This is a genomic window from Tistrella mobilis (assembly GCF_039634785.1).
Lineage (GTDB): Bacteria > Pseudomonadota > Alphaproteobacteria > Tistrellales > Tistrellaceae > Tistrella > Tistrella mobilis.
This window is the reverse complement of record NZ_JBBIAB010000018.1, coordinates 1-57,671: the sequence shown is the minus strand read 5'-3', so window position 1 is coordinate 57,671 and position 57,671 is coordinate 1. Positions and strand designations below refer to the sequence as shown.

Sequence of the window (57,671 nt, the reverse complement as noted above, 5' to 3'; positions counted from 1 at the left end):
GGGGTGAATGCCGCCGGCCGGGATGCGGATTTCCTCGACCTGCTGAAAACCGGGGCGGGACGGGCGGAGCGGGTGGCCTCGGTCTGTTCTGGCGCGTTGCTGCTGGCGGCGGCCGGCCTGCTGGAGGGGCGCCGCGCCACCACCCACTGGTGCCGGACGGCGGAGTTCCGGCGGCGCTTCCCGGCGGTGCAGCTGGAACCCGATCAGATCTGGGTGCAGGACGGGCCGGTCTGGACCTCGGCCGGCATCACCGCCGGCATCGATCTGGCGCTGGCGCTGGTGGAGGCGGATGAAGGCCAGGCCCTGGCCCGGGCGGTGGCGCGCCAGCTGGTGGTGTTCCTGCGCCGGCCGGGCGGCCAGTCGCAGTTCAGCCCGCTGGTGCCCGAGCCGGTGACCGCGCCCGAAGGCGGCTTCCTGCAGCTGCGCATCCAGGCGACCGCCGATCCGGCCGCCGACCTGACGGTGCCGGCGCTTGCCGAACGGGCGGGGATGAGCCTCAGGGCCTTTTCGCGCGCCTTCCTTGCGGAAGTGGGCGAAACGCCGGCGCGCTGGGTGGAGGGCATGCGGCTGGATGCGGCCCGCCGGGCGCTGGAGGCGGGGGCCGCCTCGATCAAATCCGTGGCGGTCCGCAGCGGTTTCGGCGATGACGAGCGGATGCGCCGCGCCTTTCTCAGACGGCTGGGCGTGACGCCTGAGGCATACCGGTCACGTTTCGGAAACGGCCTTGAAAATCGCGGGATGGCGGCCGGTGGGCCAAGGCTGTAACGTGCGGCATGCGGCACCGCATATCGGCGCCGCGTTCCGAAACCTCGTGAGACAGAATCGAGGACGACATGAAGACCGTGCTGCGCATTGCGGCGCTGATGGCCCTGACCGCCTGGAGCGGGACGGCAGCCGCCAACACCTTCTCTCTGACGATTGTGAACAAGACGAAGTCGGTGGTGGAGGCGTTCTACACCTCGCCGGTGGGCGAGGACGACTGGGAGGAAGACATGCTGGGCGACGGGGTGATCCAGCCCGGCAAGCAGAAGACCATCCGCTTCAAGGACGATCGCAATGTCTGCAAATACGACATGCGGTTCGAATTCGGCGGCGGCGATCTGGAACCGCTGGAAGACACGCAGAATCTCTGCGACCTCGGCACCTATACGATCACTGAATGACCGGCATGCCGGGTGGGGGCGTCAGCGCATCCACCCGGCGGCCACCTGCGGCACCGGCGCCGAGCTGCCGGCATGCCAGTCGTGAGAGGCGGCGAAGGCACGGAACAGGGTGGTCGCCTCGTCGGGCGCGCCATGCCAGGCCAGGCCGATCAGCCGGGTCGGCTCGTAATCGATGATCGGGATCATGGCGATGCCCGGCCGCTCGAAGCTCTGCGGCATCAAAGCGAGCCCCAGATCGGCGGCGACCAGGGCCACGGTCCATTCATCCTGGGTGGAGCGGTGGACGATGCGCGGACGGGCGCCGCCGGCCAGGAAATTGCGCCGGATGTCGCCCATCAGCTCGCAATGCCGCCTGAGGATGAAGGGCAGGCCGTCGAGTTCGGGGATGCGCAGCTGGCTGCGCCGGGCGAGCGGGTTGCGCTCCGACACGGCGATGCGATAGCGGTCGCGGAACAGGGGCGCCGCCTGGGCGCGGTCGGCATCGTCGGCGATGCGGGTGATGGCGGCATCGATCCGGCCGGCGGTGAGCGCTTCGTCGATCTCGGGCACCGTGCCCTCGAACAGATCGACATCGACATCGCGCTGGCCGTCGGCGAACTGGGTGAGCAGGGCCGCGATCCGCTCTACCGGCAGGGTCTTGAGCACGCCCAGCCGGAAACCCTGCCGATCGGCACCGCGCCGCGCCGCCTGCTCGGCGATCGCCGCCTCCTGCAGGATCACCCGCGCATGGGGCTGAAACCGCTGCCCCGCCTCGGTCAACTCCACCCGCCGCGCCCGGCGGATGAAGAGCGGCGTGCCGAGCCCGTCCTCGAGCTTGCGGATGCCGGCCGACAGGGTCGGCTGGGTCACGAACACCCGCTCCGCCGCCTTGGTAAAGCTGCCGGTCTCCGCCACCGCCAGAAAATACCGGATCTGATACAGGTCCACGCTACCCGTCCGATGGAAGCTGCCACTGCGATGGCATGATCAGGCCCCGCCAACCAGCTCGGGGAGGCGCGAGCCTCCCCCAGCCGCCATTGAGGCGGCGGCCAAGGGCGTGGACACGCCCGCCCGGCGAGGGCCATACATATAGACGCTATCGATGCGTCGCATGAAAAGATACAATTTCGTCTATGGGCGAGCCACTGCTATGGTTCGACCCGAACCGGAGCTGCCGCACCTTAAGACGGAGGCCCGGGAAGCCTCGATGGACACGACCTTTCATGCCGGGAACACGCGGCCGCACCAGCGGGTGCCGGCCGGGCATGTCGGAACGATCCCGAGGGAAGAGGGAGTGACCGCCCATGACCATCACCCTGGCCGAGGCCGAGCGCCTTTTGCCGGCACATGAGCTGCCGGAGTTCCGGGTCCAGGATCCCGATTTCGAGGCACGCGTCCGGGCGAGCTTCGACGCGCAGGCGATCATGCGCACCATCGGTGCGGTCATGACCGTCTGTGCCCCGGGGATCTGCGAGATCGAGCTGCCCTGGTCCGAGATGGTGACCCAGCAGGACGGTTTCTATCACGGCGGCATCGTCGGCGCGGTTGCCGACAGTGCCTGCGGCTATGCCTGCCATACCCTGATGCGGCCCCAGACCCGCGTGCTGACGGTCGAATACAAGCTGAACCTGATGGCGCCGGCGGTCGGCCGCAAGCTGATCGCGCGTGCCCGGGTGCTCCGGTCGGGGCGGACGCTGTCGGTCGCGCAATGCGACGTGTTCGGCGATCGCGACGGCCGGCCGGTTTTCTGCGCCGCCTCTCAATCGACGCTGATCGAGGTTGGCGAAGCCTGAGTCACCCCTTCCGTGCCGCCCAGGGCGCCCGGTCGGGATCCAAGGGAGACGATCCAGATGCTGTCGAACTATCCGACGCTGAACTTCGATCTGGGCGAGACCGCCGACATGCTGCGTCAGACCGTGACCAGCTTCTCGGCCCAGGAGATCGCGCCGCGCGCGGCGGAGATCGACCAGACCAACGACTTCCCGGCCGACCTGTGGAAGAAGATGGGCGATCTGGGCCTGCTCGGCATGACCGCCGAAGAGGAATACGGCGGCACCGGTCTCGGCTATCTGGAACATGTGATCGCGATGGAAGAGATCAGCCGCGGCTCGGCCTCGGTGGGTCTTTCTTACGGTGCGCACAGCAATCTCTGCGTCAACCAGATCAGCCGCAACGGCAATGAAGAACAGAAGCGGCGCTATCTGCCCAAGCTGATCTCGGGCGATCATGTGGGGGCGCTGGCGATGAGCGAGCCCGGCGCCGGCTCCGACGTCGTCTCGATGCGGCTGAAGGCCGAGAAGAAGGGCGACCGCTACGTCCTGAACGGCACCAAGATGTGGATCACCAACGGCCCCGATGCCGACACGCTGGTGGTCTATGCCAAGACCGATCCGGAAGCGGGCCCGCGCGGCATCACCGCCTTCCTGATCGAGAAGGGCTTCAAGGGCTTCTCGGTCGCCCAGAAGCTCGACAAGCTGGGCATGCGCGGCTCCAACACCGGCGAGCTGGTGTTCGAGGATTGCGAGGTGCCGGAAGAGAACGTGCTGGGCGGCGTGAACAAGGGCGTCCATGTGCTGATGAGCGGGCTCGACTACGAGCGCGCGGTGCTGGCCGCCGGCCCGCTCGGCATCATGCAGTCCTGCATGGACGTGGTGCTGCCCTATGTCCACGAGCGCAAGCAGTTCGGCCGCCCGATCGGCGAATTCCAGCTGATGCAGGGCAAGCTCGCGGACATGTATGTGACGCTGAGCGCCACCCGCGCCTATGTCTACTCTGTGGCCAAAGCCTGCGACCGGGGTGAGACCACGCGCAAGGATGCCGCCGGCGCCATCCTCTACGCGGCGGAAAAGGCGACCTGGATGGCGCTGGAAGCGATCCAGGCCCTGGGCGGCAACGGCTATATCAACGATTATCCCACGGGGCGCCTGCTGCGCGACGCCAAGCTCTACGAGATCGGCGCCGGCACGTCCGAGATCCGCCGCATGCTGATCGGCCGCGAGCTGTTCGGCGAGACGGCGTGACCGATGGGGGCAGCCCGCGCCGGCCGATGACGGCCGGCGGGGCGCGCTGCCCGTGCAGGGGCCCGCGATAAGAGAGATCGAGGAGAGCAGACGTCATGACCACCGCCACCGATCCGATCGTCATCGTCGGCGCCGCCCGCACGCCCATGGGCGGCTTCCAGGGCGAGCTTAAGGACCTGACCGCTTCCGAACTGGGTGCCGCGGCGATCCGCGCGGCCCTGACCCGCGCCGGCGTCGATGCCGCCGATGTCGAGGAAGTGGTGATGGGCTGCGTGCTGCCCGCCGGCCAGGGCCAGGCGCCCGCCCGTCAGGCCTCGCTCGGCGCCGGCCTGCCGCTGGATGCCGGCTGCACCACCATCAACAAGATGTGCGGCTCGGGCATGAAGGCCGCCATGTTCGCCCATGACCAGCTGCTGGCCGGGTCCAACACCGTGATGGTGGCCGGCGGCATGGAGAGCATGACCAACGCCCCCTATCTGCTCGACAAGGCCCGTGGCGGCTATCGCATGGGCCATGGCCGGGTGATGGATCACATGTTCCTGGACGGGCTGGAGGATGCCTACGACAAGGGCCGCCTGATGGGCACCTTCGCCGAGGACACCGCCCGCCATTACCAGTTCACCCGCGAATCGCAGGACGACTTCGCGATCACCTCGCTGAAGCGCGCCCAGAAGGCGGGCGAGGACGGCAGCGCCGCGGTCGAGATCACCCCGGTCAGCGTCAAGACCCGCGGCGGCACGGTCGAGATCGGCATCGACGAGCAGCCGCGCAAGGCCAATCTCGACAAGATCCCGACCCTGCGCCCGGCCTTCGCCAAGGACGGCACGGTGACGGCCGCGAATTCGTCGTCGATTTCCGACGGGGCCGCGGCGCTGGTGCTGATGCGGGCCTCGGAAGCCGAGCGTCGCGGCCTGACCCCGCTCGCCCGGATCCTCGGCCATGCGACCCATGCCCAGGAGCCGGCCTGGTTCACCACCGCGCCGATCGGTGCCATGAACAAGCTCTTCGCCAGGACCGGCTGGTCGGCGAAGGATGTCGACCTCTACGAGATCAACGAGGCCTTCGCGGTCGTCACCATGGCGGCGATGAAGGAGCTGGATCTCGACCACGAGCGGGTGAACATCTATGGTGGCGCCTGCGCCCTGGGCCACCCGATCGGGGCCTCGGGCGCGCGCATCCTGGTGACCCTGCTCAACGGCCTGAAGCGCAACGGCATGACCCGTGGCGTGGCCAGCCTGTGCATCGGCGGCGGCGAAGCGACCGCCATGGCCGTCGAGCTGATGAACTGACCAGACGCCATGCCCGGCCGCCGCAGGGATGCGGCCGGCCGGATCCGATCGCGGCGACAGGCATCCCCACCCCCTCTCCAGCCTGTCGCCGCCGGCCCCGCCGCCGCCGTCCGATGCGGCCCGACCCCCGGTCCCCACTGGCCGGTGGCGGCGGTCAAGCCCGACGAGACCATCTGCCGGAGCGCTTTCGATGATCCTCACCGAAGAGCAGAAGATGATCCGCGACATGGCGCGGGACTTCGCCCAGAGCGAATTGCTCCCCCATGCCGCCGAGTGGAGCCGCGAACACGCCTTCCCGCGCGAGGCGCTGGCCAAGATGGGCGAACTTGGCCTGCTCGGCATGATCGTGCCCGAGGAATGGGGCGGGGCCGGCGCCGACAACGTGTCCTATGCGCTGGCGATCGAAGAGATCGCCGCCGGTGACGGCGCCACCTCGACCATCATGAGCGTGCATACCTCGGTCGGCTGCATGCCGATCCTGAAATTCGGCACCGACGAGCAGAAGCGCCGCTTCCTGCCCGATATGGCCCAGGGGCGCAAGATCGGCGCCTTCTGCCTGACCGAGCCCCAGGCCGGATCGGATGCAAGCGCGCTCAAGACCCGGGCGGTGTTCGAAAACGGCGTCTGGTCGCTGAACGGCACCAAGCAGTTCATCACCTCGGGCGCCAATGCCGATGTCGCCATCGTGTTTGCGGTGACCGACCCGGCGGCGGGCAAGAAGGGCATCTCGGCCTTCATCGTGCCGACCGACACCCCCGGCTATAAGGTCGGACGGGTGGAGGAAAAGCTGGGCCAGCACGCCTCCGACACCTGCCAGATCATCTTCGAGGATCTTAAGCTCACCCCCGATCTGATGCTCGGCAAGCCGGGCGAGGGGTACAGAATCGCGCTGTCGAACCTGGAAGGCGGCCGCATCGGCATCGCGTCCCAGTCGGTCGGCATGGCGCGGGCGGCGCTGGACTATGCGGTGCAGTACGCCCAGGAGCGCGAGAGCTTCGGCGTGAAGATCTTCGAGCATCAGGCGGTGTCGTTCCGCCTGGCCGACATGGCGACCCAGGTGGAAGCGGCGCGGCTGATGGTGGTGCGCGCGGCCCAGATGCGCGATGCCGGCCTGCCCTGCCTGAAGGAGGCCTCGATGGCCAAGCTCTTCGCGTCAGAGATGGCGGAGCGGGTGTGCTCGTCGGCGATCCAGACGCTGGGCGGCTATGGCTATCTGGCCGAGTATCCGGTGGAGCGGATTTACCGTGATGTCCGCGTCTGCCAGATTTACGAGGGCACCAGCGACATTCAGCGGCTGGTGATTGCCCGCGCGCTCGCCGCCTGAGTGCCGGACTGATCGAAACGAGGGGGCGACCGGGCCGCACAAGACCCGGCGCCACCGGTGCGGAGGAGACGCCCCGACCATGGCCGAGCCGATCGACTTCTATTTCGACTTCACCTCGCCCTATGGCTATATCGCCGCCCACCGGATCGAGGACGTGGCCGGCCGCCACGGCCGGGCGGTGCGCTGGCACCCCTTCCTGGTGGGCGCGGTGTTCAAGCTGACCGGCACCCGCGCCGCGATCGAGGATCCGCTGAAGGGTCCCTATGCCCGGCGCGATTTCATGCGCTCCGCCAGGCTGGCCGGGCTGCCGCTCAACATGCCGTCGACCTTCCCGTTCAATCCGGTCGCCGCCTCGCGCGCCTTCTATTGGGCCGATGCGATCGATCAGGAGGGCGCGAAGCGTCTGGCGCTGAAGATCTACGACAAGGTCTTCGTGACCGATACCGGCCCGGTGACGCCGGAAGCCGTTGCCGATACCGCCGCCGAGGCCGGGTTCGACCGCGAGGCCTGCCTAGCCGCCCTCGGCTCCGACGAGATCAAGGCGAAGCTCCGTGCCGCCGGCGATGCCGCGGTGGCGCGCGGGGTTTTCGGCAGCCCCTTCTTCCTGGTCGATGGCGAGCCCTTCTTCGGGGCCGACCGTCTGCCGCAGGTGGATCGCTGGCTGGAAACCGGCGGCTGGTGAGCATGCCCGACCACCGCCATCCGGCCACGGCTGCCTGACCCCGTCTTCAGTCTGGCTCCGTCTTCAGTCGGACCCTGTCTTCAGTCCGTCTCCGTCCTCAGTCCTAGACGTCCGGGAACCTGCCTGCCATGCGACAGATCAGAAGCGCGGTGAACACCCGCTCCGACGAGTTCCGCGACAATGCCGCCCATATGCGTGCCCAGGTCGACGACCTGAAGGCCAAGGTCGCCGGGATTGCGGCGGGCGGCGGCGAGGCGGCGCGGCAGCGCCATGTCTCACGCGGCAAGCTGCTGCCGCGCGACCGCGTGCGGGCGCTGCTCGATCCCGGCTCGCCCTTTCTGGAGCTGTCGCAGTTCGCGGCCTTCGGCATGTATGGCGAAAACATTCCGGGCGCCGGCATCATCACCGGCATCGGCCGGGTGTCGGGCGTGGAATGCGTGATCGTCGCCAATGACGCCACGGTCAAGGGCGGCACCTATTACCCGATGACGGTGAAGAAGCATCTGCGCGCCCAGGAAGTGGCGATGCAGAACCGGCTGCCCTGCATCTATCTGGTCGACAGCGGCGGCGCCAACCTGCCGCAGCAGGACGAGGTCTTCCCCGACAAGGAACATTTCGGCCGGATCTTCTACAACCAGGCCAATATGTCGGCCATGGGCATCCCGCAGATCGCGGTGGTGATGGGCTCGTGCACCGCAGGCGGCGCCTATGTGCCGGCGATGTCGGACGAGACCATCATCGTCCGCAACCAGGGCACCATCTTCCTGGGCGGCCCGCCGCTGGTGAAGGCCGCCACCGGCGAGGTGGTGACGGCCGAGGACCTGGGCGGCGCCGACGTGCATTCCCGCATCTCGGGCGTGACCGACCACTATGCCCAGAACGACGCCCATGCGCTGGAGATCGCCCGGCGGATCGTGGCCGATCTGAACTGGCGCAAGCCCGCCTCGCTGGCGCTGGCCACGCCCCGCGATCCGGCCTACGACCCGTCGGAGCTGGGCGGCATCATCCCGCGCGATTCCCGCAAGCCCTATGACGTGCGCGAGGTGATCGCCCGCGTGGTCGACGGCTCGGAATTCGACGAGTTCAAGGCGCTCTACGGCACGACCCTGGTCACCGGCTTCGCCCATCTTTACGGCTATCCGGTCGGCATCGTCGCCAATAACGGCATCCTGTTCTCGGAATCGGCCCAGAAGGGCGCGCATTTCATCGAACTCTGCGCCCAGCGCGGCATTCCGCTGATGTTCCTGCAGAACATCACCGGCTTCATGGTCGGGCGGAAATACGAAAGCGGCGGCATCGCCAAGGACGGCGCCAAGATGGTGACCGCGGTGGCCTGCGCCCAGGTGCCGAAATTCACCATGCTGATCGGCGGCAGCTTCGGCGCCGGCAATTACGGCATGTGCGGCCGCGCCTACAGCCCGCGCTTCCTGTGGATGTGGCCCAATGCCCGCATCTCGGTGATGGGCGGCGAGCAGGCGGCGAGCGTGCTGGCCCAGGTGAAGCGCGACGCCATGGAAAAGCGCGGTCAGGCGTGGGATCCGGCCGAGGAGGACGCCTTCAAGGCGCCGATCCGCGAGCAGTACGAGGTTCAGGGCCACCCCTATTATTCCTCGGCGCGGCTGTGGGACGACGGCATCGTCGACCCGGCCGACACCCGCCGGGTGCTGGGGCTGGGGCTGTCCGCCTCGCTCAACGCACCCATCGAGCAGACGCGCTTCGGCGTGTTCCGCATGTGACGGACGCCCGCCTCCGTCCCTGCCACACAGCCAATCGAGGATGCCCGGACGATGACCGATACCTCTCCCGTTGCCGTGGTCGTCTCGACCGATGACCGGGGTGTCGCACGCGTCACCATGGCGCGGCCCGAGATCCACAACGCCTTCGACGACAAGCTGATCGCGGAACTGACCCGGATCTTCCGGGCGCTGGATGCCGATCCCGCGGTGCGGGTGGTGGTGCTGGCCGCCGAGGGCAAGAGCTTCTCGGCCGGTGCCGACCTGAACTGGATGCGGCGCATGGCCGGCTATGGCCGCGAGGAGAACCTTGCCGATGCCGGCCAGCTGGGGGCGATGGTCCGCGCGCTCAACGACCTGTCCAAGCCGACCGTCGCCCTGGTTCAGGGCGCGGCCTATGGCGGGGGCGTGGGGCTGGTTGCGGCCTGCGACATCGTGATCGCGACGCCCAGGGCCAAATTCGCGCTGACCGAGGTCAAGCTCGGCATCATCCCGGCGGTGATCAGCCCCTATGTGATCAACGCGATCGGCCTGCGCTGGGCCCGGCGGCTGTTCGTGACCGCCGAGGCGATCGATGCCGACCGGGCGCGCGAGATCGGGCTGATCCACGAGGTGGTGGCCGCCGAGGAACTGGAGGCGGCCGGCGAGCGGCTGGTGCAGCTGATGCTCGCCAACGGCCCCGAGGCCATGGCCGCCGCCAAGGATCTCGCCTTTGCGGTTGCCGGCCGGCCGATCGACGACGCGCTGGTGGCCGATACCGCCGCCCGCATCGCCGACCGCCGCGCCTCGGACGAGGGGCGCGAGGGGCTGACCGCCTTCCTTGAGAAGCGCACGCCGTCCTGGCGCGGCTGACGCCCGACACACCCGCCGCTTCCGTCATTCACGCCAAGACTTCAGAACCGGGGACCGACACGCATGTTCGGCAAAGTCCTGATCGCCAACCGCGGTGAGATCGCCTGCCGCGTGATCCGCACCTGCCGCCGGCTCGGCATCGCCACGGTGGCGGTCTGTTCCGAGGCCGACCGCAACGCCGCCCATGTCGAAATGGCCGACGAGGCGGTGCTGCTGGGGCCCGCGCCGGCGCGCGACAGCTACCTGAAGGCGGATCTGATCCTGAAGGCGGCCCGCGACACCGGCGCCCAGGCGATCCACCCGGGTTATGGCTTCCTGTCCGAAAACGACGCCTTCGCCGAGGCCTGCGCCGCGGCCGGCGTGGTGTTCATCGGCCCGCCCGCCGATGCCATCCGGGCGATGGGATCGAAGAGCGCCGCCAAGCGGATCATGGAAAAGGCCGGCGTGCCGCTGGTGCCCGGCTATCACGGCGAGGATCAGGATCCGGAGCTGCTGCTGTCGGAAGCCCGCCGGATCGGCTGGCCGGTGCTGATCAAGGCCACCGCCGGCGGCGGCGGCAAGGGCATGCGCGCGGTGCATTCCGAGGCGGAATTCCCCGCGGCCCTGGCCGGTGCCAAGCGCGAGGCGGCGGCGAGCTTCGGCGACGACCGGGTGCTGATCGAAAAATATCTGGTGACGCCGCGTCATATCGAAATCCAGGTCTTCGCCGATCAGAGCGGCCAGGCGGTCTATCTGTTCGAGCGCGACTGTTCGATCCAGCGCCGCCATCAGAAGGTGGTGGAAGAGGCCCCGGCGCCGGGCATGGACGAGGCGACCCGCCGCGCCATGGGCGAGGCGGCGGTGAAGGCGGCCCAGGCGATCGGCTATGTCGGTGCCGGCACGGTGGAGTTCATCGTCGACGCCTCGCCCGAGGGCAAGGGCGCCTTCTATTTCATGGAGATGAACACCCGCCTGCAGGTCGAGCATCCGGTGACCGAGGCGATCACCGGCCAGGATCTCGTCGACTGGCAGCTGCAGGTGGCCGATGGCCGGCCGCTGCCGCTGGCCCAGGACGAGCTGACCATCAATGGCCATGCGATCGAGGTCCGGCTCTATGCCGAGGATCCCGACGGCGACTTCCTGCCGGCGACCGGCCGGCTGGCCCATCTGGTGCCGCCCATGGGGCCGGGGGTCCGGGTCGACAGCGGTGTCCGTGCCGGCGACGAGGTGTCGATCCATTACGACCCGATGATCGCCAAGCTGATCGTGCACGGCGCCGACCGGGACGAGGCGATCCGGCGGCTGCAGGCGGCGCTGGCCGATTACGAGGTGGCGGGCCTGAAGACCAATCTCGCCTTCCTGCGCCGGGTGGCGGCCCATCCGGCCTTCGCCGCCGCGGAACTCGACACCCGCTTCATCGAGCGGCACCGCGCCGATCTGCTGCCCGGGCCGGTGCCGGTCTCGGACCGGGTGCTGGCGACGGCGGCGCTCCACCGGCTGCTGGTGCTGGCCGGCGCGACGGCGGAACGGGCGGCGGCATCCAGCGATCCGCACAGCCCCTGGGCGATCGCCGATGGCTGGCGGATGAACGCGGTCAGCCATGTCGACGACCATTTCCGCGACGGCGAACGCGAAATCGCCGTGCGGGTGCATTTCCATGCCGCCGGCTATGGCGTGTCGGTGGGCGAGGGGCCGGAACGGCCGGTCCGCGCCACGATCGAGGCCGACGGCCGGATGATCGTCGATCTGGACGGCCATCGCTTCACCGCCCGGGTCGCCGAGGTCGGGGCCCGGGTGCATGTCTGGGCGGCGGGGGAGCATGCCGCGATCGACCGCTTCGATCCCTTCGCCTTCACGGGTGACGAGGGCGCGGGCGGCGGCCGGCTGGTGGCGCCGATGCCGGGCAAGGTGGTGCAGGTGCTGACCGAGGCGGGTGCCGCGGTCACCAAGGGCACGCCGCTGATCGTGCTGGAGGCGATGAAGATGGAACACACCATCGCCGCCCCGGTCGACGGAACGGTCGAGGCGGTCCATTATGCCGCGGGCGACCTGGTCGAGGACGGGGCGGAGCTGATCGCCTTCGCCCCCGCCGAGGCCAAGGCGTGAGGCAATTCCAGACGGAGGACGAGATCATGGCCCTGCCTTCCGAGGTCCGGATCGTCGAGGTCGGCGCACGCGACGGCCTGCAGAACGAGAAGGAGGTCGTGCCCACGGCCGTGAAGATCGAGCTGATCGAGCGTCTGGCCGCGGCCGGCCTGCCCGCGGTGGAGGCGACCGCCTTCGTCAGCCCGAAATGGGTGCCGCAGATGGCCGATCATGCCGAGGTGATGCGCGGCCTGACCCGGCGCCCGGGCACCCGCTACCCCGTGCTGACCCCCAATCTGAAGGGGCTCGAGTCCGCATTGGAGGTGGGGGCCGACGAGGTCGCGGTGTTCGGCGCCGCATCGGAAGCCTTCAGCAAGCGCAACATCAACTGCACCATCGCCGAAAGCCTTGAGCGCTTCCGCCCGGTGGTGGAGCGGGCGCGCGAGGCCGGCGCCCAGGTGCGCGGCTATGTGTCCTGCGTGCTCGGCTGCCCCTATGAGGGCGAGATCGACCCGGCGAAGGTGGCCGAGGTGTCGAAGGCGCTCTACGAGATGGGCTGCTACGAGGTCTCGCTGGGCGACACGATCGGCACCGGCACCGCCGGCAAGGTGAAGACGCTGATCGACACCGTTTCGGCCGTGGTGCCGCGCGACCGGCTGGCGGTGCACTTCCACGACACCTATGGCCAGGCCCTGGCCAATATCCTGGCGGCGCTGGAAGAAGGCATCGCCGTGGTCGATGCCTCGGTCGCGGGTCTCGGCGGCTGCCCCTATGCCAAGGGGGCGACCGGCAATGTCGCGACCGAGGACGTGCTCTATATGCTGAACGGCATGGGCATCCGTACCGGCATCGATTTCGATGCGGTGCTGCAGGCCGGCTGGTTCATCTCGGACCAGCTGGGCCGGCCGCCGGCAGGGCGGGTGTCGCGCGCCCTGCGCGCGAAATGCGAGGCGGCCTGACCGGCCGTGTCCGCCGCTCCACGCAGAATGCCGGGCCCGATATCAGCCGCCCTGCCGCCGATCGTCTCGGCGGCAGGGCTTCTGCTTGCCGTGATCGCCCCCTGGATTTTCGGGGATGTGGCCCCCGCCTGGCAGGCGGGCGGGCTCGCCCTCGCCATGCTGGTGCTGGTGGCGACCGCGGCAGCACCCGAGGCCTATGCCGCGATCCTGTTCTTCGCCGGGGCCGCCATCCTGGGGGTGGCACCACCCGACACGGTGTTTTCGGGCTTCCATTCCGGGGCCTTCTGGCTGGTGCTCTCGGGCCTCGTTTTCGGGGCGGCGGCGCGCCATGCGGGGCTGGCCGACCGTCTGGCCCGCCAGGCGGCGGGCGTGTTCGGCACGTCTTACGCGGCGCTGATCGCCGGCATGGTGGCGGCGGGCGTGCTGCTCGCCTTTCTGGTGCCGGCCGCGGTGGGGCGGGTGGCGCTGCTGGTGCCGATCGCGCTGGCCCTGGCCGAGCGCGCGGGCTATGACGCCGGCCATCCCGGCCGCACCGGGCTGGTGATGGCGGCGGCGCTGGGCACCTTCTTTCCGCCCTTCGGCATTCTGCCGGCCAATGTGCCGAACATGATCCTGACCGGTGCGGCGGAAACGCTCTACGACCATCATTTCAGCTATGGCGGCTGGCTGGCGCTGCATTTCCCGGTGCTGGGCATCCTGAAGGCGGTGCTGCTGGTGGTGCTGCTGGTGCGGCTGTTTCCCGCCCCGCCGCCGCGGGAGGCCGGCGCGATGGCGCCGGGTGCGGCGGCCGATCCGCGGGCGCTGGGCCGGCTGGCGCTGATCCTGGGCGCAACGCTGGCGCTTTGGGCGACCGACTGGCTGCACGGGCTGAAGCCGGCCTGGGTCGGGCTTTCGGCCGCGGCCCTGATCCTGACCCCCGGCCTGCGCCTGGTGCCGGCGGATTTCATCCGCACCGGCCTGCCGGTCGGCACGCTGATCTTCATCGCCGCCATGCTGTCGCTGGGGGCCGTGATCTCGGCCGCGGGGCTGGGGGATGCCATGGGCGGGGTGATGATCGATCTCGCCGGCTTCGAGCCCGGGGCCGATGCGCTCAACGTCTACAAGCTGGGGCTGATCTCGACCGTGGTCGGGCTGCTGGGCTCTCTGCACGGCACGCCTGCGATCCTGACACCGCTGGCCGCCCGGCTGGCGGAGGCGACCGGGCTGTCGCTCGACACGGTGCTGATGACCCAGGCGCTGGGCTTTTCCACCGCCCTGCTGCCCTATCAGTCGCCGCCGGTGATCGTGGCGCTTGGCCTGTCGGGCATCGGCCAGGGCCCGGCGGCGCGGGCGATGATCGCGCTCGGGCTGGCGGCGATGCTGCTGCTCTGGCCGCTTGATCTCGTATGGTGGACTGTTCTGGGCCGGATCTGACGGGGACCGGTCTCCGGCTGCAGAATGAACGCGCCCAGCCCCTTGGCGGGGGCGATAGCCGTGGTATGCTTCAATCGTAATGCGACATTGTTTACGATCGGAAGCAACTGATGGTGTCGTCGGATCCTCGAAGACCCGGTCATGGCGTGCGACCGGCCGCCGAAGTCTACGAGCAGGCCATGGCCGGCGCGGATTTCCCGCTGTTCGAGAGCATCGGCTATCTGGTGCGCGACGCCCATCGGGCCTATCTGCGTGCCATGCAGATGCGGGTGGCGGATACCGAAGTCACCATGGGCATGTGGTTCTTCCTGCGCATCCTGTGGCAGGAAGAGGGGATCACCCAGCGCGACCTCAGCCGGCGCATCCGGATGATGGAGCCGACGACGGTGACGGCGCTCAGGCTGATGGAGCGCCGCGGCCTGGTGCGCCGCGAGCGCGACGTGCATGACCGCCGCCGCAGCCTGGTCTATCTGACCGATCGCGGCCGGGCGCTGCGCCACGAATTGCTGCCCTGTGCCGCCGAAACCAATATTGCCGCCATCGACGGCCTGGCCAGCTGCGAGATCGATGCCCTGCGCGAGCTGCTGGTGCGGGTGATCGCCAATCTGGATCGCGACATCGCCGAACGCGGCGCCGACCCCGAGGCGGTCGAGGACGAGATCGCCGATCGCGGGAGCTGAGCGCCCCCCAATCCCCCTGTCACGGCAGGTAATTTTATTACCCATTCTTCCGGACGCTTTCGAAGGGAAAATGACGCCGAATTGGCGGCCGGCAACTTTCCCTCTATTTCAGACGGGCATGCGGAGGGCGATTGAAAGCCCTGCGGCGCGGTGACAGATTGACTCCCAACAGCAACAGAATTCGCTTCGGCGAAGACAGTCGGCCATCTTGGGAAGATGGCCGGAGGGGAGAAAACATGTCCGTATTTTCTTGTGCCGCGTTCGACGGTCACGAGCAGGTGGTCTTTGGCCATGATCCCGAAACCGGGCTGAAGGCGATCGTGGCCCTCCATTCCACCGTGCTGGGCCCCGGTGTCGGCGGCTGCCGGATGTGGGCCTACCCCGACGAGGCCGCCGCCGTGACCGATGTGCTGCGGCTTGCCCGCGGCATGACCTATAAGAACGCCATGGCGGGACTGGATTTCGGCGGGGCCAAGGCCGTCATCCTGGGCGATGCCCGCCGCGACAAGACGCCGGCGATGATGCGCGCTTTCGGCCGTTTCGTCGAAAGCCTGGCCGGCCGCTACATCACGGCCGAGGATGTCGGTATCGGCACCGACGACATGGCCCATGTGCGGCGCGAAACCGGCCATGTTCTGGGCCTGGCCGAAACCAGCGGCGACCCGTCGCCCTTCACGGCCCTGGGCGTGTTTCTGGGCATCCGCGCGGCGCTGGCCCATGCCCGCGGCAGCGACGAGCTGACCGGCGTGACCGTGGCGGTTCAGGGGCTGGGCCATGTGGGGGCGGATCTGGCCCGGCGGCTGCACGAGGCCGGTGCCCGGCTGGTGGTGGCCGATATTCACCGCGATGCCACCGACCGCGTGGCGGCCGCCACCGGCGCCCGCGTCGTCGACCCGGCGGTGATCCATGCCGAGCCGGTCGATGTCTATGCCCCCTGCGCGCTGGGCGCGGTGCTGAACGACCGCACCATCCCTGAGATCAAGGCCGGCATCGTCGCCGGTGCCGCCAACAACCAGCTGGCGGAACCGCGCCATGCCCGGATGCTGGCCGATCGGGGCGTGCTTTATGCCCCCGATTACGTGATCAATGCCGGCGGCGTGATCAACATCGCGGTCGAGCACGGGCCGGCGGGCTATGACGTGGCGCGGGCCACGGCTCTGGTTCAGGGCATCGGCGACACCATGTCGCGGATCTTCGCCGAGGCGGCCAGAACCGGCCGTACCACCGCCGAAGTGGCGGATGCCATGGCCGAGGCGCGCATCCGGGCGGCGGCTGCGAAGAAGAAGGCGGCCGACGCGGCCTGACCGGGCGCCCTGGGCGGCGGGACGATCGGCCGCGGGGGCAAACTCGCGGTCGCAATCGTCACGCATTCCGGCGAGGATGGTGCAAAGCAACAAGCCAAGCGTCCGTCCACACGAGGCCCGGAAACCGACCGTTCCCATGCTCAGGATCGCCAACCGACCGTTCGAGGATATCCGCACCGGCGACAGCGCCTGCCTGGTTCACGAGGCAGGCCAGCCGCTTGCCGACCGGCTGGGCGAGATCGCCCGCGAGATCGACCCCGCCCATATCGACCCGGCCCTCGCGGCCGATGCCGGCTTTCGCGGCGCCGCCGCCTTCGCCGCCCTGCCGGGGCTGATGATCGACCTGCTGATCGCGGCCGAACTGCCGGGCCCCGGCGCCGAAATCCTGGGCTCGCGGCTGGACCGCACCGGCCAGGTGGCGGCCGGTGACCGGCTGACCGCAAAGCTGGTGGTCCGCACGCTGGGCGCCGATCGCCGCCTGACCCTGGATGCGACCGTGGTCGCGGCCGATGGCCGGCTGGTCGCCACCGGCTCGGCCGAGGTTCGTGCCGCAGAGATCCGCGTCGACCGGCCCTTCGTCGTAACCCCGCAGGCGACCGTCGCCGCCGAGGCGGCGGCGCCCGAAAACCGGCCGGTCTATCGCCGCCTGCTGGCGGCCACCGCGGAACTGCCGCCGATCGCGACCGCCGTGGTTCATCCGGTCGATGCCAATTCGATCGAGGGCGCGCTGGATGCGGCGGCGGCCGGGCTGATCCAGCCGATCCTGATCGGCCCCGAGGCCAAGATCCGGGCGGCGGCAGAGGCCGCCGGACGCAGCCTGTCGGGCATCCGCATCGTTGACCAGCCGCACAGCCATGCCGCCGCCGAACGGGCGGTGGCGCTGGTGCGCGAGGGCGAGGCGGCGGCGATCATGAAGGGCGCGCTGCACACCGACGAGGTGATGGCCGCCGCCGTCGACAAGGTGACGGGCCTGCGCACCGGCCGGCGGATGAGCCATGTCTTCGCGCTGGACGTGCCGGCCTATCCCAAGCCGCTTTTCGTGACCGATGCGGCGATCAACATCTATCCGGATCTCGCCGCCAAGCGCGACATCGTCCAGAACGCCATCGATCTGGTCCGGGCGCTGGGGACCGACCGGCCGAAGGTCGCGATCCTGTCGGCGGTAGAGACGGTCTATCCGGCCATCGCCTCGACGCTGGAAGCGGCGGCGCTGTGCAAGATGGCCGATCGCGGCCAGATCACCGGCGGCCTGCTCGACGGCCCGCTCGCCTTCGACAATGCGGTCTCGAAAGCCGCGGCCCGGGCCAAGGGCATCGTGTCCGAGGTGGCGGGCGATGCCGACATTCTGGTCACCCCGGATCTGGAAGCCGGCAATATGGTCGCCAAGCAGCTGATCCACCTGGCCGGCGCCGAGGCCGCAGGCCTGGTGCTGGGCGCGCGCGTGCCTATCATGCTGACCAGCCGTGCCGACGGCCCGGCCGCCCGCCTCGCCTCGGCGGCGCTGGCGCAGATCTTCGTCCATCGTGGGGCCCGGCCATGACCGAACAGCTGATCATCACCGTGAATGCCGGCTCGTCGAGCCTGAAATTCGGCGTCGTCCGCCTGTCGGACATGGAGGAGATCGGCCGGGCCGAGGTCGAATCCATCGGCACGCTGAGGGGCCCGTCGGCCAAGGGGCGCGGCGCGCATCTGGAGGAGATCGGCCAGCCGCCGGAAGGCCTGGCCGATCATGCCGGGCTGACGGCCTGGGCGCTGGACCGGATTGCGGCGGTCGTCCACAACCTGGGCGAAGTGGCGGCGGTGGGGCATCGCGTGGTCCACGGCGGTGCCCGCTTCGATGCGCCGGTGGTGGTGGATGATGCGGTGATCACGGCGCTGGAAGGCTTCGTGGCGCTGGCGCCCAATCACCAGCCGCACAATCTGTCGGGCATCGCCGCCACCCGGAAGCTGTGGCCGGATCTGCCGCAGGTCGCCTGTTTCGACACCGCCTTTCACCGCAGCCAGCCCCGGATCGCCCAGACCATGCCGATCCCGCGGGAGCTGAGCGACGAGGGCGTGCTGCGCTATGGCTTCCACGGCCTGTCTTACGCCCATATCGCCCATGTGCTGCCGGATCATGCCGGCCCGCGCGCCGACGGGCGGGTGATCGTGGCGCATCTGGGCCATGGCGCCAGCCTTTGCGGCATGCTCGCCCGGCGGTCGGTGGCGACCACCATGGGCTTTACCGCGCTCGACGGGCTGATGATGGGCAAGCGGTCGGGGGCGATCGACCCCGGCGTGGTGCTGCATCTGATCCGCGACCGGGGCATGACGGCGGCCGAGGTCGACCGGCTGCTGAATGCCCGCTCGGGTCTGCTCGGCGTGTCGGGTGTCTCTGACGACATGCGCGTGCTGGAGACCTCCCCGGATCCGAAGGCCGAAGAGGCGATGGCCCTGTTCGCCTATCGTGCAGGGCGCGAGGCGGGCTCGGTGGCGGTGGCGATCGGCGGGCTGGACGTGCTGGTGTTCACCGCCGGCATCGGACGGTATTCGGCCGCCATGCGGGCGCGCATCGCCGCCCATCTGGGCTTTCTGGGCGTGACGCTCGATCCGGCGGCCAATGCCGCCCACGGCCCGGTGATTTCGGCCGCCGACAGTCCGGTGCTGGTTCTGGCGCTCGACACCGATGAAGAGGCGGTGATCGCGCGCGAAACGGCGCGGCTGATCTTCGGATAGGGGCGGGCTTCGGATGGAGGAGGGGGCGGGGTGCTGCTGCGGATTGCACCTCTTCCCCCACACGCGCTAGGATGGGATCCGGGACACGACCAGACGTGCCGTCGGCAACGACCGGAACACCAGACGAGGCAAGGCCCGACCTCGGCGGCACGCCATCCGCACCAGCGACGATCGATCCCCCTCACGCCGGAGACTGCGGCCCGACATGCCGGGCAGGACCGGCCCCGCCTGTTTATGCGGGCCACCCCCGGTCATGATCGCCCTGCCAGCATCCCGGCGCTCCGGAGCGGAGACGCCCTCATGTCCGAGATGTTCATGCATCCGGGTGCCCCGCCGCACCCCTCCTGCCACCTGCCGGCCCCCGACCAGCCGGCCCGGCTGTGGCTTGCCGTCTGGCCGTCGGCGGCCGACGGCATCAGCGATCCCCGCGATGCCGGCCTCGCCATCGCCGAGGCCGCCCGCATTCTGGCCCGCGACACCCAGGTCGCCATGCTGGCCCGCGCCGGCGATCTTGCCGACGCCTCGATGCGCTGCGGCGCCGGGGTGGGGGTGTCGTCCTGGGAAGGCAGCCTGGCCTGCTTTGCCGATCGCCGCCCGTCGATGGGGCGGACGGCCGATGGCGCGCCCTGCGCGGTGGAATGGCCGGTCGACCGCAGCCATCATCATGACGATTGCGACGTGGCCGGCCGCCTGCTGGCGCTGGCCGGCGACGGGACGGTGGGCCGCATCCTGCTCGACATCGACGGCCGTGCCGGCATGGTCGCGGCCGATGGCGGCGGGGTGCTGGTTGCAAGCGAGGTGCTGGTCGGCGGGCGAGAGGCCGACCGCGAGGCCATGGCCGTGCATCTGGCCGCAACCTTCGGCGCGACCCGCGTTGTCTGGGTGCCGGGCGGATTTTCGGGCGACGAGCGGCCGGGCAATCTGGACGGCGTGGTCCGTTTTCTGGCGCCGGGGGTGGTTGCCGTGGCAGTGGCGCCCGAAGGCGATCCGGATCATGCCGCCTTGGCCGAGATCCGGCGTCGGCTGGAGGTGGTGACGCTGGCCGACGGCATGCCGATGAGCGTGGTGCCGGTGCCCCTGCCGAAGCGCCGGCCGCGGGACGAGGCCGGGCGGCTGCTGCCGGCGAGCTATCTGAGCCTGCTGCGCGACGGCCGCCGGCTGGTGGTGCCTGGCTTCGAAGACGGCAATGATGCGGCGGCGCTGAAGGCCCTGTCCAGGGCCCTGCCCACCGCGGCGATCGAGCAGGTGCCCTGCCCGGCGCTGGCCCCCTTCGGCGGCTTCGCCCGCCTGGCCGTGGCCCTGCCGCAACCCGCCCCGATGCCCGAGGCCGAGGATGCCGGCCTGATCGAGGCCGCCCCGGCCGACGACCTCCGCTAGGCGGAGGTCGCGGGCGCGAGGCGAGGGCGGCGGGAGGGGGCCGGGTGATCAGAACTTCAGGCGCGCCTGAAGGCTGACGATATCGATGCTGCTTTCCACATCGGCGCGGACATTGACCTGGCCGGTGCCGCCGATGCCCGGCTCGATCAGGTCGATCCGGGTGTCGTCGACGAAGATGTGGGCATAGGCCATGTCGATGCCGATCCAGTCCGAGACTTCCCAGCTGGCACCGGCCGCCACCCACAGCCGGTCGGCATCGGGGGTGCGGGTGGTGCGGTATTCATCGACCGTCGGCGTCTGGTCCCACTGCACGCCGCCGCGCAGCGTCCAGGCCGGATCCAGCCGGTATTCGGCACCGAGGCTGACACCCCAGCTGTCTTCGTAATTCTGGGTCTTCACCGAATCCGGCAGGCCGTTGGAGAATTGCACCCGGATCTCGTCAAACCGGCTCCATTCGTAGAAGTTGACCTGGCCGAGCAGGGTGAGCCGGTCGGTGACATCCACCGCCACCGCCGCCGAGGCGACGGCCGGCAGGTCGAGGGCCGCCTGACCGTCGGAGCGGAAATTGGCCGCAGCCAGCGGGCCGGTCAGATCGGTGAGCGAGGCCGTGCCCTTCAGGTCGTGGGAAATGGCCGAGCGGTAATGCAGGCCGATCCGCGCCTGGGGCACCGGGGTGAAGATCACACCCAGATTGTAGCCCACGCTCCAGTCATCGCCCTCGACGCGGGCATGGCCGTCGGTCGCAGGGCTGGGCCCGCCCGGGGCGAGGCCGTTGGCGACCGCGTTTTCGAGCGTCGCCTCGGCATACTGGATGTCGAGGCCACCGCCCACCGACAGCCAGTCGCTGGCCTTGAAGGCGATGCTGGGGGCGATGTCGATGGTCTTGAGTTCGGTCTTGGTCGAATCGTATCGGCCGAACCAGCCATCGCCATAGTCGGCGACCAGGCCGAAGGGGGCCGAGATGCCCACACCCAGCCAGACCCGGTTGTCGTCGTCCACCGGCATGGCGGCGTAGAAATTCGGCACGGGCGTGGTGTCGAAGGGGTCGCCACTGGCGCCGCCATAGCGCACCGCGGCACCGCCGGTGCCGAGGGTGGTGGCGGTGGAGCCGGCATCGGTCAGATCCGCCTTCAGGATCAGCACATGGCCGCCCAGCTGAACCTGGCGACCGTCGAGCCGGGTCATGCCCGCCGGGTTGGTGAAGACGGTGGAGGCGTCGGAACCGAGGGCGGCTTCGCCGGCAAAGGCGCGGCCGACGCCCTTGACGCTCTGTTCCTGAATGAAGAAGCCGGCAGCCCCGGCAGGGCCGGCGGCGAGCAGGGCCGCCGCAAGCGCGGGCAGGCCGAGAAGGGTCGGCAGGCTGGCCGCGGCGGCGCGGCCCGGATGACGTCTGGGCGGACGGGCGTGCATCGGACGTTTCCCCATTGAGATTCTTTTGATCCGGAAAGATTCCCTTTCAGGATGTGTCTTCGGTATCCAAAGCGGGTGTACGACCCGGATTGAATTCCCTCGGACCACTCGATGGTTAAGTAACGTTTACGTTAACGTCAATTGCAGAAAGCGCCCTTCGTCGATCATGGGGGGAATTATGTCCAGGATTGGAAACCTGCTGTTGCGGAATCGCCACGGCGCCGCAGCCTTGTCACAAGGGCTTCGGTTGCGGCGAGAGGCCGGCGCCGGATAGGCTGAACGGATCATATGCCCCGGATTTCAGACGCCGCAGACGGAGTTCCGACATGACCGACGGCCTGCTGACGGTTGCCGCCCTGCAGATGGCGGTCGCCGACGACCGTGACCGGAACCTCGACCGGGTCGAGGAGATGATCCGCACCGCCGCCGCGGCCGGCGCCCGGCTGGTGCTGCCGCAGGAACTGTTCGAGCTGCCCTATTTCTGCAAGGACCAGGACCCGGCCTGGTTCGATGCCGCACGCCCCTATGAGGGCAATCCCGCGATCGCCCGGCTGTCGGCCCTGGCGGCGGAACTGGGGGTGGTGATCCCGGTCAGCTTCTTCGAACGCGCCGGCCAGGCCTTTTTCAACAGCCTGGCGATGATCGATGCCGACGGCCGGGTGCTGGGCCTCTACCGCAAGAGCCATATCCCCGACGGGCCGGGCTATCAGGAGAAGTTCTATTTCTCGCCCGGCGACACCGGTTTCAGGGTGTTCGACACGAAGCTGGGGCGGATCGGCGCCGCGATCTGCTGGGACCAGTGGTTTCCCGAAGCGGCGCGGGCGATGGCGCTGGCCGGGGCCGAACTGCTGCTCTATCCGACGGCGATCGGATCCGAGCCCCAGGCCCCGGACTGGGACAGCCGCGACCATTGGCGGCGGGTGATGCAGGGCCATGCCGGCGCCAATATCGTGCCGGTGATCGCCGCCAACCGGGTGGGGACCGAGGCGGGGCGAGATGCCACGCTCACCTTCTATGGATCCAGCTTCGTGGCCGACCCGACCGGCGCGATCCTGGCCGAGGCCGGGCGCAGCGGCGATGCGGTGGTGACCGCAGAGCTGGATCTGGCGATGGCGCGCCGGCTGAGAGCCTCGTGGGGGCTGTTCCGCGATCGCCGGCCGGATCTTTACGGCGCGGTTGCAACACTGGATGGCGGGATCCGCCGCTGAGAGAAGCCGCCCGCGCGGGCGGGCCTTCCGGGCAGGTTCCGCCCGTGGCACACTCTTGCGCCCGCGGCGCCGGCGGCCTGCGCCCCGCAGACGTCTTCCCGACCGCAGATCCCGGAGCTTTCGCCCATGCCTCTGCCCAGCCGTTCCGCCGCCGCCCGTCGAGCCGTGATGTCGCGTCTGGTCGTGATGCCGCGCCTGATCGCAGCCGGAGGGCGGTTCCGGATCGGGCAAGGGATCCTGGGATGCGTGGTGGCGGCCGGCACCGCCCTGGCCCTGATGCCCGCGGCCCTGGCGGCCCCGCATTCGGTGCCGCACCGCGCGCATTACGCGATGAGCCTGCTGAAAGCCCAGCCCGATGCCGCGATCGCCGGCGTTGCGGGTGATATGGCGGTGATCTTCGATCGCGCCTGCGACGGCTGGTCGGTGCTGCAGGCCAGCCGGATGGAGATCGATTTCGACGAGGCGGAACCGGTGGTGTCGGACATCCTGTTCGATTCCGAGGAGTCCGACGATGGCACAAGGTTTCGGTTTCGTTACGAAGAGCGAGAAAACGGCGAGAGCGTCGAACTGGCCATCGCCCATCTCGATCGCACGTCACCGGATCGTCCTTCGAAACTTCGTTTCGCCAATCCGCCGGGCGTGACCGAGAGCGTGCCGGCCGGCGCCCTGCTGCCCACCGCCCATACCGAGCGGCTGCTTCAGGCGGCGGAGGCCGGGGAAGCCTTCATCCGCGCCGAGGTTCTGACCGGATCGGGCCAGGACAGCCTGTCCTTCGTGAGCGCCCATATCGGCCGGCCGACGGAGATCGCGGCCGACCAGGACTGGCCGTCCCAGGCGGGGGAGGCGGCCGATGCGCTGCGCACGGCGACCGTCATCCCGATGCGACTGGCCTTCTTCAAACCCGATGATCGGTCGGAGACGCCGATCTACGAACTTCTTTACCAGATCCAGCCGAACGGGGTCGTCCGGCGATTCGATATAGATTATGGTGAATTTGCGATATCTGCTCGTCTCGTCTCGGTAGAAAACCGGCCGGCGGCGGAATCGTGCGATTGACATAGCCCGTCCCCCGGGGCGTCCCGAATAGAGAGACGCCATCCATGACTGTTATGGTCGAACCCGGCCTCGACCGGATCCGTCCGGACGCCTTCAATCAGATCATTCGTGACGAATTGCCCATGGCCGAGCTGCTCGGCATCCGTGTCGAGCGGATCGACGACGGCGTTGCCCGTGGCCGCCTGCCGGCCACGGTGCAGCTGATCCGCCCCGGCGGCACGTTGAGCGGCCCGGCCCTGGCGACGCTCGCCGACGTCACCTTTTATGCCGCGATCATGGGCCGGCTGGGCCCGGCGCGGATGGCGGTGACCAGCAATCTGAACATCAATTTCCTGCGCCGCCCGGCCATGGTCGACGTGCTGTCCGAAGCACGGCTGATCCGGTGCGGCCGCAGGCTGGTCTATGGCGAGGTGTCGCTTTATTCCGACGGCGACGACGAGCCCGTGGCCCATACCACGCTGACCTTCGCACTGCCGGGCTGATCCGTCAGCCGGTACCGAGCCTGTCAGCCGGGGCCGAATCCGTCAGCCGGGGCCGAAGAGATCCGGGGCGGCGGGATCGCCGTCCCGGTCGCGCACCGGCTGGGCGCCGAGCCCGATCAGCCGGAAGGCGGTATCGCCGGTCGCCTCGGCGGCGAGCAGGTCCTGCGCCGCGGCGATCAGGGGCGCCGATCGATCGGTCGGCGCCTTCAGCCGCCGGCTGCGGGTCAGGGTCTGGAAATCGGCGGTCTTCAGCTTCAGCACCACGCCTTCGGCCACCAGATGGCTGCCGGCCAGACGGGCCGCCACCCGTTCGGCCAGCGGCGGCAACAACTCGGCCAGGCGGTCGGCGGCGCGTTCGTCGCGGGCCAGCGTGGTTTCGGCCGACACGCTTTTAGCCGGGCGCGAGGGCGTAACCCGCCGCGGGTCGCGACCCGTGGCAAAGCCTGCGATCTGGGCGCCGATCCGGCCATAGCGGCGGGCCAGCGCCTGCGGCCCCAGCGATTGCAGCTGGCCGATCCGGGTGATGCCGTCGGTGGCAAGCCGGCGTTCGAAAGCCGGGCCCACCCCCCACAGCATGCGCACCGGCTTGTCGGCCAGGAAGGCGGCGGCTTCGGCCGCGCCGATCACCGCAAAGCCGCGCGGCTTGTCCAGTTCCGAGGCCAGCTTGGCCAGAAACTTGTTGGGGCCGAGCCCGACCGAGACCGTGACCCCCACCTCGCGCTCCACCCGCCGGGCCAGGGCGGCCAGGCGCTGGGCGGGGCTGGCCCGGCTGTCGGGCGCCCCCGCCTCCGGCGCCAGATCCAGATAGGCCTCGTCGATCGACAAGGGCTCGACCAGCGGGGTGAGGGCACGCATCAGCCGGCGGATCTTCAGCCCCGCCTCGCGATAGCGCGCCATATCGGGCGGCAGCACCACCGCATCCGGGCACAGCTCGCGCGCCTTGAACATCGGCATGGCCGAGCGCACGCCCTTCATCCGGGCCAGATAGCAACAGGTGGCGACGACACCGCGATGGCCGCCGCCCACGATCACCGGCCGTTGCGCCAGATCGGGCCGGTCGCGCTTTTCGACCGAGGCGTAGAAGGCATCGCAATCGACATGGGCGATGGTCAGCCGGTGCAGTTCGGGATGGATCACGATCCGCGCCGAACCGCAGGCCGGGCAGCGCCGGCTGCCGTCTTCGGCCATGCGGGTGGATCCGCAGTCGCGGCACAGCCACCCCGCGGCCGATGCAGGGGCGCAGCCTGCGGGTGGGAAAGCCTGATCTGTGCCGCCGTCACCGGTGGCAGGGGCTGCGGACATGGGCTGTGGCACTCGCCAGGAACGGCCGGATGTTCCGGTCATGTTCCCACGCGGCGGGCGTCGCGTCCAGTGCCGAGCCGCAGCCCGCCGATCCTGCGGTCAGGCGCTGTCCCACAGCCGGGCGGCGCCGCGCACGCCGCTGTCGTCGCCATGGCGCGCAATGCGCACCGGCGTGCGCATCCGGTCGGAAAACAGCCAGGGCGCGACCAGAGGCTGGGGATCCGCCACCAGCGCCGGCACCTGCGACAGCCCGCCACCCAGCACGATCACATCCGGATCCAGGATGTTGACGATCATGGCCAGCGCCCGGCCGAAGCGGTGGCGCCAGCGCGCCACGGCCGCCAGCGCCCAGGGGGCGCCGTCGCCTTCCGCCGCCAGCACGGCCTCGGCGCTGCGTTCCAGGGCGGCGGCGGCGTCGTCCAGCCCGCGCAGCCGGGCGGCATCGCGGGCAAGCCCCGGGCCCGACAGCAGCGTCTCGATGCAGCCGGTCCGGCCGCAATAGCAGGCGGGGCCCGGCAGTTCCGGCAGGTCGGCGGCCTGCGGCGGCGGGGTTTCGCCGGGGGCCCGGCTCCAGGGCTGGGCCCAGGGCATTGGGGTATGGCCCCATTCGCCGGCGATCGCATCGGCACCGTCATGCACCCGGCCATCGATGGCGATGCCGCCGCCGATGCCCGTGCCCAGGATGGCGGCAAAGACCAGACGGGCCCCCGCCGCCGCCCCGTCGACGGCTTCCGACACCGCCAGGCAATTCGCATCATTGGCAAGCCGCACGGCCCTGCCGGTGCGTGCCGTGAAATCGCGGTCCAGCGGCCGGCCGTTCAGCCAGGTGGAGTTGGCGTTCTTCACCAGACCCGTTTTGGGGCTGATGGCGCCGGGCATGCCGATGCCCAGCGGCAGGCGCTCCGTCACCCCGGCCGCCTGTTCGGCACGGGTGGCAATTTCGTCGATGGTCCGTATCGTGGCATCATAGTCGCCACGCGGCGTCGGCATGCGCAAATGTGCAAGCGTTCGCCCCGTTGCCCGTTCGATGGCGACTGCCGCGATCTTCGTGCCGCCCAGATCGATGCCGACGAGCACCCGGGACTGCATGCGGGAGCCATCATCTGCGGCAGCCGGGTCCAACATGTGTGGTCGTCCTCCTCGTGCTTGACCGGGCCTGGGGCATGATCGGAAACGGCCCGCCGGGCACGCATGATGTTGCACCGCCTGACGGATGGCCACAAAATGATTGCTGCGGTCATCGGAACCGGGCATCGTGCGCCGGTACGAGGCGAACCGCCGGTCGCGGGCCGTTCGACGTGAGGTCGGGCCGCCGCGGCGGCCGAGGGGACCTCCTGATGGCGCGGGGCGGAATTGGCCATGCCGAAGACGGTTCTGATCGTCGAAGACAACGAACTGAACATGAAGCTGTTCAATGACCTCCTTGAGGCGAACGGCTACGTGACTCTGCAGACCCGTGACGGCATGGAGGCCCTGAAGATCGCACGGGATCAGCATCCCGATCTGATTCTGATGGACATTCAGTTGCCCGAAGTGTCAGGACTGGACGTGACCAAGTGGATCAAGGCCGACGACGATCTCCGCACGATCCCGATCATCGCGGTCACGGCCTTCGCGATGAAGGGCGACGAGGAGAAGATCCTGGATGCCGGCTGTGAGGGCTATATCTCGAAGCCGATCTCGGTGACCCCGTTCCTCGAAACGGTGCGCAAGTTTCTGGATTGAGGGGCGATGCCCGGTCGCGTTCTGGTGGTCGACGATCTCCTGCCCAACCTCAAGCTCTTCGAAGCGAAGCTTGCGGCGGAGTATTACGACGTCGATCTGGCGCAGAACGGCGAGATGGCGCTTGCCCGTGCCCATGCCCATCCCCCGGACATCGTTCTGCTCGACATCATGATGCCGGGCATGGACGGCTACGAGGTCTGCCGCCGGCTGAAGAGCGACCCCGAGACCGCCCATATCCCCGTGGTGATGGTCACGGCCCTCAGCGACAGCGTGGAACGGGTGCGGGCGCTGGAAGCCGGCGCCGATGATTTCCTGACCAAGCCGATCAACGATCTGGCGCTCTTCGCGCGGGTGCGCTCTCTCACCCGGCTCAAGATGATGCTCGACGAGCTGCGCCTGCGCGAGCAGACCATCTCGGATTTCGGGGTCGGCGCCACAGCGCCGCTGCCGCTGGACGAAAGCGGCGACAATGCCCGCGTGCTGGTGGTGGACGACAGCGAGATCGAGCGCGACTTTCTGGCCGACCGGCTGAAGCGCACGCACAGCGTCTCGGCGGTCGGCACGGCGACCGAGGCGCTGGATCTGGCGCGCACCGCCGGTTTCGACCTGATCGTGATCAACCTGCTGATCGAAAGCTTCGATCCGCTGCGCCTGTGCAGCCAGCTGCGGGCGATCGACGAGACCCGCCAGACCCCGATCCTGGTGATCGTGGGGCATGACGATGTCGAGCGCATGGCCAAGGCGCTGGATCTGGGCGTGAACGACTATCTGATGATGCCGCTGGACGTGAACGAGCTGGGCGCGCGGGTGCGCACCCAGGTCCGCCGCAAGCGCTATCAGGACCGGCTGCGGCAGAATTATCAGCGCTCCATCGCCCTGGCCGCCACCGACGGCCTGACGGGGCTGTACAACCGCCGCTATCTGTCGGCGCATCTGCACCGGATGTTCATGCGTGCCGGCCATGACGGCCGCCCGCTGGCGGTGCTGATGCTGGATATCGACCGCTTCAAGCAGCTGAACGACACCTATGGCCACGATGCCGGCGACCGGGTGCTGCAGGCGATCGCCGACCGGATGAGCCGCCATGTCCGCGGCGTCGATCTGGTGGCCCGCTATGGCGGCGAGGAATTCGTGATGGTGCTGCCCGACAGCGACCACCGCTCGGCGCGGGAAGTGGCCGAGCGGGTCCGGTCGGTGATCTCGGGCCAGCCGATCGTGATCGACGACGAGGGCACCAAGGTCACCGTCACCGCCAGCCTGGGCGGGGCCGAGCGCATCGCGGCCGACCAGGATGCCGACGACATGCTCCGCCGCGCCGATCAGGCGCTCTATCGGGCCAAGGCCGCCGGGCGCGACTGCTTCATCTTCGACCGGCCCACCTGATCTGCTTCCGGGCCGCCCGGATCTGCCGAACGACGTGTCCGCCAAATGAAAAGGCCGCGTACCCGGGTCGGGCATGCGGCCTTTTTCGCGTCGTCGGTCGCCTGAGCGATCCGCATCCTCCCCGAAGGGAGGCCGGGATCACTTGATCTTGGCTTCCTTGAACAGCACGTGCTTGCGCAGCTTCGGGTCGTACTTGCGCAGCTGGAGCTTCTCGGTCTGGGTGCGCGGGTTCTTCTTGGTCACGTAGAAGAAGCCGGTCCCCTCGGAGCTGACCAGCTTGATCTGCACGGTGGCGGGCTTGGCCATCGCTCAATCCTCGTATCGCTATCCGGTTGCCCCGGAGGGCGGCGGCATCAGGGCCACCGGCGCCCCGCCGTCCCCCGGTCTCCCGGGGGCGGGCGACCGGCTGGCGGCCGATCGCGCGGGTGTTCGTTGACGGCGCCGTAACGTCGGCGCCGGACGTAGAGACGTGCACCTTATTCATGGGCGCAGCCTTGTCAAGCGCCGTGTCCGGTTGTGATGCTTTCCAAGGCGTCACTGCCCATTTCACCCCGGTGCGGCTAAGCTGCAGGCTGCATGCCGAGGCAGGCCCCAGACCGGCTGCCCGGACCAGACCGGGGAATTGCGGTGGCATACGAAGTCGGTGAAGAGGGGTTCCGGCGGCTGCTGGGGCGGAGGGGCGCCTTCGCGACCCTGTTCGACCTCTGGCGCGACTGGCGGCCGTCTTCAGCGGCTCTGCCGCCCCCGTCTGCCGTCGATCCGCAGGCGCTGCGCCGGATCCTGCCCCGGCTGATGCTGCTCGACGTGCTGGCCGCCGATCGCTGGCGGGTGCGCACGGCGGGCGAGCGCCTGCGTGAGATGTTCGATCGGGATCTGACCGGGCGCGAGCTGCCCGACGCGCTGCCGGAAGAGCTGCGCAGCCGCGCCGCCGCCACCTATGGGCCCTCCACGGCCGAGGGGCTGTGCTGGCTGGCGCTGGCGCTCTATGTGCGGCCCGGCAGCCGGCGCCGGCTGCATTATGCCCGGATGGTGCTGCCGCTGGGCCAGGGCGGCGGCGAGGGCGCCAGGCCGGTGGTGACCCGGCTGCTGGTCGCCTTCCACTGGCGGGTGGTGCCGCCGCTGTCCCTGCCGCTCTGGGAGCTGCTGGAAAGTGCCGAGCTGCCGGCCCGGCGGCGGGATGTCGTCTGCAGGCCGTCTGCGCCATCCCCGGCCGGCTGAGCCGGGCCGGGGCCTGACGGTGGCGCGCCGATCAGCGGTCGACGAAGGCCTTCTCGATCACATACTCGCCGGGGCGGCTGGTATTGCCCTCGGTGAAGCCGCGGTCTTCAGCCCGCTTCTGCAGGTCGGCGAGCATTTCCGGGCTGCCGCAGATCATGATCCGGTCATGCTCGGGCGTGAATTCCGGCAGGCCGATATCGGTGAACAGCTTGCCGCTGTCGATCAGGTCGGTGATCCGGCCCTGGTTGCGGAACGGCTCTCGGGTCACCGAGGGGTAGTAGATCAGCTGCTCCCGCACCGCATCGCCGAAATATTCGTGCGCCGGCATCTCTTTCGAGATGTAGTCGTGATAGGCCAGTTCGCTGACCTCGCGGCAGGTATGGGTCAGGACCACCTTCTCGAAGCGGTCATAGACGTCGGGATCGCGGATCAGGCTCATGAAGGGCGCAAGGCCGGTGCCGGTCGACAGCATATAGAGCGTGCGGCCCGGGCGCAGATTGTCTTTCACCAGCGTGCCGACCGGCTTGGCGCCGACCAGCAGCGCGTCGCCGCGCTTGATGTGCTGAAGCCTGGAGGTCAGCGGGCCGTCCTGCACCTTGATGCTGAGGAATTCCAGCGTCTCTTCATAGTTCGGGCTGGCGACGCTGTAGGCGCGAAGCAGCGGCTTGCCGTTGACCTCGAGCCCGATCATGGTGAACTGGCCGTTTTCGAAGCGGAATGCCGGATCACGCGTCGTCGTGAAGCTGAACAGCCGGTCTGTCCAGTGGTGAACGTCGATCACGCGCTCGGTACGGATGTTGCTCATCGCTCAAGCTTCCAAGGTCTGGCGTGGAGAGGGCCGCATCGCGAAACGAGAAAAACACAAATCCGTTTCGCGTTTTAAGATGGTCGCGCTTCTTCGATTAGTAGTGGTTTCGTCCGGGCATGGCAATCATCGCCTCACCGTCGGGGGCGTATGGACGGCCAGACGGGCCGCGATCGCCCCGGCGATTCCCATGCCCGCGATGACCGCCGCCATCGGCCAGGCCGTGCCGTCGTCGAGCGCGCCGACGATGGCGGCCGAGATGGCGCCGGTGCCGAACTGGATCAGCCCCAGCAGGGCGGCGGCACTGCCGGCCCGGGCGCCGAAGGGGGCCATGGCCACGGCGGTGGCATTGGGATTGATCAGCCCGTTCATGGCGATGCACAGGAACAGCGGCAGCATGATCGCCACCAGCGCCAGCGCGGTGCCGGGGGTGGAAACGGCACTGATCGCCACCGCCACCAGCACCAGCCCCGCCACGGCCTGAACCAGATTGGCCCGGCGCATGATCTGTGCCGGGCTTGAGCGCCGCACCAGCCGGGCATTGAACTGCGAGGCCAGGATCAGGCCGGCGGCATTGGCGCCGAACAGCCAGCCATAGGCGGCCGGCGGCACCTGGTGCAGTTCGATGAAGACGAAGGGCGAGCCCGAGATATAGGCGAACATCGCCCCCATCGCCGCACCGCTGGCGAGCGCCGGGGCGATGAAGCGCCGGTCGATGGCGAAGCGCAGATAGGTGAGGGCGATCTCTCCCGGCCCCTGGCGCCGGCGGCGTTCGGCCGGCAGGCTTTCGGGCAGGAACAGCGCCACCACCACCAGCGCCAGCACGCCCACCCCCGTGAGCAGCCAGAAGATCGCCCGCCAGCCGGCGATTTCCAGCAGCTGGCCGCCGATCAGCGGTGCCAGGATGGGGGCGGCGCCCATCACCAGCATCAGCCGGGCCAGCATCACCGCCGAATGGCGTTCATCGAACAGATCGCGGATCACCGCCCGCGACATCACCATGCCGGCACAGCCGCCCAGCGCCTGCACCAGACGGAAGGCGATCAGCTGGTCGACATCGGTGGCCAGCGCGCAGCCGATGCTGCCGGCTGCATAGAGCAGACAGCCGGCCAGCAGCGGCCGCCGTCGGCCGAAGCGGTCGGCCAGCGGCCCATAGACCAGCTGGCCACCGGCGATGCCCATAAAGAACAGCGCCAGCGTCGCCTGCACGGCCGCGGCATCCGCCTTCAGATCGGCGCCGATCGCCGGGAAGGCCGGCAGATACATGTCGATCGACAGGGGCCCGAAGGCCGCAAGCAGCCCCAGGATCAGGGCAAGCTTCAACATCGGCGGCTGGCCGGCACCGGCGGCGGCATGCTCGGGACGGACGGACATGGAAAGGGTGGGCCTTCGTGGTCTAAAGGGGGAGCAGCAGGTCAGGAGGCGCGGGACTGGTCGGCGCTGGCGGCGGCCGCCTGGGCCATCAGCCCAAGATCGCTGCCGACCGTGGCGAAGCGGTAGCCAAGGCCGCGCATCGCCCGGGCCATCGCCGGATCGGTGCAATGGATGCCGGCCGGAATGCCGGCACCGCGGGCGCGGGTGACGATGCCGGTCACGGCTTCGGCCAGCGCCGGCTGTGTGTCGGTGCGGCCGCCGGTGAAGCCCAGGCCGAGCGCCAGGCCCAGATCATTGGGGCCGACGAAGATCGCATCCAGGCCGGGCACGGCCAGAATCCGGTCCAGCGCATCCAGCCCGGCGCGGGTTTCGATCATCGCGATCGCGAGCACGCTGTCGTCGATGGCCTGCAGATAGCTGCGGCCATGGATGGGGGCTGCGCGCACCGGCCCGAAACTGCGCCCGCCGCGGGGCGGGAAACGGCAGGCGCCGGCCAGCATCGCCGCACCGGCGTCGTCGTCGATCAGCGGTGCGATCACGCCCAGCGCCCCATGGTCCAGCGCCCGCATCGCATCCTCGGGCCGGTTGGCCGGGATGCGCACGATCGGCGTGGTGCCGTGACGGCCGCATTCGGCCAGCAGGCGCAGACAGGTGGCGTCGTCGATCACGCCGTGCTGGCGATCGATCGCCAGGAAATCGTAGCCCGCGGCATCCATCAGCGCCGCCGATGTGGCGCTGTCGGACATCAGGAAGGTGCCGACGGCGAAGCCGTCCGCTTCCTGAATGATGCGGCGCAGCCGGTTCTCGATCATCAGCGTCTCCTCGATCCCCCATGGCGGCCGTTCTGGTTGCGGCCGGTTTTCGGACCCCGGCCGCCGCCGCCGTCGCGGCGGTTGCGGGCCCGTTCGGCCGCCACCTCGCGGGCGATGGCCTTCAGGCGCTTGACCTGGCCCGGGGTCGGCGGCTTGCCGGCACGGCCGCCTTCGATCAGTTCGAACAGCAGCCCGCCTGCCACGATATCGGCCTCGCGCAGCCGCACCTCGACCCGGTCGCCCAGGGTGAAGCGCATGCCAGAGCGTTCGCCGATCAGCGCCTGTTCCGACGGATCCAGGATGAAGAATTCGCGGCCGAGGGTAGAGATCGGCACGAAGCCGTCGGCCCCGGTCTCGTCCAGTTCGACGAACAGGCCGACGCCGTGGACGCCGGTGATGCGGCCGCCGAAGGTGGCGCCCACCCGGTTGGCCAGGAACACCACCAGCAGGCGGTTGGTCACCTCGCGCTCGGCCAGGTCGGCGCGGCGCTCGGTGATCGACAGATGTTCGCCCAGCGCATGCAGACCGTCGGCGGCCGCCCCGTCCAGCCCGTCGGCGCCGAGGTTCAGCGCCTTGATCAGCGACCGGTGCACGATCAGATCGGCATAGCGCCGGATCGGCGAGGTGAAATGGGCGTAGCGTTCCAGCGACAGGCCGAAATGGCCGATATTGTCGGGGCTGTAGGTCGCCTGCGACTGGCTGCGGAGTACGGTGGTGTTCACCTGATGCTCCAGCGGCGTGTTCGCCACCGCCTTGAGCAGGCGGTTGAAGTCGCGCGGGTCGACATGCACCGAATTGGTGAAGCTGAGGCCCAGCGACTTCACATAGTCGCGCAGCACCGAGACCTTGTCGGCCGGCGGCTGGTCGTGGACGCGGAACAGGCAGGGCCGGTTGCGGCGAAGCAGCGTGTCGGCGGCGGCCACATTGGCCAGGATCATGAACTCTTCGATCAGCTTGTGGGCGTCGAAGCGCTGGCGGGTGCGGATATCGGTCACCCGGCCGGTCTCGTCCATGACCACCCGGCGTTCGGGCATGTCGATCTCGAGCGCGCCGCGCCGGCGCCGGGCGGCATCCAGCACCTGGAAGGCGGCATAGAGCGGCTGGATGACCGGCGCCATCAGCGGCTCGATCTCGGCATCGGGCCGGCCCTCATGCGCAGCCTGAACCCGGTTATAGGTCAGCCGCGCGGCCGAGCGCATCAGCCCGCGCACGAAGCGGTGTTCCAGCAGGGTGCCCTGGCCGTCGATGCGCATCATCGCGGCCAGGCAGTAGCGATCCTCGTGCGGGCGCAGCGAGCACAGCCCGTTGGACAGCGCTTCCGGCAGCATCGGCACCACCCGGTCGGGGAAGTAGACCGAATTGCCGCGCTCTTCGGCCGACCGGTCGAGCGCGCTGCCGGCGGTGACGTAATGGGCGACATCGGCGATCGCGACCCGGATGATGTGGCCGTCGGGATTGGTCGGATCCGGGTCGGGCTCGGCATGGACCGCATCGTCGAAGTCGCGGGCATCCTCGCCGTCGATGGTGACGAAGGGGATGGAGCGCAGATCCTCGCGACCGGCGGAGAGTTTCGGCGCCGTCGCCGCCTCGGCCTCGCGCACGGCGGCGGCCGGGAAGTGATCGGGGATGCCGTGGGCCTCGATCGCAAGGTCGATGATGGCGGGCGCCGTCTGCTCCTGGCCCAGCCGCTTCACCACCCGGGCCCGCGGCAGGCCCAGCCGCCGGCCGGGCAGGGTTTCGGCCACGACGAATTCGCCGTCCTCGGCGCCGCCCAGATCTGCCTCTTCGATCGAATAATCGGTCTTGGCACGGCGGTCGGCCGGGATCAGCCGCCAGCCGTAATCGATCGAGCGGATGGCCCCGGTCACCCGGCGCGACCGGGTTTCCAGCCGGCGGATCACGCGGGCTTCATAGGCATCGGCATCGCCGCGATGCAGGCGGACCAGCAGCCGGTCGCCGAAGCCGGGGGCCGCCTCGTCACGTGGGCGCAGACCGCCTTCGCGCAGCACCACGATCGGCGGCGGGGGCCCGCGCTCGTCGTCGTCCCAGACCGCCGGCCGGGCTTCGGCCTCCCCGGTCTCGTCGTCGATGGAGACCACGTCGACCACCAGCACCGAGGGCAGGACGCCGGGTTCGGCGACGCGGCGCGGCCCGGCGCGCTTCAGGGTGCCGTCCTCTTTCAACTCGCGCAGGATCCGTTTCAGCGCGATGCGGGCGCCGCCGGTGATGTTGAAGGCGCGCGCGATCTCGCGCTTGCCGACCGGTCGGTCGCTCTCGGCGATGAAGGCCAGGATCTGTTCGCGGGTGGGCAGGCGGTCGGTGCCGTCGTCCGAGGAGGAGGTCAAGGCTGCTGGTGGCTTTCTCTGCGGGCGCCGCCCGTGGACGCACGGCCGGCATCATCCTGCGGCACGGTACGCCGCCCGCGTCCGCCCCGCAAGCCGTGGGCACGCAAACCTGCCGTGTGCGATCAAGTGGTTGGAGGTCGGTGCCCGCTGTTTCGGGCGAACATCCGGGGGCGCGAAAGGTTGCCGCCGGCCTCAGCCGGCGGCACTCGTCTTCGCGGCAGCCTTCTTCGGCGAGGGCTTCTTCGGCGCGGGCTTCTTCGCAGCCGCCGCCTTGGGGGCGGTCGCCTTCTTCGGCGCCGCCTTGCTCGCAGCCGCCTTCGCCGGCACGGCATCGTCGAAAGGCACCTCGTCGGGCTCGGCCGCTGCGGCGGCCTTGCGCTTCGGCGCGGCCTTGGCCTTGGTGGCGGTGGCGGCCTTGGCGGTGGATGCCTTCGTCGCCTTGGCCGCGGGCTTCTCGGCCTTGGCCTTCGATGCGGACGCCTTCTTCGCCGGCTTTGCCTTCTTGCCGGTCGCGGCCGCGCGGGCATCGACCAGGGCCACGGCCTCGTCCAGCGTCAGCGCCTCGGGATCGGCCGCGCGGGGCAGGGTGGCGTTCACCGATCCATGCTTCACATAAGGCCCGTAGCGGCCCTTGTAGAGCGCGATCTCGCCGCCCGAGGGATGTTCGCCCAGCACGCGCAGCGGTGCGACCGAACCGCCGCGGCCCTTGGGTGCCTCGGCGAGCAGGGCGACCGCCCGGTTGATGCCGATGGTCAGCACATCGTCGTCGGGAGTGAGCGATTTGAAAGCGCCGTTATGCTTCAGATACGGGCCGAACCGGCCGATGCCGGCGGTGATCATCTCGCCGGTCTCGGGGTGCTGGCCGATCTCGCGCGGCAGGGCCAGCAGGCCGAGGGCGATGTCGAGGGTGACCGCCTCGGGCGTCAGCCCCTTGGGCAGCGAGGCGCGCTTGGGCTTTTCTTCCCCCTTGCCGCCGTCGCCCAGCTGGACATAGACGCCATAGGGGCCCTTGCGCAGGGTGACGGGCAGGCCCGTCGCCGGGTCGTCGCCCAGATGCTTGGGGCCGACATCCAGCCCGGTGGCGCCGGCTTCCGATGCCCCGTCACCGGTGCCGGCGGCACCGCCGACCGGCCGGGTGAACTTGCACTCAGGATAGTTGGAGCAGGCGACGAAAGAGCCGAACTTGCCGAGGCGCAGCGACAGCCGGCCATTGGCGCAGGCCGGACAGGCGCGCGGATCGCTGCCGTCACCCTTGTCGGGGAAGACATGGGATTCGAGCCGCGCCTCGACCGCCGTCAGCACGTCGGAGATCTTCAGATCGCTGGTGCCGTCGATCGCCATGTGGAAAGCGTCCCAGAAGGCGCGCAGCACGGCCTTCCAGTCCACCTCGCCTTCGGCCACCTGGTCGAGTTCGTTCTCGAGCCGGGCGGTGAAATCATATTCGACATAGCGGTCGAAGAAGCTGACCAGGAAGGCGGTGACCAGCCAGCCACGGTCTTCGGGCACGAAGCGCTTCTTGTCCAGCACCACATAGTTGCGGTCCTGAAGCACCGAGATGATCGAGGCATAGGTCGACGGGCGGCCGATGCCCAGTTCCTCGAGCTTCTTCACCAGCGTCGCTTCGGTATAGCGCGGCGGCGGCTCGGTGAAATGCTGGTCGGATTTCAGCGGGCCACGATCGAGCGGTTCGGCCCGCTCGAAATTCGGCAGACGCTTTTCCTCGTCCTCTTCCTCGTCGTCGCGGCCTTCCTGGTAAAGCGCCAGGAAGCCGTCGAAGGCGATGACGCTGCCGGTGGCGCGGAAGGTCGCGACCTTCGCACCGTCGGTCACCTCGATCGCGACCTGATCCAGGATCGCCGCCGCCATCTGGCTGGCGACCGTGCGCTTCCAGATCAGCTCGTAGAGCCGGAACTGGTCGTCGTCGAGATGGGACCGGATCTCTTTCGGTCGGCGGAACACGTCGGTCGGGCGCACGGCTTCATGCGCTTCCTGGGCGTTCTTGGCCTTGTTGGCGAAGCTGCGCGGCCGGTCGGGCAGGTAGCGGGGCCCGTGGACCTGGTCGACCATGTCGCGGATCGCGGCCACCGCCTCGTTCGACAGGTTGACGCTGTCGGTTCGCATATAGGTGATCAGACCGACGGTCTCGCGGCCGAGCGAGATGCCCTCGTAAAGCTTCTGGGCGACCTGCATGGTCTTTTTGGCCGAGAAGCCGAGCTTGCGGCTGGCTTCCTGCTGCAGGGTCGAGGTGGTGAAGGGGGGCGCCGGGTTGCGGCGGCCCTGCTTGCGCTCGACGTCGGAGACGCGCCAGTCGGAGAGCGCCTCCAGCCTGCCCAGCACAGCCTTGGTCTCTTCCTCGGAGCCGAGGGCGAATTTGTCGAGCTTCTTGCCGTCGAGCGCGTGCAGCCGGGCGAGCAGCCGGCGCTCGCCTGCGGCGAATTCGGCATCGATCGTCCAGTATTCCCGGCTGCGGAAGGCCTCGATCTCGGCCTCGCGCTCGCAGATCAGCCGCAGCGCCACAGACTGGACGCGGCCGGCCGAGCGGGAGCCGGGCAGCTTGCGCCACAGCACCGGCGACAGGTTGAAGCCGACCAGATAGTCCAGCGCCCGGCGCGCCTGCTGGGCGTTGACCAGGTTCATGTCGATGTCGCGCGGGTTGGCGATCGCCTTCTGCACCGCGCTTTTGGTGATCTCGTGGAACACCACCCGCTTGACCGGCACGCCCTTGAGCGCGCCGCGCCGGGTGAGGGCATTGTGGACATGCCAGCTGATCGCCTCGCCCTCGCGATCCGGGTCGGTGGCGAGGAAGAGCTGATCGGCGCCCTTGAGCGCGCTGGCGATGGCCTTCAGATGCTGTTCGGACTTCGGATCGACCTCGTAGGTCATCGCGAAGTCCTCGTCCGGACGCACCGATCCATCCTTGGCCGGCAGATCGCTGACATGGCCGTAGCTCGCGAGGACCTTGAAGTCATCGCCGAGATACTTGTTGATCGTCTTGGCTTTCGCAGGCGATTCGACGACGACGACCTTCATGAGCTGCCTTGCTGGTCTCCGCGCTTCAACGGACCCGCCGGTACCCATCTGACGAAGGGAACGTCGGGCCTTCCTCGCGCCGCGGCCGGGGCGCGGGGATCAGCCCATGCTCAGCGACACTTTCTGTCCGGGCAGGCGATCGAGCCGCCCGGCAAGTTCCAGTTCCAACAAAATCGTGAGAATGGTCGCCGCCGTCAAGCCGGACTCATGGACGAGATCGTCGAGACGTGCGGCAAACGCGCCGATCCGGCGGGGAATTTCGCGTCGGGCACGGTCGAGTTCCGCCGGATCCGGGGCCATGGGCGGCGGGGCGACGGCCGTCTCCATGACCGGTTCGGCAAGCGGCCGGTCGATCAGCGGGCGGATCGCCTCCAGCACGTCGGCGGCATCGCGGACCAGGGTTGCGCCGTCGCGGATCAGCCGGTTGGCGCCTTCCGAACGCGGATCGGCGGGGGAGCCCGGCACCGCCAGCACTTCGCGGCCATAATCGCCCGCAAGCCGGGCCGTGATCAGAGAGCCCGAGCGCGGCGCCGCTTCGACCACCACGGTGGCGAGTGTGGCACCGGCGACGATCCGGTTGCGGCGGGGAAAATGACGGGCCTGGGGTTCGGTGCCCGGCGGCTGTTCGGCGACCAGCAGCCCTTCGGCCGCGATGCGCGCCTGGAGGGCGGCGTGTTCCGGCGGGTAGACCACATCGATCCCGCCCGCCACCACCGCCATCGTCCCGGCACCGCCCGGGCCGGCGCGCAGGGCACCGTCATGGGCGGCGGCATCGATGCCGCGGGCAAGGCCTGAGACCACCACCACACCCGCCGCGGCCAGATCCGCGGCGATGCGGCCGGCGAGGCGCATGGCGGGCAGGGCGGCGGACCGGGCGCCGACCAGGGCCACCGCCGGTGCGGTGGCGACGGCATCATGACCGCGGATCTGAAGCAGGGGCGGCGGGTCGGGGATGCGGGCGAGCGGCGGCGGATAGCCGGGCTCGCCCAATGCCACCAGCCGGGCGCCGGCCGCGGTGATCCGGCGCAGTTCCGCCTCTGCCGCGCTGCGCGAGGGCGGGGTCAGTGGCCGGGACCTGCCGCCGCGTTTCGCCAGCTCCGGAATGGCCTCCAGCGCCGCCGCGGCATTGCCGTAGCGGTCGAGCAGGTCGAAAAAGGTGATGGGGCCGACCTGCTCGGTCCGGATCAACCTCAACCAGTCGAGGCGCTCCGCCCGCGTCAGCCCGCCGACGCGGGTTCTGGACATGGGCCACAGGATGCATGTGCATCCCGTTGCGCGTCAATGATCCAGGAATTATGCGCGTATGTCGCTTTTCAGTTGTAGATTCAACACCGGGCGGCGCCGGAACCTGCCGCTCCGGTCTGGCCGCGGGGGCGCGGCTCGGGGTAGGGTGCGGCGGTCTTCATACCAGGCAGATCCGCAGACAAGCAGATAATGAGAGGTGAGACCGTGTCTGGCAGAGCCGGGACAGGATGGCGGGCGGATGGGCGCCGGACGAAGGTCGCGCTGTGGCGACATCATCCGCGGCGTGACGTCTCCGCCCCGGCCCTGGTCACCGCCACGCGTGATCTGGACCGCCGGCTTGAGGGCGACCTGATCAAGCTGACCCCGGCCGGCACCTGGCAGGCGGCGGCTTTCGGCCTGACGGATTGCTGGCGGCCGGATCCGGTGGGCCTGCGCACCATTCTGCACCGCCCGGTCGCGGCCGTCGCGGACTGGGCGGGGGTCGGGCAGGCCGCGGCGGCAGCCCCCTGGCATCCGCGCGAGCAGGCGGTTCTGAAGGCGACCGCCGATATGGCGGCGACCCGCACCCGGCCGGTGCCGCTGCTGACCACGCTGTTCGCCCCGGCGACGGTTCTGGCCCAGCTGGCACCGGCGGATGTGCTGGCCCGGCATCTGGCCGAGGCGCCCGAGGCCGTGATGGCGGCGCTGGACGCGGTTGCCGGGCGGGCCGTGCGGCTGGTGGCGGCGATTGCGGCCGCGGGGGCCGACGGGGTCTATCTTGCCGCGAAGCATCGCGGCCACGGCCGCTGGCCCCTGCCCGCAGGTGCCGCCGGAGACCGGCTGGCGGCCGCGATCGACGACACCGACCGCCGCGTGATGGCCGCGGCGGACGGGCTGGGGTTCAACATGCTGCATCTTCACGAGGCCGATGCCGCAGCCTGGTGGCCCCTGCCCGCCGGGGTGGCGCGCTGGGCGGTGCATCTGGATCAGGCCGTGCTGGAAGCGCTGCCGGCACAGGCGCTGGCCGGGGCCCTGCCGGCCGTGGGGCTTGACCACCGGCTGATCGGCCGGGGCGGCCGCGATCTGGCTGCGGTGGTGGACCGGCTGCGCGCCGGGCCGGGGGCCGGGGGCCTGGTCCTGGCCAGTGCCTGCGTGCTGCCGCTGTCGGTGGATCTGCGGGCTGCGGCGCGGATGATGCGGCAGCTGCGCCGGGTGGCGACATGACCGGGGGGCCTGCCGCGACGCCCGAGGCGCTGCTGGTGCCGATCGCGCCCGACCGTCTGGAACGGCCGGTCTTCGCGGTCTTTGCCGATCAGGCGACCCGCGCCCCCAGCACCCCTGCGGTTCTGGGGCCCGGGGCTGCGACGACTTATGGCGACCTGCTGGGACAGGCGCTGCGGATCGCCTGGGCGGTCGACGGCCGGAGGGCGGCGGCCAGAGAGGGGGTGGCCGGAGAGGGGCCGGCCAGAGAGGAGCCGGAGCCTGTGGCGGTGGCGATCCCCGCCTCGGCCGGCTGCCTGGCGGCCCTGCTGGGGGCGCTTGCGGCCGGGCGGCCCTATGTGCCGATCGATCCCTCCTTTCCCGCAGCCCGCAACGAGCTGATCCTGGGCCATGCCGGGGTGCGGCTGGTGCTGACCGATCGGGCGACCGCAGCCGGGCGGCCGGAGCTGATGGCGGCGGCCACGGCCGCAGGGGCCACGGTGCTCGCCATCGACGATCTGGCGCCGCCGCCGGCCGGCTGGTCGCCCCGGGGCGGGCCGGATGATGCCGCCTATGTTCTGTACACCTCCGGCTCCACCGGCCGCCCCAAGGGGGTCTGGCAGACCCAGAGGGGGCTGCTGCACGACGTTTTTCAGTATCGGGACGTTCTGGACATCTCTGCCGCCGATCGCCTGACCTGGCTGTATTCGCCGGCGGTCAACGGTGCCATTCGCGACATGTATGGCGCGCTGCTGGCCGGGGCCGCCGTCATTCCGGTGGATCTGAGAACCGAAGGCGTCGCCGCCGCCGGCCGGCGCTTCGCGGCCACCCGCCCGACCATCTTTCACGCCATGCCGACGGTGCTGCGTGTCCTGGCCGATGGCGGGGCCGGCCCGGCGGCGCTGGGCGGCATCCGTGTCGCCTATCTGGCGGGGGAGCGCATCCTTGCCGCCGATCTGGCGCGCGTCTTTGCCGATGCGCCGGCCGATGCCCGGATCTATGTCGGCATCGGCTCCACCGAGAATGCCACCATCTACCGGCACTGGCTGATCGATCGCGAGACCTGCCCCACCGCCGGGGTGGTGCCGGTCGGCTGGCCGGTTGCAGATCGGCGCATGCGGCTGGTGGATGCCGCGGGCCGGCCGGTTCCGGATGGCGAAATCGGGGAGATCGAGGTCGAAAGCCGCTATATGGCCGCAGGCTATTGGCGGGATCCGGAGCTGACCGCCGCCACCTTTCTGACCGGCGGCGATGTGGCGCCGGGGGCACGGCGGCTGCGGCCGGGCGATCTGGGCCGGATCCGCGCCGACGGGCAGCTGGAATTCCTGGGCCGGGCGGATGGTCAGCTCAAGATCCGCGGCCATCGGGTGGAGCCGGCCGAGGTGGAGGCGGCCCTGCGCGCCCTGCCGGGGGTGGGGGATGCCGCGGTTCTGCCGGACCGGACACCGCAGGGCGAGACGGCCCTGGCGGGGGTGGTGGTGCCGGCGCCGGGGCGGCTGATCGACCCTGTGGCCCTGCGCGGCCGGCTGGCTGCGGAGCTGCCGCCGCATCTGGTGCCGCGGCGTCTGCTGGTGATGGCGGAACTGCCGCGGCTGGCCAATTTCAAGCTGGATGGCCGCAGCCTTGCCGACGGCCTGGCCGGGTTGGGGGCGGCACCTTCTGCGCCGCCCGTGCCGGAACCGGCCGGCGGGACGGGTGAACCCGCGCTCGCCGATGCCGTCGACAGGGCCTGGGCCGAGATGTTCGGCGCCTCTGCCCCACAGGCCGGCGTCACCTTCTCTGAACTGGGCGGCGACAGCCTGGAGCTGATGCGCTTCGCCGCACGGGTCGAAACGCTGGCCGGTCGGCCGCTGCCGGTCACCCTGCTGAACGGCGCGATGACCCCGGCCGATCTGCGCCGGGCGTTGCGCGACCCCTTGGGTGCCGCGACCGCCCGGATGCTGTTCTTCGTGCCGGGGGTGATGGGCATGGCCCGGCATCTGATCGTCCTGGCCGCGCGCTGCGCCGGGATGGCGACGGTGCGTCTGGTGGCCCTGCCGGACCTGGATGCGGAATTGTCCAGGCGGCGGAGCATCGAGGATCTGGCGGCGGAGGTGGCCGACAGGATCGCCGCCCATCTGACCGGTGCTGCCGGACCCGGCGGCGCCACACCCGATTTCGGCCTGGTCGGTCTGTCCTTCGGCGGGCGGCTGGCGGTCGCCGCGGCGCAGATCCTGGCGTCACGGGGGCTGACAGCCGGGATGGTGGTGGTCGGCGACATCGTCGCCAGTCATGACGATGCGGCATCCCTGCTGCAGGCGGGCAGGATCCCCGAACCGTCGCCGGGTTTCCGACGTCGGCTGGTTCGCGGGATCGGCCAGCCGATGTCGAAGCTGTTCTTCACCCTGGCGCAGAGGCCTGACCATCGGCCGCTCAGGCTGGTCGCGGCCATGGCCCGGCGGGCGGCACCGGGACGCCGGAACCGGATCCGGGTGGAACGGGCGCTGATTTCGGCCATCCGCCGGGCCATGATCGTGGGATGGCAGCCGGGACGGCTTCACTGCCGTCTGCTGCTGATCGTGACATCGCATACCCGGTCGTCGTATGCCGGGCATGGCCATCTTCTGGGCTGGGACAGGGTGTCGCCGGATGTCCGGCTGGTGGAGGTTGCAGGCGATCATGTAGCGCTCGCGACCGACGAGGCCAATCTTGCGCGCATCGTGGCCGCGATCGGGGACGCCTGGCCGGATCAGCCCTCCGCCTGATCCGTCCCGGCCCCGTCCTTCTTCTTCCCGATCTTCGGTTCGGTTCCGGCCAGCAGCCGGGCGATGTTGGTCTTGTGGCGGATGAAGACCAGCACGGCGATGAACAGCGTGACGCCGGCCAGCTCCGGCGTGGCCAGGAACCACGACAGCACCGGGGCGGCGGCGAAGGCGACCAACGCCGCCAGCGACGAGAAGCGGGTGAGGAAAGCCGTCGCCAGCCAGATGGCGCAGGCGGCAAGACCGATCCGCCAGTCGGCGGCCAGCAGCACGCCGAGCCCGGTGGCGACGCCCTTGCCGCCCCTGAAGCCCAGCCAGACCGGGAAGAGATGGCCCAGAACCGAGCCGCCGGCGGCGGCCAGCGCCGCATCGGGGCCGAGCAGGGCCAGCGCGATCAGGGTGGCGGCCGCCCCCTTGCCGCTGTCCAGGATCAGCGTCGCCAGCGCCAGGGGCTTGTTGCCGGTGCGCAGCACATTGGTGGCACCGATATTGCCCGAGCCGATCTTGCGGACATCGCCGAGCCCGGCCATGCGGGTCAGCACCAGACCGAAGGGGATGGCGCCCAGCAGATAGCCGCCCAGGGCGGCGATGACGAGCAGCCAGGGGGCGGTCTCTGCGGCCATGGGCGGGGGCTCCTGCGGGGATCAGGGGGCTGGGGTGAGAGCCTGCGGGATCAGGCGAGCTGGAAGACGGTGCGGCCGCGGACCACGGTCCGCAGCGCCCGGCCGCGCAGGGTGCGGCCATCGAAGGGGGTGTTCTTGGACTTCGAATGCAGCAGGGCCGCATTCAACACCCATTCATGTTCGGTGGAGAACAGCACCAGATCGGCGGGCGCGCCCTTTGCAAGCCGGCCGGCGGCGATGCCGAGCAGATCGGCCGGCTTCAGCGTCATCGCCGCCACCGCGTCGATCAGCGACATATGGCCGTCGCGGACCAGTTCCAGGGTCAGCGGCAGCATGGTTTCCAGCCCGACCACGCCATTGGCGGCATGGGCGAAGGGCACGCGCTTGCTGTCCTGGTCGTGGGGGGCGTGGTCGGTTGCGACCGCATCGATCGTGCCGTCGGCCAGGCCTTCGATCATGGCGTCGACATCGCGGGCGGCGCGCAGCGGCGGCGCCATCTTGGCGAAGGTCCGGTAGTCGCCGACCGCGCGGTCGTCGAGCGTGAAGTGATGCGGGGTGACCTCTGCCGTCACCGGCAGGCCGCGGCGCTTGGCCTGGCGCACGGCCTCCACCGCCTCGGCGGTGGAGATATGGGCGACGTGATAGCGGGCCTTGCCGCCGGTCAGCTCCAGCAGGCGGATGTCGCGCTCCACGATCACGGTCTCGGCCGCCGACGGGATGCCGGGCAGGCCGAGCCGGGTGGCGGTCTCGCCCTCGTTCATGCAGCCGCAGCCGGCCAGGCTGTGATCCTCGGCATGCTGGGCGACCAGCAGGCCCATGCCGCCGGCATAAGACAATGCCCGGCGCATCACCAGCGTGTCGCGGACCGGCAGGCCGTCATCGCTGAAATAGGCGGCGCCGGCTTCGGCCAGCAGGCCCATCTCGACCAGCTGTTCACCCTTCAGCCCCTTGGTGATCGCGGCCACCGGCAGCACGTTGACGAGGCCCGTCTCGCGCGCCCGCCGGCGGATGAAATCGACCAGCGCGATGTCGTCGATCACCGGCGCGGTATTGGCCATGCAGGCGATGGTGGTGACACCGCCGGCCGCCGCGGCGCGGCTGCCGGTTTCGATGGTTTCCTTGTGCTCGTGGCCCGGCTCGCGCAGATGGACATGCATGTCGACCAGGCCCGGCGCCAGCACCAGGCCGGTGCAGTCCACCACCTGCACGCCCTCGGGCACGCCGTCGGCGAAGAGGCCCTGGCCGATATCGACGATGGTCTCACCCTCGGTCAGCAGCGTGCCGATGCGGTCGGTGCCGGTCGCCGGATCGATCAGCCGGGCGTTGACATAGGCGACCCGGCCGGGCATCGGGCTGCGGTCGGGCGTCGTTTCGGCGAAGACGGGCGTGGGCATGACGCAGATGTCCCTTGGGGGAGAAGCGGCGGGCAGGTGCGGGACCGGCCCTGAAAAACCTCGGCTGTCCGGCTGTCCGGCTGTCCGGCTGTCGGGGGGCCGGCTGTGGGATCAGGCGACGGATCAGGCTGGCAGGTTGCGGCAGAGCACGTCCAGGCAGGCCTGGCGCACGGCGACGCCCAGCTCCACCTGGTCCAGGATCACGCTGCGGTCGATGTCGTCGGCCAGCTCGCTGTCGATCTCGACGCCGCGGTTCATCGGTCCGGGATGCATGACCAGCGCATCGGGGGCGGCCACCGCCAGCTTCTGGTAGGACAGGCCGTAGAAGTGGAAGTATTCGCGGATCGAGGGGATGAAGGCGCCGTGCATGCGCTCCAGCTGCAGGCGGAGCATCATCACGATGTCGACGCCTTCAAGCCCCTCTTCCATCCGGTTGTAGACCTTGACACCCATGCGCTCGATCGCGGTCGGCACCAGGGTCGGCGGCGCAATCAGCCGCACCTCGGCGCCGATGGCGTTCAGCAGGTGGATGTTCGAACGTGCGACCCGGCTGTGCAGGATGTCGCCGCAGATCGCGACCTTGAGCCCGGCGATCCGGCCGCGGCGGCGGCGGATGGTCAGCGCATCCAGCAGGGCCTGGGTCGGGTGCTCGTGATTGCCGTCGCCGGCATTGATCACCCCGGCATGGACCTTTTCCGAGAGCAGCTTCACCGCGCCGCTGTCGCCATGGCGCACCACCAGGATGTCGGGATGCATGGCGTTCAGCGTCTGGGCGGTGTCGATCAGGGTTTCGCCCTTCTTCACGCTCGACGTCGCCACCGACATGTTGATCGCGTCGGCACCGAGCCGCTTCGCCGCCAGCTCGAACGAGGTGCGGGTGCGGGTCGAGTTCTCGAAGAACAGGTTGATGACCGTCCGGCCCTTCAACGTCGACCGCTTCTTTTCGGCCTGCCGGTTCAGATCGACATAGCCGTCGGCCAGGTCGAGAAGATAGCCGATCTCGTCGGCGGTCAGCCCCTCGATGCCGAGCAGGTGGCGGTGTGCATAGCCGGTGTCCATGTGGCAGTCCCTTGACCCGACGGCCCGGCGAGCGGCTGTCGCCGGCCGTGCGCGTGCGACGGCGGGCGCGGAAGGACCCTTCCGCACCTCGGCGGCGGACTATACGGGAGCGGGGACCGCCTCTGCAAGTCCGCTGCAAGCCCTGATGCGCGTGGGGCCTGTCAGGCGAAGCGCCGGCCGCGGTCGCGGCGATAGGCCATCAGCGTCACCCAGGCGAAGACGATGCCCCAGCCCAGCAGCCAGGCCCAGTGCACCAGCGGCAGCGGCCCGTCGGCAATGGCGCTCCAGGCCAGTTCGGCATAGTGCCGGGTGGGGGTGAGCAGCGAGATCTGGTTGACGATCGCGGGCAGCATGTCGGGCGGCAGCCACAGCCCGCCCAGGAAGGCCAGCGGGAAATAGACCAGATGGGCGATCGGCACGCTGGCCCGGGCCGTGACGCTGAAACCGATGGCGAGGCCGAGCAGGGCGAAGGGCACGCCGCCCAGCACCAGCACCAGCAGCAGTTTCAGGCAGGCGAGAAAGGTGAGCGTGGCACCGTTGATCAGCACCGCGAGCAGGATGACCGGGGCCACGGCCGCGAGCGAGAAGGCAAGCGCGGTCGCCACCTGGGCGGCGATGCGCGGGCCGCCGCCGGCCGGCAGGGTGCGCAGATAGGTGAACCAGGGCCGTTCCCGCGACTGGGCGACGCCGACGCCGAACTGGAAGAAGGCGACCCCCAGCACGCCGAACAGCCCCCAGGCGGCGGCCAGGCGCCCGGCCTCGGCCGGGTTGGAGGCGTTGGTGGCGCCGAAGAACAGGTAGAGCAGCGAGGGCATGGCCACGGTCGACATGGCGAACGAGCTGGACCGGCCGAGTTCCTTGAGATTGGCCCCCAGATGCGCGCCGAACAGCCGGCCGAAACCGGGTGCGGCGGGCGCCGCCCCCGCCTGGGCGAGACCGGCCTGCTGCGGGCGGGTGGTTTCGGTTCCGGCCATCACGCAGCCTCCCCACGGCCGGTGCGCACGATCGACATCAGCGCCTCCTCGAGCGTTGCCGCCCGGACTTCGAGATCGGAGAAGGGCGCCCCGCTCATCACCAGGGCGCGAACCGTGTCGTCGGCGCGGGCGGTGACCAGGACGATTTCGGTGCCCGAGCGCTCGACCCGCTCGATCCCGAGCGCCTTGGCGTCGAGCGGCGGCAGATGGGCGGCGGTGAAGCGGACCCGGCGCAGGCTGACCCGGCCGCGGATGTCGTCGAGCGCACCTTCGGCGACGACGCGCCCCTGATCGATCACCGCGATCCGCCGGGCGAGCGCCTCGGCCTCTTCCAGATAATGGGTGGTGAGCAGCACCGTGCCGCCGCCGGCGACATAGCCGTCGACGGCCGCCCAGAGCATGCGCCGCGCCTCGACATCCAGGCCCGTGGTCGGCTCGTCGAGGAAGACCGCGGCCGGGCGGCCGGCGAAGGCGAGCGCCACCGCCAGCCGGCGCTTCTGCCCGCCGGACAGCCCGCCGGTCTGGCGGGCGGCAAGCGGGGTGAGGCCGAAACGGTCGAGCAGTTCCGCCTTGGGCACCGGGTTCGGATAATGGGCCGAGACCAGATCGATGACCTCGCCCACCTTCAGCGTTTCGGGGAAGCCGGTGTCCTGAGGGGTGGCGCCGACCATGGCGCGCGCCGCCGGATCGTCGGGGCTGCGGCCGAACAGCTCCACCCGGCCCTGATCGGGCTTGCGCAGGCCCAGCAGAAGGGAAAGCGCCGTGCTCTTGCCGGCCCCGTTGGGGCCGAGCAGGGCCAGCACCTCGCCGCGGTGAAGCGTCAGGTCGATGCCGTCCAGCGCGGCCATCGCGCCATAGCGCTTGGTCACGCCGATCAGGGCCGCGGCCACATCGGCTGTGGCGCTGCGGCGGGCGGGATCGGTGGCGGCGACGGACCTGGACTGTCTCGGCTGGCTCACGGTTTCCTGTCCCTGCGGCGGATGATCGTCTCGTTCCGGCACGCGGCGGCGCCTTTGGGCTTGGCGGTAACGCCTTGGAAGCACGAGGTCAAGCCGAAAGCTGTGCGGGGCGTCACGGCACGACCAGGGCCAGCATCAGCGGCATGGTGATCAGCGCCGCGAAGGTGCTGACGGTGATGACCGCCGCGGCGAGCGGCGCATCGCCCCCAAGCTGGCGGGCGAGAATATAGGCCGACGTCGCCGTCGGACATGCGGCAAAGAGTACCGCAACCACCCGGGTGGTGTCGTCGGCGCCGAAGGGCCAGAGGATCAGCAGGGCGATCAGCGGCATGCCGAGCAGCTTGATCGCGGTCGAGAACCCGATGGCGAAGGCGGCCCGGCCGTCCAGGCGCAGCGACAGCCCGGCGCCCACCGACAAAAGCGCCAGCGGCAGAGAACCGCGGGCCAGGATGTCGAGCACGCCGTCGACCACCGGCGGCAGGCCCAGCCCCGAGACGCCGAGCGGAATGCCGATCGCGCAGGCGATGATCAGCGGGTTGGTGACGATCAGCCGCAGCAAAGGCGGGTGCTGCGGCGCATCCTCGCCCGGCGGGACGGCACAGGCCGCCACGCAGATCACCGAAATCAGGTTCAGCAGCGGCACCATCGCCGCCACCGCAAGACCGGCGAGCGCCATGCCCTGCTTGCCGGCGATGGCGGTGGTGGCGGCGAAGGCGACATAGGTGTTGTAGCGCAGCGCCCCCTGGAAGACCGAGCTGAAGCCCGGCCCGTCCACCGGCAGCAGCCGGCGGATCAGCACCAGCGCGCCCGCCATGATCAGGATGCCGCCGGTGAGCGCCGCGGCCATCGGCACGGCGCTGGCGGCGGGAAAGGCGCCGCGGGCGGTGCTGGTGATCAGCAGGGCCGGAAACAGCACCAGATAGGTCAGCCGGTCGATCATCGGCCAGAAGGCATCGCCCGGGATCTTCGCCCGCTTGAGCCCGGCGCCGAGCAGGATGACGGCAAAGACGGGCAGAAGGGCGAGGAAGGTCTCGGTCATCGGGCGATCCGGCGGGAGCGGGCGGGGGGGCAGGCGGGGGAGCTAAGCATGATCCGCGCCGACCGGGGGTGCAATCCCCGTGGTGGCGGAACGGTGCTCCGATCCTGCACGGCCCTGCGGAATTGAACGGTGTTCGGGTGCGGAAAGGTTGCGTCATCACCGGTCAGCGGCCAATCTTGGCGGCAAGATGAACCTCGCGGGGGGCTTTCGACCCGCGCCGGCCGCCCCCGCGCCGGAAGAAGAGGTGAAGATGACCGAGTTGAACGAACTGCTGGGCGCCGTCTCGGGCGTCGTCTGGGGGCCGGTGACGCTTGTGCTGCTGCTGGGCACCGGCGTCTATCTGATGCTGGGGCTTGGTTTCCTGCCGCTCCGGCGCATCGGCACCGGCTTCGCGCTGGCCTTCGGGCGCCGCAAGCCGGGCGATACGGCCGTGGCGGGCGAGATCAGCCCCTTCCAGGCGCTGGCCACGGCGCTGTCGGCCACCATCGGCACCGGCAATATCGCCGGCGTCGCCACCGCCATCGCGCTCGGCGGCCCGGGGGCGGTGTTCTGGATGTGGATCACCGCGCTTTTCGGCATGGCGACCAAGTTTTCCGAAGCCGTGCTGGCGGTGAAATATCGCGAAACCGACCTGTCCGGCGCCCATGTCGGCGGGCCGATGTACTACATCCGCAACGGGCTGGGCGCGAAATGGGCCTGGCTGGGCCTGCTCTTCGCCCTGTTCGGCATGCTGGCCGGGTTCGGCATCGGCAATACGGTGCAGGCCAATTCCATCTCCACCGCCATGGAACACAGCTTCGGCGTGCCGCTCTGGGTCAGCGGTCTGGTCATGGTGGTGCTGGTCTTCGTGGTGGTGATCGGCGGCGTGCGCCGGATCGGTGCCGTGGCCGAGAAACTGGTGCCGGCGATGGCCGTGTTCTATATCGGCGGCGCGGCGCTGGTCATCCTGCTGGGCATCGACCGGGTGCCGGCGGCCTTCGCCACGATCATCGACGGCGCCTTCAACGGCACCGCGGCGGCCGGCGGCTTTGCCGGGGCGACGGTGATGGCCGCGATCCGCTTCGGCGTCGCCCGCGGCATCTTTTCGAACGAGGCGGGCCTGGGCAGCGCCCCCATCGCCCATGCCGCCGCCCGGACCAATGATCCGGTCCGCCAGGGCCTGATCGCGATGCTCGGCACCTTCATCGATACCATCATCGTCTGCACCATGACGGCGCTGGTGATCGTGATGTCGGGCCTGTGGACCGAGGGTACCAGCGGCGCCCCGCTCAGTTCCGCGGCCTTCGAGGCGGGGCTGCCCGGTTTCGGCGGCTGGATCGTCACCATCGGCCTGGTGCTGTTCGCCTTCACCACCATTCTGGGCTGGAGCTATTACGGCGAGCGCTGCGCCCAGTTCCTGTTCGGCCCCAAGGTCATCCTGCCCTACCGGCTGGCCTGGGTGGCTGCCCTGTTCGCGGGCGCCGTGGCCGATCTGGGCCTGGTCTGGACCATCGCCGACATCCTGAACGCGCTGATGGCGGTGCCCAACCTCATCGCCCTGCTGGCGCTGTCGGGCACGGTGTTCGCCACCGTGAAGGCCTGGAAGGCCGGCCAGGCCTGATCGGCCTCTGCCGATCAGTCCTTGCCCGCACGGGTTCTGAACCGGGCGCGCAGCTCTGCGGCGCGCCCGGGCTTTTCCACCTGGCGGCCGCGGGCGATGGCCAGCGCATCCGGGGCCACGTCTTCGGTGATCACCGAACCGGTGGCGATATAGGCGCCGTCGCCGATCGTCACCGGCGCCACCAGGCAGCTGTCGGAGCCGATGAAGGCATCGGCGCCGATCACCGTCTGCCATTTGCCGACGCCGTCATAATTGCAGGTGATGGTGCCCGCGCCCAGATTGCTGCGCGCGCCGATCCGGGCATCGCCGACATAGGACAGATGGTTGACCTTGGCGCCCTCGCCGAGCGTCGCATTCTTGATCTCGACGAAATTGCCGACATGGGCGTTCCGGCCAAGCTCTGCCCCCGGCCGCAGCCGGGCGAAGGGACCGACCGTCGCACCGCCGTCGACGGTGCAGCCCTCCAGATGGCTGAAGGCGCGGATCACGACCCCGTCGGCGATGCTGACCCCGGCGCCGATCACCACATTCGGCTCTATGACCACGTCGCGGCCGATGCAGGTATCGGCCGACAGGAAGACCGTCTCGGGGGCGATGAGCGTCGCACCCTCGTCCATGGCGCGCAGCCGGAGCCGGGCCTGCAGCGCGGCCTCGGCCGCGGCAAGCTCGCTGCGGGCATTGACGCCCAGCACCTCGTCGGCATCGGCGGCTTCGACGGCCACGGCGCTGCGGCCATCGGCCCGGGCGATGGCGACCGCATCGGTCAGATAGTATTCGCCCTTGGCGTTGTCGTTGCCGATCCGGTCCAGGATCGACAGGGCGGCTGCGGCATCCAGGCACATCACCCCGGAATTGCACAGGCCGATGGCGCGTTCTTCGGTTGTCGCCTCCCGGAACTCGACGATCGCCTCCAGCCGGCCATCGGCATCGAGCTTGAGCCGGCCATAGGCGCCGGGATCGGCCGGGCGGAAGCCCAGAACCGCAACCGCGGCATCCTGCACGCGCCGGGCCTCTGCCAATGCGGCCAGGGTTTCGGGCCGGATCAGCGGCGTGTCGCCATAAAGCACCATGACGTCGCCGCCATCGGCGGCGGCCGCCTCCAGCGCCGGCCGGGCGGCCAGCACCGCATGGGCCGTGCCCAGCTGCTCGGTCTGGTCGTGGACGGTGACGTCGGGGGCGGCCCTGGCCAGCACCGCCCGCACCCGATCGCCACCGGCACCCACCACCACCGCGATCCGGACGGGCGACAGGCTTCGCGCGCCGTCGATCACATGCAGCACCATCGCGCGCCCGGCCACGGCATGCAGCACCTTGGGCAGGTCGGAACGCATACGTGTGCCCTTGCCGGCGGCGAGAACGATGCAGGTGATCCGGGTCATGGAAACGGCCTCAGCGAAGACAGGCAGAAACGGAAGGGCCGACGATAGCCCGGCACGGGCGGCACTGCCAGCCCGCAGCGAGTGCTCCCTGGATTGACGGCGCCCGGGATTGACGGCGCCTGGGATTGACGGGGACGGGGCGGCGACCGAAGATCCCCGCCGCCATTCATCCACAGCCACATCGCGCCGTACCAGAAAGCCCCCCTCATGACCGGTGTCCGTTTCGACCGCCCCTTGCGCGTTCTGCAGGTGATTGAGGCCACCCTGGGGGGCGCCGGGCGCAATGTCATCGACCTGGCCGAGGGCATGGCGGCGCGCGGCCATCAGGTCACCCTGGTCTGGTCGGCCGAACGTGCCGACGGCCCCTTCCTGGCAGGGCTGCGCCAGCTGGGCGGGCGGGTGGAGACGGTGGAGCTGTCGATGCGCCCCGATCTGCATCCGGGCGACCGCCGGGATCTGGCGGCGCTCGGTGCGATCATCGCGGCCTCGGGGCCGCTGGACGTGCTGCATCTTCACGGGTCCAAGGCCGGGCTGCTGGGCCTGCTGGCGGCCCGGCGGCAGCGGATCCGGGCAAGGGTCTACACCCCACACGGCCTGGCGACGCTCGACCCCGACCGGGGCATGATCGGGCGGATCACCGCCGGGCTGCGGGAACGGCTGCTGGCCGCGCGCGCGACCCGGATCATCGCCGTCTCCGAGGACGAGCGCGTCCATGCCCGGGAATATCTGAAAATCGATCGCCGCCGGCTGGAGCGGGTGGCGAACGGCATCGCACCGCCCGAACCGGTGACCCGCGCCCAGGCCCGCACCGAACTGGGCCTGCCCCAGGACGCGCTGGTGGTGGGCTTCGTCGGCCGGCTGGTCGCCGAAAAGGGCGCCGACCGGCTGCCGGCACTGGCCGAGGCGGTGCGGCAGATGGGGCTGGATCCCGTCTGGGCGGTGGTCGGCGACGGCCGCGATGCCGGCCGGATCCGCGCCGAAGCGAAGCGGCGCGGCATCGACCGGATGGCCTGGCTGGGGGTGCAGAACGGTGCCCGGGCCATGGCCGCCTTCGACCTGCTGGTCATGCCCAGCCGCTGGCAGGGCCTGCCCTATACCCTGATCGAGGCCCTGCACCGCCGGCTGCCGGCGGTGGTGATGGATGCAGGCGGCGCCCGCGAGGTCCATGGCACGGGCCAGGCCGGCATCGTGACCCCCGCGGGCGATGTTCAGGCGATGGCGGCGGCGGTGGCCGGGCTGCTCGCCGACGAACCCGCCCGCCGCCGCATGGCCGAGGCGGCGGGCGGGCTTGCCCGGGAATATTCGGTCGAGGCGATGGTCGAGCGCACGCTCGGCGTCTATGCCCGGGCCCTGGCCCAGGGCTGAGCGCGATCCTCGCCGGGATCCCGGACCGACACCGGCATGTCCGGGGTCAGTCCGGGGAGCCTGTCCGGGACGAGGCCTGCGGTCAGACCGTCTTGACCATCACATGGCGGACGACGGTGTAGTCCTCCAGCGCGTACATGCTCATATCCTTGCCATAGCCGGACTGCTTGATGCCGCCATGGGGCATTTCGTTGGTCAGCATGAAGTGGCAGTTGACCCAGGTGCAGCCGTATTGCAGGCGCGAGGCCGTCGCCAGCGCCTTCTTCACGTCGCTGGACCAGACCGAAGAGGCGAGGCCGTAATCGCTGTCATTGGCCCAGGCCACCGCCTCGTCGACATCCGAGAACCGGGTGACCGAGACCACCGGCCCGAAAACCTCGCGGCGGACGATCTCGTCGGACTGGCGGGCGCCGGCGACCACCGTCGGTTCGTAGAAGAAGCCGCGGCCCGGCGCCTGGCGGCCGCCGGTGGTGATCTCCACATGATCCAGCTCGCTCGCCCGCTCCACGAAAGAGGCGACGCGGGCGCGCTGACGGGCGGAGATCAAGGGGCCGATATCGTTCTGGCTGTCGTCGGCCTGTGCGAACCGAAGCCCCTGCACGGCCGAGGACAGATCGGCGACCAGCCGGTCGTAGATCTTCGGCCCGGCATAGATCCGGCAGGCGGCGGTGCAATCCTGGCCGGCATTGTAGTAGCCGAAGATCTTCACGCCTTCGACCACCGCCTCCAGATCGGCGTCGTCGAACACGATCACCGGCGCCTTGCCGCCCAGTTCCAGATGGGTGCGCTTCACCGAGCGCGCCGCCGCGGTCAGCACCTTCTTGCCGGTGGCGATGTCGCCGGTGAGCGAGACCATCGACACGCCCGGATGATCGATCAGCCGCTGGCCGACGCTTTCACCGCGCCCGACCACCACATTGACCACCCCTTCGGGGAAGATTTCGGCGATCAGACCCGCCAGTTTCAGCATGGTGAGCGGGGTCTGTTCCGAGGGCTTGATCACCACGGTGTTGCCGCCGGCGAGCGCCGGGGCGAGCTTCCAGGCCGCCATCATCAGCGGATAGTTCCAGGGCGCGATCGACGCGACCACACCCACCGGATCGCGGCGGATCATCGAGGTATGGCCGGCAAGATATTCGCCCGCCACCGCGCCGTGCATGCAGCGCGCGGCGCCGGCGAAGAAGCGGAAGCAGTCGACGATCGCCGGCATCTCGTCGGCGAGCACCGCATGGCGCGGCTTGCCGCAATTCAGCGCCTCCAGCGCCGCGAAGCCTTCGGCCTCGTCCTCGATGCGCTGGGCGAGCTTCAGCAGCAGGGCGGCACGTTCGGCCGGCGTGGTGCGCGACCAGCTGCCGAAGGCCCGGCCGGCCGCCGCGACCGCCGCATCCACCTGATCGGGGGAGGCCTCGGGCAGGTCGAGCAGGGTTTCTTCGGTCTTGGGGTTCAGGATCGTCTCGGGCGTGTCGGTGCCCGCGACGAAATCGGCGCCGATCAGCATGCGCGTGTCCAGGGGCGTGTTCGCATCCATCGGACGGTCTCCTATTTTCCGGAGCCTTCGACCGCTTCGCCGCCGCGGGTGAGGTAATAGGCGGCGAGGATCGGCAGGAAGGTGACGATGATGACCAGCACCGCGACGACATTGGTCACCGGCCGCTGCCGCGGGCGCACCAGTTCCGACAGCATCCAGATCGGCAGGGTGGACTGCTGACCGGCGGTGAAGGTGGTGACGATGACCTCGTCGAAGGACAGCGCGAAGGCGAGCATGCCGCCCGCGAGCAGCGCCGTCGCGGTGTTGGGCAGGATCACGTGAAAGAAGGTCTGGAAGGCGTTGCCGCCGAGATCCATCGAGGCCTCGATCAGCGACGGGTTGAGCCGGCGCAGCCGCGCGACGGCGTTGTTGTAGACGACCACGATGCAGAAGGTCGCGTGGCCGAGCACGATGGTCCAGAACGAGAAGGGGATGTCGGCCACGCCGAAGGCGGTGCGCATCGCCATGCCGGTGACGATGCCGGGCAGCGCGATCGGCAGGATCAGCAGCAGGGTCACCGGCTCGCGCCCGAAGAAGGAGAAGCGGGCAAGGGCGCCTGCGGCCAGCGTGCCCAGCACCAGGGCCAGCGCGGTGGCCATGGCGGCCGCCTTCAGCGACAGGCCGACCGCATCCCAGATGTCCTGACGCCCCCAGACCACCGCGAACCATTTGAGCGTCAGCCCCGGCGGCGGGAAGGCATAGGACTTCTCTTCGGTCGTGAAGGCATAGAGGACGATGAAGGCCAGCGGCAGATGCATGAACAGGATGCCGAAGCCGGCCGCGAGCTTCAGCCCGCGCGAGGGGCGGGAGAGGTCAGACCGCATCGAAGGCCCCCATGCGCTTGGCCGCCGTCAGGAACAGGGCCATGACCAGGATCGGCACCACCGCGAAGGCGGCGGCGAGCGGCAGATTGCCGGCGACACCCTGCTGCATGTAGACCGCCTGGCCCAGAACCAGGGCCGAGGTGCCGATCACCTGCGGCACGATGTAGTCGCCGAGGGTGAGCGAGAAGGTGAAGATGCCGCCCGCCACCACCCCCGGCATGGCCAGCGGCAGCACGACGTTGCGGAAGGTCTGGCCGGGCGTGGCCCCCAGATCCGACGAGGCCTCGATCATGCTGGCCGGCACCCGTTCCAGTGCGGCCTGGATCGGCAGGATCATGAAGGGCAGCCAGAGATAGAGGAACACCACCACCATGCCGGTATAGCTGACCGAAAGCGACGGCCCGCCCACCAGCGGCAGGGACAGCCAGCCATCGAGCAGGCCGGCGAGGCCCAGCCGGTCCGCGAACCAGCCGATCGCGCCTTCCTTGGCCAGCAGCAGCTTCCAGGCGTAGAGCTTGACCAGATAGCTGGACCAGAGCGGCATCATCACCGCCAGATAGAAGGCGGCCTTCATCCGGCCGCGGGCATAGCGGGCGGCATACCAGGCGACGGGGAAGCCGATCACCGCCGCCAGCACCGTCACCACCGAGGCGATCGCGATCGTGCGCAGCACGATGTCGAGATTGGCCGGGCGCATCAACTCGCCGAAGGTCTTGAGCGTCGGCTCGTAGATCAGCGTGCCGGCGAATTCGTCGATCGAGAACAGCGAATGGGCGAGCAGGGTGAAGAGCGCGCCCAGATAGACCACGCCCAGCCAGAGCAGCGGCGGCACCAGCAGAGAGAGCAGCAGCAGGCGCCTGCGACGCAGCAGCAGGTCCGAGAGCCGGCGGACGGGACCGCCTGCCATGGCGGTCGGCGGGGCGGCCGCGGCGGCGGTGCTTGTATGAATTCCACTCATCGGGCCGTCTCCTGATAGGATGTTTGGCCTGATAGCCGGGAGAGGGTCGCCGCGTTGCGCTCGAAGGATGATCTTCGTGCATGAGATTGGCGCCCTCGCC

At 69.8% G+C, this 57,671-nt stretch carries 48 protein-coding genes (1 of these 48 running past the window's edge); 27 read left to right on the top strand and 21 right to left on the bottom strand.

What is annotated here, in order from left to right:
- Together WI697_RS21115 and WI697_RS21110 are read left to right on the top strand one after the other, a co-directional pair.
- On the top strand, nt 1-765 hold the 3' portion of the coding sequence (locus WI697_RS21115) for a GlxA family transcriptional regulator (RefSeq protein ID WP_345959841.1). The gene continues 246 nt to the left of window position 1, outside the view; only the last 765 of its 1,011 coding nucleotides appear in the window; its start codon lies beyond the left edge, outside the window; its stop codon occupies nt 763-765.
- A 68-nt stretch (nt 766-833) separates the two neighbouring features.
- Nucleotides 834-1,163, top strand: a complete 330-nt coding sequence (locus WI697_RS21110) for a hypothetical protein (RefSeq protein WP_345959840.1) — start codon at nt 834-836, stop codon at nt 1,161-1,163.
- 21 nt (nt 1,164-1,184) lie between these two features.
- Here the strand turns inward: WI697_RS21110 and WI697_RS21105 are convergent, their stop codons facing one another.
- Complete coding sequence (locus WI697_RS21105; protein WP_014746096.1) at nt 1,185-2,090, bottom strand: LysR family transcriptional regulator; 906 nt, start codon at nt 2,088-2,090, stop codon at nt 1,185-1,187.
- Nucleotides 2,091-2,446: 356 nt separating this feature from the next.
- Between WI697_RS21105 and WI697_RS21100 the strand changes: the two genes are divergently transcribed.
- The 15 genes from WI697_RS21100 (at nt 2,447) to WI697_RS21030 (ending at nt 20,554) form a co-directional block, all read left to right on the top strand.
- Nucleotides 2,447-2,935, top strand: coding sequence for a PaaI family thioesterase (locus tag WI697_RS21100; RefSeq protein ID WP_062764716.1), 489 nt, complete (start codon nt 2,447-2,449; stop codon nt 2,933-2,935).
- 57 nt (nt 2,936-2,992) lie between these two features.
- Nucleotides 2,993-4,162, top strand: a complete 1,170-nt coding sequence (locus WI697_RS21095; protein WP_062764714.1) for an isovaleryl-CoA dehydrogenase — start codon at nt 2,993-2,995, stop codon at nt 4,160-4,162.
- Between the two features lie 95 nt (nt 4,163-4,257).
- Nucleotides 4,258-5,451, top strand: coding sequence for an acetyl-CoA C-acetyltransferase (locus WI697_RS21090; protein ID WP_345959839.1), 1,194 nt, complete (start codon nt 4,258-4,260; stop codon nt 5,449-5,451).
- 190 nt (nt 5,452-5,641) lie between these two features.
- Entirely contained in the window at nt 5,642-6,775 is a 1,134-nt protein-coding gene (locus WI697_RS21085) for an acyl-CoA dehydrogenase (protein WP_062764709.1), read from the top strand.
- A 79-nt stretch (nt 6,776-6,854) separates the two neighbouring features.
- Entirely contained in the window at nt 6,855-7,457 is a 603-nt protein-coding gene (locus WI697_RS21080) for a 2-hydroxychromene-2-carboxylate isomerase (protein WP_345959838.1), read from the top strand.
- Between the two features lie 128 nt (nt 7,458-7,585).
- Nucleotides 7,586-9,193 carry a carboxyl transferase domain-containing protein gene (locus WI697_RS21075; RefSeq protein ID WP_062764704.1) on the top strand — a complete coding sequence of 536 codons (1,608 nt, stop codon included), beginning with the start codon at nt 7,586-7,588 and terminating at the stop codon, nt 9,191-9,193.
- Between the two features lie 51 nt (nt 9,194-9,244).
- Entirely contained in the window at nt 9,245-10,042 is a 798-nt protein-coding gene (locus tag WI697_RS21070) for an enoyl-CoA hydratase/isomerase family protein (RefSeq protein ID WP_062764701.1), read from the top strand.
- 63 nt (nt 10,043-10,105) lie between these two features.
- Entirely contained in the window at nt 10,106-12,127 is a 2,022-nt protein-coding gene (locus WI697_RS21065) for an acetyl-CoA carboxylase biotin carboxylase subunit (RefSeq protein ID WP_062764699.1), read from the top strand.
- Between the two features lie 26 nt (nt 12,128-12,153).
- Entirely contained in the window at nt 12,154-13,065 is a 912-nt protein-coding gene (locus WI697_RS21060; protein WP_062764696.1) for a hydroxymethylglutaryl-CoA lyase, read from the top strand.
- Between the two features lie 27 nt (nt 13,066-13,092).
- The gene (locus WI697_RS21055) at nt 13,093-14,478 is read left to right on the top strand and encodes an SLC13 family permease (RefSeq protein ID WP_062764693.1); all 1,386 of its coding nucleotides are present in this window, start codon (nt 13,093-13,095) and stop codon (nt 14,476-14,478) included.
- Between the two features lie 146 nt (nt 14,479-14,624).
- Complete coding sequence (locus WI697_RS21050) at nt 14,625-15,158, top strand: MarR family winged helix-turn-helix transcriptional regulator (RefSeq protein WP_296714312.1); 534 nt, start codon at nt 14,625-14,627, stop codon at nt 15,156-15,158.
- Between the two features lie 236 nt (nt 15,159-15,394).
- Nucleotides 15,395-16,462 carry a Glu/Leu/Phe/Val family dehydrogenase gene (locus WI697_RS21045; protein WP_298643233.1) on the top strand — a complete coding sequence of 356 codons (1,068 nt, stop codon included), beginning with the start codon at nt 15,395-15,397 and terminating at the stop codon, nt 16,460-16,462.
- Between the two features lie 136 nt (nt 16,463-16,598).
- Nucleotides 16,599-18,002 carry a bifunctional enoyl-CoA hydratase/phosphate acetyltransferase gene (locus WI697_RS21040; RefSeq protein WP_345959837.1) on the top strand — a complete coding sequence of 468 codons (1,404 nt, stop codon included), beginning with the start codon at nt 16,599-16,601 and terminating at the stop codon, nt 18,000-18,002.
- Nucleotides 17,999-19,177, top strand: coding sequence for an acetate/propionate family kinase (locus tag WI697_RS21035; protein WP_062764681.1), 1,179 nt, complete (start codon nt 17,999-18,001; stop codon nt 19,175-19,177). The genes WI697_RS21040 and WI697_RS21035 overlap by 4 nt, the downstream gene beginning before the upstream one ends.
- Nucleotides 19,178-19,477: 300 nt before the next feature.
- Nucleotides 19,478-20,554, top strand: coding sequence for an agmatine deiminase family protein (locus tag WI697_RS21030; RefSeq protein ID WP_062764678.1), 1,077 nt, complete (start codon nt 19,478-19,480; stop codon nt 20,552-20,554).
- A 48-nt stretch (nt 20,555-20,602) separates the two neighbouring features.
- On the opposite strand, the gene WI697_RS21025 is transcribed toward WI697_RS21030, so the two are convergent.
- On the bottom strand, nt 20,603-21,964 hold the full coding sequence (locus WI697_RS21025) for an OmpP1/FadL family transporter (RefSeq protein ID WP_345959836.1): 1,362 nt from the start codon (nt 21,962-21,964) through the stop codon (nt 20,603-20,605).
- A 326-nt stretch (nt 21,965-22,290) separates the two neighbouring features.
- On the opposite strand from WI697_RS21025, the gene aguB reads away from it, so the two are divergent.
- The 3 genes from aguB (at nt 22,291) to WI697_RS21010 (ending at nt 24,710) form a co-directional block, all read left to right on the top strand.
- Nucleotides 22,291-23,172: an N-carbamoylputrescine amidase gene (gene aguB, locus WI697_RS21020; protein ID WP_062764672.1), complete on the top strand. Its 882-nt coding sequence runs from the start codon at nt 22,291-22,293 to the stop codon at nt 23,170-23,172.
- A 126-nt stretch (nt 23,173-23,298) separates the two neighbouring features.
- Nucleotides 23,299-24,228: a cell envelope integrity EipB family protein gene (locus WI697_RS21015; RefSeq protein ID WP_345959835.1), complete on the top strand. Its 930-nt coding sequence runs from the start codon at nt 23,299-23,301 to the stop codon at nt 24,226-24,228.
- Between the two features lie 44 nt (nt 24,229-24,272).
- Entirely contained in the window at nt 24,273-24,710 is a 438-nt protein-coding gene (locus WI697_RS21010) for a PaaI family thioesterase (protein WP_345959834.1), read from the top strand.
- Between the two features lie 42 nt (nt 24,711-24,752).
- Here the strand turns inward: WI697_RS21010 and WI697_RS21005 are convergent, their stop codons facing one another.
- Complete coding sequence (locus WI697_RS21005; RefSeq protein WP_345959857.1) at nt 24,753-25,925, bottom strand: DNA polymerase IV; 1,173 nt, start codon at nt 25,923-25,925, stop codon at nt 24,753-24,755.
- 186 nt (nt 25,926-26,111) lie between these two features.
- The gene (locus tag WI697_RS21000; protein ID WP_345959833.1) at nt 26,112-27,101 is read right to left on the bottom strand and encodes an ROK family protein; all 990 of its coding nucleotides are present in this window, start codon (nt 27,099-27,101) and stop codon (nt 26,112-26,114) included.
- A gap of 270 nt (nt 27,102-27,371) precedes the next feature.
- Here WI697_RS21000 and WI697_RS20995 point away from each other — a divergent pair, with 270 nt between their 5' ends.
- Both WI697_RS20995 and WI697_RS20990 read left to right on the top strand, forming a co-directional pair.
- Nucleotides 27,372-27,737 carry a response regulator gene (locus tag WI697_RS20995; protein WP_014746075.1) on the top strand — a complete coding sequence of 122 codons (366 nt, stop codon included), beginning with the start codon at nt 27,372-27,374 and terminating at the stop codon, nt 27,735-27,737.
- 6 nt (nt 27,738-27,743) lie between these two features.
- Complete coding sequence (locus WI697_RS20990) at nt 27,744-29,120, top strand: PleD family two-component system response regulator (RefSeq protein WP_062764662.1); 1,377 nt, start codon at nt 27,744-27,746, stop codon at nt 29,118-29,120.
- A gap of 138 nt (nt 29,121-29,258) precedes the next feature.
- Here the strand turns inward: WI697_RS20990 and rpmG are convergent, their stop codons facing one another.
- Nucleotides 29,259-29,426: a 50S ribosomal protein L33 gene (gene rpmG / locus WI697_RS20985; protein ID WP_014746073.1), complete on the bottom strand. Its 168-nt coding sequence runs from the start codon at nt 29,424-29,426 to the stop codon at nt 29,259-29,261.
- Nucleotides 29,427-29,747: 321 nt separating this feature from the next.
- Between rpmG and WI697_RS20980 the strand changes: the two genes are divergently transcribed.
- A complete protein-coding gene (locus tag WI697_RS20980; protein ID WP_345959832.1) occupies nt 29,748-30,338 on the top strand; it encodes a PAS domain-containing protein in 591 nt (196 codons plus the stop codon).
- A gap of 31 nt (nt 30,339-30,369) precedes the next feature.
- On the opposite strand, the gene WI697_RS20975 is transcribed toward WI697_RS20980, so the two are convergent.
- From WI697_RS20975 to dprA, 6 genes are all read right to left on the bottom strand, one after another.
- Nucleotides 30,370-31,143, bottom strand: a complete 774-nt coding sequence (locus WI697_RS20975; protein ID WP_062764656.1) for a ferredoxin--NADP reductase — start codon at nt 31,141-31,143, stop codon at nt 30,370-30,372.
- Between the two features lie 126 nt (nt 31,144-31,269).
- Nucleotides 31,270-32,517, bottom strand: a complete 1,248-nt coding sequence (locus WI697_RS20970) for a Bcr/CflA family multidrug efflux MFS transporter (protein ID WP_345959831.1) — start codon at nt 32,515-32,517, stop codon at nt 31,270-31,272.
- A gap of 41 nt (nt 32,518-32,558) precedes the next feature.
- A complete protein-coding gene (locus WI697_RS20965; protein WP_062764653.1) occupies nt 32,559-33,329 on the bottom strand; it encodes an HpcH/HpaI aldolase family protein in 771 nt (256 codons plus the stop codon).
- Nucleotides 33,329-35,674, bottom strand: coding sequence for a ribonuclease R (gene rnr, locus WI697_RS20960; protein ID WP_345959830.1), 2,346 nt, complete (start codon nt 35,672-35,674; stop codon nt 33,329-33,331). Before rnr ends, WI697_RS20965 begins: the two co-directional genes overlap by 1 nt.
- A gap of 192 nt (nt 35,675-35,866) precedes the next feature.
- The gene (gene topA, locus WI697_RS20955; protein WP_345959829.1) at nt 35,867-38,704 is read right to left on the bottom strand and encodes a type I DNA topoisomerase; all 2,838 of its coding nucleotides are present in this window, start codon (nt 38,702-38,704) and stop codon (nt 35,867-35,869) included.
- 99 nt (nt 38,705-38,803) lie between these two features.
- Nucleotides 38,804-39,949, bottom strand: a complete 1,146-nt coding sequence (gene dprA, locus WI697_RS20950) for a DNA-processing protein DprA (protein WP_345959828.1) — start codon at nt 39,947-39,949, stop codon at nt 38,804-38,806.
- A 204-nt stretch (nt 39,950-40,153) separates the two neighbouring features.
- Here dprA and WI697_RS20945 point away from each other — a divergent pair, with 204 nt between their 5' ends.
- Together WI697_RS20945 and WI697_RS20940 are read left to right on the top strand one after the other, a co-directional pair.
- Nucleotides 40,154-41,152: a uroporphyrinogen decarboxylase family protein gene (locus WI697_RS20945; RefSeq protein WP_345959827.1), complete on the top strand. Its 999-nt coding sequence runs from the start codon at nt 40,154-40,156 to the stop codon at nt 41,150-41,152.
- Complete coding sequence (locus WI697_RS20940) at nt 41,149-43,872, top strand: AMP-binding protein (RefSeq protein ID WP_345959826.1); 2,724 nt, start codon at nt 41,149-41,151, stop codon at nt 43,870-43,872. The genes WI697_RS20945 and WI697_RS20940 overlap by 4 nt, the downstream gene beginning before the upstream one ends.
- Here the strand turns inward: WI697_RS20940 and plsY are convergent.
- The 6 genes from plsY to WI697_RS20910 form a co-directional block, all read right to left on the bottom strand.
- On the bottom strand, nt 43,857-44,492 hold the full coding sequence (gene plsY / locus WI697_RS20935; protein WP_345959825.1) for a glycerol-3-phosphate 1-O-acyltransferase PlsY: 636 nt from the start codon (nt 44,490-44,492) through the stop codon (nt 43,857-43,859). The genes WI697_RS20940 and plsY overlap by 16 nt on opposite strands.
- Nucleotides 44,493-44,542: 50 nt before the next feature.
- Complete coding sequence (locus WI697_RS20930) at nt 44,543-45,886, bottom strand: dihydroorotase (protein ID WP_082828433.1); 1,344 nt, start codon at nt 45,884-45,886, stop codon at nt 44,543-44,545.
- Between the two features lie 123 nt (nt 45,887-46,009).
- Nucleotides 46,010-46,945 carry an aspartate carbamoyltransferase catalytic subunit gene (locus tag WI697_RS20925; RefSeq protein ID WP_014746061.1) on the bottom strand — a complete coding sequence of 312 codons (936 nt, stop codon included), beginning with the start codon at nt 46,943-46,945 and terminating at the stop codon, nt 46,010-46,012.
- A 161-nt stretch (nt 46,946-47,106) separates the two neighbouring features.
- A complete protein-coding gene (locus WI697_RS20920) occupies nt 47,107-47,919 on the bottom strand; it encodes an ABC transporter permease (protein WP_345959824.1) in 813 nt (270 codons plus the stop codon).
- Nucleotides 47,919-48,767, bottom strand: coding sequence for an ABC transporter ATP-binding protein (locus WI697_RS20915; protein ID WP_345959856.1), 849 nt, complete (start codon nt 48,765-48,767; stop codon nt 47,919-47,921). The genes WI697_RS20920 and WI697_RS20915 overlap by 1 nt, the downstream gene beginning before the upstream one ends.
- Nucleotides 48,768-48,990: 223 nt before the next feature.
- Nucleotides 48,991-49,917: an AEC family transporter gene (locus WI697_RS20910; protein WP_062763460.1), complete on the bottom strand. Its 927-nt coding sequence runs from the start codon at nt 49,915-49,917 to the stop codon at nt 48,991-48,993.
- Between the two features lie 250 nt (nt 49,918-50,167).
- Here WI697_RS20910 and WI697_RS20905 point away from each other — a divergent pair, with 250 nt between their 5' ends.
- On the top strand, nt 50,168-51,517 hold the full coding sequence (locus WI697_RS20905) for an alanine/glycine:cation symporter family protein (protein ID WP_296714254.1): 1,350 nt from the start codon (nt 50,168-50,170) through the stop codon (nt 51,515-51,517).
- Nucleotides 51,518-51,531: 14 nt separating this feature from the next.
- Here WI697_RS20905 and glmU read toward each other — a convergent pair whose 3' ends face one another.
- Nucleotides 51,532-52,896 carry a bifunctional UDP-N-acetylglucosamine diphosphorylase/glucosamine-1-phosphate N-acetyltransferase GlmU gene (glmU, locus tag WI697_RS20900; protein WP_345959823.1) on the bottom strand — a complete coding sequence of 455 codons (1,365 nt, stop codon included), beginning with the start codon at nt 52,894-52,896 and terminating at the stop codon, nt 51,532-51,534.
- Between the two features lie 207 nt (nt 52,897-53,103).
- Between glmU and WI697_RS20895 the strand changes: the two genes are divergently transcribed.
- Nucleotides 53,104-54,261: a glycosyltransferase family 4 protein gene (locus WI697_RS20895; protein ID WP_345959822.1), complete on the top strand. Its 1,158-nt coding sequence runs from the start codon at nt 53,104-53,106 to the stop codon at nt 54,259-54,261.
- Nucleotides 54,262-54,343: 82 nt separating this feature from the next.
- On the opposite strand, the gene WI697_RS20890 is transcribed toward WI697_RS20895, so the two are convergent.
- Genes WI697_RS20890 through WI697_RS20880 form a run of 3 tightly spaced genes read right to left on the bottom strand, consistent with a single transcriptional unit; the run spans nt 54,344 to nt 57,571 of the window.
- Nucleotides 54,344-55,771, bottom strand: coding sequence for a gamma-aminobutyraldehyde dehydrogenase (locus WI697_RS20890; protein ID WP_345959855.1), 1,428 nt, complete (start codon nt 55,769-55,771; stop codon nt 54,344-54,346).
- A 29-nt stretch (nt 55,772-55,800) separates the two neighbouring features.
- Nucleotides 55,801-56,613: an ABC transporter permease gene (locus WI697_RS20885; protein WP_345959821.1), complete on the bottom strand. Its 813-nt coding sequence runs from the start codon at nt 56,611-56,613 to the stop codon at nt 55,801-55,803.
- On the bottom strand, nt 56,603-57,571 hold the full coding sequence (locus WI697_RS20880; RefSeq protein ID WP_385998904.1) for an ABC transporter permease: 969 nt from the start codon (nt 57,569-57,571) through the stop codon (nt 56,603-56,605). Before WI697_RS20880 ends, WI697_RS20885 begins: the two co-directional genes overlap by 11 nt.
- Nucleotides 57,572-57,671 lie beyond the last annotated feature (100 nt).

Excerpts from the sequence above, each read along its gene's own strand:
- WI697_RS21110 (WP_345959840.1), top strand. The coding sequence starts at position 834 with ATGAAGACCGTGCTGCGCATTGCGGCGCTGATGGCCCTGACCGCCTGG.
- WI697_RS21100 (WP_062764716.1), top strand. The coding sequence starts at position 2,447 with ATGACCATCACCCTGGCCGAGGCCGAGCGCCTTTTGCCGGCACATGAG.
- WI697_RS21095 (WP_062764714.1), top strand. The coding sequence starts at position 2,993 with ATGCTGTCGAACTATCCGACGCTGAACTTCGATCTGGGCGAGACCGCC.
- WI697_RS21090 (WP_345959839.1), top strand. The coding sequence starts at position 4,258 with ATGACCACCGCCACCGATCCGATCGTCATCGTCGGCGCCGCCCGCACG.
- WI697_RS21085 (WP_062764709.1), top strand. The coding sequence starts at position 5,642 with ATGATCCTCACCGAAGAGCAGAAGATGATCCGCGACATGGCGCGGGAC.
- WI697_RS21080 (WP_345959838.1), top strand. The coding sequence starts at position 6,855 with ATGGCCGAGCCGATCGACTTCTATTTCGACTTCACCTCGCCCTATGGC.
- WI697_RS21075 (WP_062764704.1), top strand. The coding sequence starts at position 7,586 with ATGCGACAGATCAGAAGCGCGGTGAACACCCGCTCCGACGAGTTCCGC.
- WI697_RS21070 (WP_062764701.1), top strand. The coding sequence starts at position 9,245 with ATGACCGATACCTCTCCCGTTGCCGTGGTCGTCTCGACCGATGACCGG.
- WI697_RS21065 (WP_062764699.1), top strand. The coding sequence starts at position 10,106 with ATGTTCGGCAAAGTCCTGATCGCCAACCGCGGTGAGATCGCCTGCCGC.
- WI697_RS21060 (WP_062764696.1), top strand. The coding sequence starts at position 12,154 with ATGGCCCTGCCTTCCGAGGTCCGGATCGTCGAGGTCGGCGCACGCGAC.
- WI697_RS21055 (WP_062764693.1), top strand. The coding sequence starts at position 13,093 with ATGCCGGGCCCGATATCAGCCGCCCTGCCGCCGATCGTCTCGGCGGCA.
- WI697_RS21045 (WP_298643233.1), top strand. The coding sequence starts at position 15,395 with ATGTCCGTATTTTCTTGTGCCGCGTTCGACGGTCACGAGCAGGTGGTC.
- WI697_RS21040 (WP_345959837.1), top strand. The coding sequence starts at position 16,599 with ATGCTCAGGATCGCCAACCGACCGTTCGAGGATATCCGCACCGGCGAC.
- WI697_RS21035 (WP_062764681.1), top strand. The coding sequence starts at position 17,999 with ATGACCGAACAGCTGATCATCACCGTGAATGCCGGCTCGTCGAGCCTG.
- WI697_RS21030 (WP_062764678.1), top strand. The coding sequence starts at position 19,478 with ATGTCCGAGATGTTCATGCATCCGGGTGCCCCGCCGCACCCCTCCTGC.
- WI697_RS21025 (WP_345959836.1), bottom strand. The coding sequence starts at position 21,964 with ATGCACGCCCGTCCGCCCAGACGTCATCCGGGCCGCGCCGCCGCGGCC.
- aguB (WP_062764672.1), top strand. The coding sequence starts at position 22,291 with ATGACCGACGGCCTGCTGACGGTTGCCGCCCTGCAGATGGCGGTCGCC.
- WI697_RS21015 (WP_345959835.1), top strand. The coding sequence starts at position 23,299 with ATGCCTCTGCCCAGCCGTTCCGCCGCCGCCCGTCGAGCCGTGATGTCG.
- WI697_RS21010 (WP_345959834.1), top strand. The coding sequence starts at position 24,273 with ATGACTGTTATGGTCGAACCCGGCCTCGACCGGATCCGTCCGGACGCC.
- WI697_RS21000 (WP_345959833.1), bottom strand. The coding sequence starts at position 27,101 with ATGCAGTCCCGGGTGCTCGTCGGCATCGATCTGGGCGGCACGAAGATC.
- WI697_RS20995 (WP_014746075.1), top strand. The coding sequence starts at position 27,372 with ATGCCGAAGACGGTTCTGATCGTCGAAGACAACGAACTGAACATGAAG.
- WI697_RS20990 (WP_062764662.1), top strand. The coding sequence starts at position 27,744 with ATGCCCGGTCGCGTTCTGGTGGTCGACGATCTCCTGCCCAACCTCAAG.
- rpmG (WP_014746073.1), bottom strand. The coding sequence starts at position 29,426 with ATGGCCAAGCCCGCCACCGTGCAGATCAAGCTGGTCAGCTCCGAGGGG.
- WI697_RS20975 (WP_062764656.1), bottom strand. The coding sequence starts at position 31,143 with ATGAGCAACATCCGTACCGAGCGCGTGATCGACGTTCACCACTGGACA.
- WI697_RS20970 (WP_345959831.1), bottom strand. The coding sequence starts at position 32,517 with ATGTCCGTCCGTCCCGAGCATGCCGCCGCCGGTGCCGGCCAGCCGCCG.
- WI697_RS20965 (WP_062764653.1), bottom strand. The coding sequence starts at position 33,329 with ATGATCGAGAACCGGCTGCGCCGCATCATTCAGGAAGCGGACGGCTTC.
- topA (WP_345959829.1), bottom strand. The coding sequence starts at position 38,704 with ATGAAGGTCGTCGTCGTCGAATCGCCTGCGAAAGCCAAGACGATCAAC.
- dprA (WP_345959828.1), bottom strand. The coding sequence starts at position 39,949 with ATGTCCAGAACCCGCGTCGGCGGGCTGACGCGGGCGGAGCGCCTCGAC.
- WI697_RS20940 (WP_345959826.1), top strand. The coding sequence starts at position 41,149 with ATGACCGGGGGGCCTGCCGCGACGCCCGAGGCGCTGCTGGTGCCGATC.
- plsY (WP_345959825.1), bottom strand. The coding sequence starts at position 44,492 with ATGGCCGCAGAGACCGCCCCCTGGCTGCTCGTCATCGCCGCCCTGGGC.
- WI697_RS20930 (WP_082828433.1), bottom strand. The coding sequence starts at position 45,886 with ATGCCCACGCCCGTCTTCGCCGAAACGACGCCCGACCGCAGCCCGATG.
- WI697_RS20925 (WP_014746061.1), bottom strand. The coding sequence starts at position 46,945 with ATGGACACCGGCTATGCACACCGCCACCTGCTCGGCATCGAGGGGCTG.
- WI697_RS20920 (WP_345959824.1), bottom strand. The coding sequence starts at position 47,919 with ATGGCCGGAACCGAAACCACCCGCCCGCAGCAGGCCGGTCTCGCCCAG.
- WI697_RS20915 (WP_345959856.1), bottom strand. The coding sequence starts at position 48,767 with ATGGCCGCGCTGGACGGCATCGACCTGACGCTTCACCGCGGCGAGGTG.
- WI697_RS20910 (WP_062763460.1), bottom strand. The coding sequence starts at position 49,917 with ATGACCGAGACCTTCCTCGCCCTTCTGCCCGTCTTTGCCGTCATCCTG.
- WI697_RS20905 (WP_296714254.1), top strand. The coding sequence starts at position 50,168 with ATGACCGAGTTGAACGAACTGCTGGGCGCCGTCTCGGGCGTCGTCTGG.
- glmU (WP_345959823.1), bottom strand. The coding sequence starts at position 52,896 with ATGACCCGGATCACCTGCATCGTTCTCGCCGCCGGCAAGGGCACACGT.
- WI697_RS20895 (WP_345959822.1), top strand. The coding sequence starts at position 53,104 with ATGACCGGTGTCCGTTTCGACCGCCCCTTGCGCGTTCTGCAGGTGATT.
- WI697_RS20885 (WP_345959821.1), bottom strand. The coding sequence starts at position 56,613 with ATGCGGTCTGACCTCTCCCGCCCCTCGCGCGGGCTGAAGCTCGCGGCC.
- WI697_RS20880 (WP_385998904.1), bottom strand. The coding sequence starts at position 57,571 with ATGAGTGGAATTCATACAAGCACCGCCGCCGCGGCCGCCCCGCCGACC.